The organism is Pseudophaeobacter sp. 1A09344 (genome assembly GCF_041008745.1).
Lineage (GTDB): Bacteria > Pseudomonadota > Alphaproteobacteria > Rhodobacterales > Rhodobacteraceae > Phycobacter > Phycobacter gallaeciensis_A.
Genome location: NZ_JAXGFS010000018.1, coordinates 1 through 55603, shown reverse-complemented (window position 1 = coordinate 55603; position 55603 = coordinate 1). Strand labels below are relative to the sequence as shown.

The 55603-nt window shown below is 60.4% G+C and carries 62 protein-coding genes and 1 pseudogene (1 of these 63 cut by a window edge); 36 read left to right on the top strand and 27 right to left on the bottom strand.

All coding sequences use genetic code 11. From position 1 onward, the window contains the following. The 3 genes in view from SM765_RS21590 to SM765_RS21580 are tightly spaced (at most 60 nt apart) and all read right to left on the bottom strand, a layout consistent with a single transcriptional unit that may run on beyond the window. Positions 1-9 carry the beginning of a transmembrane anchor protein gene (locus SM765_RS21590; RefSeq protein ID WP_368981884.1) on the bottom strand. 615 nt of this gene lie to the left of the window's left edge, so 9 of the gene's 624 nt are visible here — the first part of the coding sequence; the start codon lies at positions 7-9; its stop codon lies off the left edge, out of view. A 17-nt stretch (positions 10-26) separates the two neighbouring features. After that, positions 27-755 (bottom strand): HupE/UreJ family protein, encoded by a 729-nt coding sequence (locus SM765_RS21585; RefSeq protein ID WP_368981883.1) that lies wholly within the window; start codon positions 753-755, stop codon positions 27-29. A 60-nt stretch (positions 756-815) separates the two neighbouring features. Next, a complete protein-coding gene (locus SM765_RS21580) occupies positions 816-1172 on the bottom strand; it encodes a hypothetical protein (RefSeq protein ID WP_096807349.1) in 357 nt (118 codons plus the stop codon). Between the two features lie 84 nt (positions 1173-1256). Here SM765_RS21580 and SM765_RS21575 point away from each other — a divergent pair, with 84 nt between their 5' ends. Together SM765_RS21575 and SM765_RS21570 are read left to right on the top strand one after the other, a co-directional pair. Then, complete coding sequence (locus tag SM765_RS21575) at positions 1257-1517, top strand: metal-sensing transcriptional repressor (protein ID WP_368981882.1); 261 nt, start codon at positions 1257-1259, stop codon at positions 1515-1517. 8 nt (positions 1518-1525) lie between these two features. After that, the gene (locus SM765_RS21570; RefSeq protein ID WP_368981881.1) at positions 1526-2845 is read left to right on the top strand and encodes an MFS transporter; all 1320 of its coding nucleotides are present in this window, start codon (positions 1526-1528) and stop codon (positions 2843-2845) included. A gap of 173 nt (positions 2846-3018) precedes the next feature. On the opposite strand, the gene SM765_RS21565 is transcribed toward SM765_RS21570, so the two are convergent. Then, complete coding sequence (locus SM765_RS21565) at positions 3019-4086, bottom strand: helix-turn-helix domain-containing protein (RefSeq protein ID WP_107818180.1); 1068 nt, start codon at positions 4084-4086, stop codon at positions 3019-3021. 226 nt (positions 4087-4312) lie between these two features. On the opposite strand from SM765_RS21565, the gene SM765_RS21560 reads away from it, so the two are divergent. The 4 genes from SM765_RS21560 to repC all read left to right on the top strand — a co-directional run bounded on the left by SM765_RS21560 (position 4313) and on the right by repC (position 9027). Then, a complete protein-coding gene (locus SM765_RS21560; protein WP_368981880.1) occupies positions 4313-5221 on the top strand; it encodes a recombinase family protein in 909 nt (302 codons plus the stop codon). A gap of 342 nt (positions 5222-5563) precedes the next feature. After that, complete coding sequence (repA, locus tag SM765_RS21555) at positions 5564-6763, top strand: plasmid partitioning protein RepA (protein ID WP_043754158.1); 1200 nt, start codon at positions 5564-5566, stop codon at positions 6761-6763. Next, entirely contained in the window at positions 6763-7731 is a 969-nt protein-coding gene (gene repB / locus SM765_RS21550) for a plasmid partitioning protein RepB (RefSeq protein ID WP_368981879.1), read from the top strand. Before repA ends, repB begins: the two co-directional genes overlap by 1 nt. Positions 7732-7971: 240 nt before the next feature. After that, the gene (repC, locus tag SM765_RS21545) at positions 7972-9027 is read left to right on the top strand and encodes a plasmid replication protein RepC (protein WP_368981878.1); all 1056 of its coding nucleotides are present in this window, start codon (positions 7972-7974) and stop codon (positions 9025-9027) included. A 174-nt stretch (positions 9028-9201) separates the two neighbouring features. On the opposite strand, the gene SM765_RS21540 is transcribed toward repC, so the two are convergent. Both SM765_RS21540 and SM765_RS21535 read right to left on the bottom strand, forming a co-directional pair. Continuing rightward, positions 9202-9714 (bottom strand): RES family NAD+ phosphorylase, encoded by a 513-nt coding sequence (locus SM765_RS21540; protein WP_368981877.1) that lies wholly within the window; start codon positions 9712-9714, stop codon positions 9202-9204. After that, positions 9714-10064, bottom strand: coding sequence for an MbcA/ParS/Xre antitoxin family protein (locus tag SM765_RS21535; protein ID WP_065331695.1), 351 nt, complete (start codon positions 10062-10064; stop codon positions 9714-9716). The genes SM765_RS21540 and SM765_RS21535 overlap by 1 nt, the downstream gene beginning before the upstream one ends. A 445-nt stretch (positions 10065-10509) precedes the next feature. On the opposite strand from SM765_RS21535, the pseudogene SM765_RS21530 reads away from it, so the two are divergent. The 8 genes and pseudogenes from SM765_RS21530 to SM765_RS21495 all read left to right on the top strand — a co-directional run. After that, positions 10510-10875: pseudogene (locus SM765_RS21530) on the top strand (hypothetical protein); the annotation flags it as partial. Positions 10876-10919: 44 nt separating this feature from the next. Beyond that, the gene (locus SM765_RS21525; protein WP_368981876.1) at positions 10920-11858 is read left to right on the top strand and encodes an ArdC family protein; all 939 of its coding nucleotides are present in this window, start codon (positions 10920-10922) and stop codon (positions 11856-11858) included. A gap of 68 nt (positions 11859-11926) precedes the next feature. After that, complete coding sequence (locus SM765_RS21520) at positions 11927-12316, top strand: DUF3768 domain-containing protein (RefSeq protein ID WP_368981875.1); 390 nt, start codon at positions 11927-11929, stop codon at positions 12314-12316. A 155-nt stretch (positions 12317-12471) separates the two neighbouring features. After that, on the top strand, positions 12472-14454 hold the full coding sequence (locus tag SM765_RS21515; RefSeq protein ID WP_368981874.1) for a ParB/RepB/Spo0J family partition protein: 1983 nt from the start codon (positions 12472-12474) through the stop codon (positions 14452-14454). 74 nt (positions 14455-14528) lie between these two features. Further along, the gene (locus tag SM765_RS21510) at positions 14529-15122 is read left to right on the top strand and encodes a regulator (protein ID WP_368981873.1); all 594 of its coding nucleotides are present in this window, start codon (positions 14529-14531) and stop codon (positions 15120-15122) included. Beyond that, positions 15122-15787 (top strand): DUF6927 domain-containing protein, encoded by a 666-nt coding sequence (locus SM765_RS21505; RefSeq protein WP_368981872.1) that lies wholly within the window; start codon positions 15122-15124, stop codon positions 15785-15787. The genes SM765_RS21510 and SM765_RS21505 overlap by 1 nt, the downstream gene beginning before the upstream one ends. Continuing rightward, positions 15784-16086, top strand: coding sequence for a hypothetical protein (locus tag SM765_RS21500; protein ID WP_368981871.1), 303 nt, complete (start codon positions 15784-15786; stop codon positions 16084-16086). Before SM765_RS21505 ends, SM765_RS21500 begins: the two co-directional genes overlap by 4 nt. 125 nt (positions 16087-16211) lie before the next feature. After that, on the top strand, positions 16212-16940 hold the full coding sequence (locus SM765_RS21495) for a DUF736 family protein (protein WP_368981870.1): 729 nt from the start codon (positions 16212-16214) through the stop codon (positions 16938-16940). Between the two features lie 316 nt (positions 16941-17256). Here the strand turns inward: SM765_RS21495 and SM765_RS21490 are convergent, their stop codons facing one another. Further along, on the bottom strand, positions 17257-17901 hold the full coding sequence (locus SM765_RS21490; RefSeq protein WP_368981869.1) for an ArsR/SmtB family transcription factor: 645 nt from the start codon (positions 17899-17901) through the stop codon (positions 17257-17259). Between the two features lie 103 nt (positions 17902-18004). On the opposite strand from SM765_RS21490, the gene SM765_RS21485 reads away from it, so the two are divergent. The 11 genes from SM765_RS21485 (at position 18005) to SM765_RS21435 (ending at position 34546) form a co-directional block, all read left to right on the top strand. Beyond that, positions 18005-18856 carry a sterol desaturase family protein gene (locus tag SM765_RS21485; RefSeq protein ID WP_368981868.1) on the top strand — a complete coding sequence of 284 codons (852 nt, stop codon included), beginning with the start codon at positions 18005-18007 and terminating at the stop codon, positions 18854-18856. Next, positions 18853-20154: an MFS transporter gene (locus tag SM765_RS21480; protein WP_368981867.1), complete on the top strand. Its 1302-nt coding sequence runs from the start codon at positions 18853-18855 to the stop codon at positions 20152-20154. The genes SM765_RS21485 and SM765_RS21480 overlap by 4 nt, the downstream gene beginning before the upstream one ends. Continuing rightward, positions 20147-20863 (top strand): DUF1499 domain-containing protein, encoded by a 717-nt coding sequence (locus SM765_RS21475; RefSeq protein WP_368981866.1) that lies wholly within the window; start codon positions 20147-20149, stop codon positions 20861-20863. Before SM765_RS21480 ends, SM765_RS21475 begins: the two co-directional genes overlap by 8 nt. A gap of 24 nt (positions 20864-20887) precedes the next feature. After that, positions 20888-21313 (top strand): rhodanese-like domain-containing protein, encoded by a 426-nt coding sequence (locus SM765_RS21470; RefSeq protein ID WP_368981865.1) that lies wholly within the window; start codon positions 20888-20890, stop codon positions 21311-21313. A 796-nt stretch (positions 21314-22109) separates the two neighbouring features. Beyond that, positions 22110-23039 carry a DUF2493 domain-containing protein gene (locus tag SM765_RS21465; RefSeq protein WP_368981864.1) on the top strand — a complete coding sequence of 310 codons (930 nt, stop codon included), beginning with the start codon at positions 22110-22112 and terminating at the stop codon, positions 23037-23039. A gap of 133 nt (positions 23040-23172) precedes the next feature. Continuing rightward, the gene (locus tag SM765_RS21460; RefSeq protein WP_368981863.1) at positions 23173-24189 is read left to right on the top strand and encodes a nucleotidyltransferase family protein; all 1017 of its coding nucleotides are present in this window, start codon (positions 23173-23175) and stop codon (positions 24187-24189) included. Between the two features lie 493 nt (positions 24190-24682). Continuing rightward, complete coding sequence (locus SM765_RS21455) at positions 24683-24889, top strand: hypothetical protein (protein ID WP_007120662.1); 207 nt, start codon at positions 24683-24685, stop codon at positions 24887-24889. A gap of 549 nt (positions 24890-25438) precedes the next feature. Continuing rightward, the gene (locus SM765_RS21450; RefSeq protein ID WP_368981862.1) at positions 25439-26032 is read left to right on the top strand and encodes a helix-turn-helix domain-containing protein; all 594 of its coding nucleotides are present in this window, start codon (positions 25439-25441) and stop codon (positions 26030-26032) included. After that, positions 26019-28352 (top strand): relaxase/mobilization nuclease domain-containing protein, encoded by a 2334-nt coding sequence (locus tag SM765_RS21445; RefSeq protein WP_368981861.1) that lies wholly within the window; start codon positions 26019-26021, stop codon positions 28350-28352. The genes SM765_RS21450 and SM765_RS21445 overlap by 14 nt, the downstream gene beginning before the upstream one ends. A gap of 8 nt (positions 28353-28360) precedes the next feature. Further along, positions 28361-30361: a type IV secretory system conjugative DNA transfer family protein gene (locus tag SM765_RS21440; protein WP_368981896.1), complete on the top strand. Its 2001-nt coding sequence runs from the start codon at positions 28361-28363 to the stop codon at positions 30359-30361. A 108-nt stretch (positions 30362-30469) separates the two neighbouring features. Beyond that, positions 30470-34546 (top strand): NACHT domain-containing protein, encoded by a 4077-nt coding sequence (locus SM765_RS21435; protein WP_368981860.1) that lies wholly within the window; start codon positions 30470-30472, stop codon positions 34544-34546. A gap of 290 nt (positions 34547-34836) precedes the next feature. Here SM765_RS21435 and SM765_RS21430 read toward each other — a convergent pair whose 3' ends face one another. The 16 genes from SM765_RS21430 to SM765_RS21355 are packed head-to-tail and all read right to left on the bottom strand — an operon-like array spanning position 34837 to position 46628. After that, on the bottom strand, positions 34837-35142 hold the full coding sequence (locus SM765_RS21430; protein WP_368981859.1) for a hypothetical protein: 306 nt from the start codon (positions 35140-35142) through the stop codon (positions 34837-34839). Between the two features lie 2 nt (positions 35143-35144). Beyond that, positions 35145-36221: a TrbL/VirB6 family protein gene (locus tag SM765_RS21425; protein ID WP_368981858.1), complete on the bottom strand. Its 1077-nt coding sequence runs from the start codon at positions 36219-36221 to the stop codon at positions 35145-35147. 12 nt (positions 36222-36233) lie between these two features. Further along, on the bottom strand, positions 36234-36647 hold the full coding sequence (locus SM765_RS21420) for a hypothetical protein (RefSeq protein WP_368981857.1): 414 nt from the start codon (positions 36645-36647) through the stop codon (positions 36234-36236). Then, positions 36644-36838 carry a DUF4177 domain-containing protein gene (locus SM765_RS21415; protein ID WP_368981856.1) on the bottom strand — a complete coding sequence of 65 codons (195 nt, stop codon included), beginning with the start codon at positions 36836-36838 and terminating at the stop codon, positions 36644-36646. Before SM765_RS21415 ends, SM765_RS21420 begins: the two co-directional genes overlap by 4 nt. Next, positions 36835-37821 (bottom strand): ATPase, T2SS/T4P/T4SS family, encoded by a 987-nt coding sequence (locus SM765_RS21410; RefSeq protein WP_368981855.1) that lies wholly within the window; start codon positions 37819-37821, stop codon positions 36835-36837. The genes SM765_RS21415 and SM765_RS21410 overlap by 4 nt, the downstream gene beginning before the upstream one ends. A 4-nt stretch (positions 37822-37825) precedes the next feature. Then, positions 37826-39205, bottom strand: a complete 1380-nt coding sequence (locus tag SM765_RS21405) for a TraB/TrbI/VirB10 family type IV secretion system protein (protein ID WP_368981854.1) — start codon at positions 39203-39205, stop codon at positions 37826-37828. Further along, entirely contained in the window at positions 39202-39858 is a 657-nt protein-coding gene (locus tag SM765_RS21400) for a TrbG/VirB9 family P-type conjugative transfer protein (RefSeq protein WP_368981895.1), read from the bottom strand. The genes SM765_RS21405 and SM765_RS21400 overlap by 4 nt, the downstream gene beginning before the upstream one ends. A 40-nt stretch (positions 39859-39898) precedes the next feature. Continuing rightward, on the bottom strand, positions 39899-40552 hold the full coding sequence (locus SM765_RS21395; protein WP_274830646.1) for a VirB8 family type IV secretion system protein: 654 nt from the start codon (positions 40550-40552) through the stop codon (positions 39899-39901). 15 nt (positions 40553-40567) lie between these two features. Further along, positions 40568-41377 carry a type IV secretion system protein gene (locus SM765_RS21390; protein ID WP_274830645.1) on the bottom strand — a complete coding sequence of 270 codons (810 nt, stop codon included), beginning with the start codon at positions 41375-41377 and terminating at the stop codon, positions 40568-40570. Beyond that, entirely contained in the window at positions 41377-42465 is a 1089-nt protein-coding gene (locus tag SM765_RS21385; RefSeq protein ID WP_368981893.1) for a lytic transglycosylase domain-containing protein, read from the bottom strand. The genes SM765_RS21390 and SM765_RS21385 overlap by 1 nt, the downstream gene beginning before the upstream one ends. 55 nt (positions 42466-42520) lie before the next feature. After that, the gene (locus tag SM765_RS21380; protein WP_274830643.1) at positions 42521-42688 is read right to left on the bottom strand and encodes a hypothetical protein; all 168 of its coding nucleotides are present in this window, start codon (positions 42686-42688) and stop codon (positions 42521-42523) included. Continuing rightward, on the bottom strand, positions 42685-45060 hold the full coding sequence (locus SM765_RS21375; RefSeq protein WP_368981853.1) for a VirB4 family type IV secretion/conjugal transfer ATPase: 2376 nt from the start codon (positions 45058-45060) through the stop codon (positions 42685-42687). The genes SM765_RS21380 and SM765_RS21375 overlap by 4 nt, the downstream gene beginning before the upstream one ends. Continuing rightward, a complete protein-coding gene (locus tag SM765_RS21370) occupies positions 45050-45328 on the bottom strand; it encodes a VirB3 family type IV secretion system protein (protein WP_067294445.1) in 279 nt (92 codons plus the stop codon). The genes SM765_RS21375 and SM765_RS21370 overlap by 11 nt, the downstream gene beginning before the upstream one ends. Continuing rightward, positions 45321-45614, bottom strand: coding sequence for a TrbC/VirB2 family protein (locus SM765_RS21365; RefSeq protein WP_050532492.1), 294 nt, complete (start codon positions 45612-45614; stop codon positions 45321-45323). Before SM765_RS21365 ends, SM765_RS21370 begins: the two co-directional genes overlap by 8 nt. Beyond that, the gene (locus tag SM765_RS21360) at positions 45611-46231 is read right to left on the bottom strand and encodes a lytic transglycosylase domain-containing protein (RefSeq protein WP_368981852.1); all 621 of its coding nucleotides are present in this window, start codon (positions 46229-46231) and stop codon (positions 45611-45613) included. Before SM765_RS21360 ends, SM765_RS21365 begins: the two co-directional genes overlap by 4 nt. A 43-nt stretch (positions 46232-46274) precedes the next feature. Continuing rightward, entirely contained in the window at positions 46275-46628 is a 354-nt protein-coding gene (locus SM765_RS21355; protein ID WP_012187165.1) for a hypothetical protein, read from the bottom strand. 203 nt (positions 46629-46831) lie between these two features. Between SM765_RS21355 and SM765_RS21350 the strand changes: the two genes are divergently transcribed. The 3 genes from SM765_RS21350 (at position 46832) to SM765_RS21340 (ending at position 47869) form a co-directional block, all read left to right on the top strand. Beyond that, positions 46832-47092 (top strand): hypothetical protein, encoded by a 261-nt coding sequence (locus SM765_RS21350; RefSeq protein WP_368981892.1) that lies wholly within the window; start codon positions 46832-46834, stop codon positions 47090-47092. A 124-nt stretch (positions 47093-47216) separates the two neighbouring features. After that, entirely contained in the window at positions 47217-47474 is a 258-nt protein-coding gene (locus tag SM765_RS21345; RefSeq protein WP_368981851.1) for a helix-turn-helix domain-containing protein, read from the top strand. 167 nt (positions 47475-47641) lie between these two features. After that, positions 47642-47869, top strand: coding sequence for a hypothetical protein (locus tag SM765_RS21340; RefSeq protein ID WP_368981850.1), 228 nt, complete (start codon positions 47642-47644; stop codon positions 47867-47869). A gap of 171 nt (positions 47870-48040) precedes the next feature. Here the strand turns inward: SM765_RS21340 and SM765_RS21335 are convergent, their stop codons facing one another. Then, on the bottom strand, positions 48041-48454 hold the full coding sequence (locus SM765_RS21335) for a MerR family transcriptional regulator (protein WP_274830637.1): 414 nt from the start codon (positions 48452-48454) through the stop codon (positions 48041-48043). 17 nt (positions 48455-48471) lie between these two features. Between SM765_RS21335 and SM765_RS21330 the strand changes: the two genes are divergently transcribed. The 8 genes from SM765_RS21330 to SM765_RS21295 are packed head-to-tail and all read left to right on the top strand — an operon-like array spanning position 48472 to position 53236. Then, the gene (locus SM765_RS21330) at positions 48472-48939 is read left to right on the top strand and encodes a mercuric transporter MerT family protein (RefSeq protein WP_274834178.1); all 468 of its coding nucleotides are present in this window, start codon (positions 48472-48474) and stop codon (positions 48937-48939) included. Positions 48940-48954: 15 nt separating this feature from the next. Continuing rightward, a complete protein-coding gene (locus SM765_RS21325; protein ID WP_274830635.1) occupies positions 48955-49260 on the top strand; it encodes a heavy-metal-associated domain-containing protein in 306 nt (101 codons plus the stop codon). Positions 49261-49276: 16 nt separating this feature from the next. Continuing rightward, positions 49277-49528, top strand: coding sequence for a hypothetical protein (locus SM765_RS21320; protein WP_274830634.1), 252 nt, complete (start codon positions 49277-49279; stop codon positions 49526-49528). Beyond that, complete coding sequence (gene merF, locus SM765_RS21315; protein WP_274830633.1) at positions 49525-49911, top strand: mercury resistance system transport protein MerF; 387 nt, start codon at positions 49525-49527, stop codon at positions 49909-49911. The genes SM765_RS21320 and merF overlap by 4 nt, the downstream gene beginning before the upstream one ends. Further along, entirely contained in the window at positions 49908-50045 is a 138-nt protein-coding gene (locus tag SM765_RS21310) for a hypothetical protein (protein ID WP_274830632.1), read from the top strand. Before merF ends, SM765_RS21310 begins: the two co-directional genes overlap by 4 nt. A 1-nt stretch (position 50046) precedes the next feature. Continuing rightward, positions 50047-51477 carry a mercury(II) reductase gene (gene merA, locus SM765_RS21305; protein ID WP_274830631.1) on the top strand — a complete coding sequence of 477 codons (1431 nt, stop codon included), beginning with the start codon at positions 50047-50049 and terminating at the stop codon, positions 51475-51477. Between the two features lie 23 nt (positions 51478-51500). Beyond that, positions 51501-52853, top strand: coding sequence for a dihydrolipoyl dehydrogenase family protein (locus tag SM765_RS21300; RefSeq protein WP_274830630.1), 1353 nt, complete (start codon positions 51501-51503; stop codon positions 52851-52853). A 56-nt stretch (positions 52854-52909) separates the two neighbouring features. Continuing rightward, positions 52910-53236: a YnfA family protein gene (locus SM765_RS21295; protein WP_274830629.1), complete on the top strand. Its 327-nt coding sequence runs from the start codon at positions 52910-52912 to the stop codon at positions 53234-53236. 166 nt (positions 53237-53402) lie between these two features. On the opposite strand, the gene SM765_RS21290 is transcribed toward SM765_RS21295, so the two are convergent. The 3 genes from SM765_RS21290 to SM765_RS21280 form a co-directional block, all read right to left on the bottom strand. Next, positions 53403-54149 (bottom strand): hypothetical protein, encoded by a 747-nt coding sequence (locus tag SM765_RS21290; protein WP_274830628.1) that lies wholly within the window; start codon positions 54147-54149, stop codon positions 53403-53405. A 185-nt stretch (positions 54150-54334) separates the two neighbouring features. Next, positions 54335-54604, bottom strand: a complete 270-nt coding sequence (locus tag SM765_RS21285) for a hypothetical protein (protein ID WP_274830627.1) — start codon at positions 54602-54604, stop codon at positions 54335-54337. Positions 54605-54619: 15 nt separating this feature from the next. Then, positions 54620-55603 (bottom strand): ISNCY family transposase (locus SM765_RS21280; protein ID WP_368981849.1); only part of this gene is annotated, 984 nt, incomplete at its 5' end.

Below are 55603 nucleotides of genomic sequence, written 5' to 3'. Positions count from 1 at the left end.
GTTGAACATTTGGGTCTCCAATTTTCTCAGGTGGCTACGAAATAGCCGGTGATTTGCAGGCCCATGAGGATGAACCCCATCGACATCATGACGACGTTGGCGGTGTAGGCCTGGCGGAAGAAGTTCGGGGACTTTCGCCAGTAGCCCATGACGATGAGGATCATGGCGAGCGCCAGAAGCTGACCGATCTCGACGCCCACGTTGAACGCCAGCAGGTTGGCCAGAAGTCCGTCCGAGGCGATCTCGTAGTCGAGGATCTTGGTGGCCAGGCCAGTGCCGTGGAAGAAGCCGAAGATCAGCGTCGCGGCCTTGGTGTTGGGTTGGAACCCGAACCAGCGCTGGTAGGCGCCGAGATTGTCGAGCGCCTTGTAGACGACCGACAGGCCGATTATGGCGTCGATGATGTAGGCGTTGATGCCCCAGCCGAACCAGACGCCGAGCAGCATCGTGGTCGAATGCCCGAGGGCGAAGAGGCTCACATAGATGCCCACGTCCTTCATCCTGTAGAGGAAGAAGACGACGCCAAGCAGGAACAGGATGTGGTCGTAACCCGTCACCATGTGTTTGGCACCGAGATACATGAAGGGAATGATGTTTACCCCCCAGATTTCCTGGATGTAGCCCGCGTCATCTTCGGTGACGTTATGGGCAAGCGCGTGGCCCGCACTTGAGATAAGCGCTGACAGCGTAATGAAGGACAGGATCACGATCCGGCGTATGCCGGGATCGGTCCAGCCCCGATGGACTGTAGTCATGGATTGAACTCCGCATATGTGTTGATGATCGAATGAAACGCGCCGATAGCGCGCGGTCGATCAGACGCGCGGAGGTCGTTCGATCTGGTCTATCCGTAGCGTATTCGCTGTGGCTGAACTCAGCCACCATGCGGTCCTGTAGATATCGAGCGGCTGCGGCGACAGATCGGGGCGAGGCACAACCGCCTGGCTGTGGTCGTGATCGATACTGTCGTGGCTGTGCCCGTGCATGGCCCAAGCCAGGTCTTCTTCCAAACCGTGCGAATGCCCGTGCTCGGCGATCATCTCCGCGTGCTCCTGCAGCACATCGATGATCGCGGGAGCGTGCGAGGTTGTAGGCATCACCGACCAGACAAGAATGGCCGCGCAGAGAAGGGTCGCGAAAGCCGCCTTTCCGATTGTCCGTAAACTTGTCATCAACTCTGCCTGCCCGCTCGTCGCTCGCGTGGTGCGTCGCGGCACCATCTTGTTCTATCCCCCAGGGGAGGATAAGCTTTTCATATGACAGATTCCCCGGTTCATACAAGTCATCCCGCCCTCGTCGCCCGGCTGAAACGTGCTGACGGCCACCTGCGCGCCGTGATCGAGATGATCGAGGCAGGCAAGCCCTGCCTCGAAATCGCCCAACAGATGCAGGCGGTCGAAAAGGCTATTACGAACGCGAAGCGGGCGCTGATCCATGACCATATGGATCATTGCCTGAACGTCGAAGGTTCCGAAACAGATCGCGCCGAACTACGGGCGATCGCCCGCTATCTCTGAGGCTCGCCATGCTCGATATCCTTTCCGACCGCACCTACCGTCATCTGCTTCTGGCGCAGGTCGTCGCCCTTCTGGGCACCGGGCTCGCGACAGTCGCCCTCGGGCTCCTCGCCTTCGATCTCGCGGGGGATGGCGCGGCGCTGGTGCTGGGCACGGTCTTCACGATCAAGATGGTGGCCTATGTGTGCATCGCCCCCATCGCCGGGGCCTTCGCGGACCGGGTGCCGCGCCGCGCGCTGCTGGTGACGCTTGATCTGGTGCGTGCCGGTGTCGCGCTGGCATTGCCCTTCGTGACCGAGGTCTGGCAGGTCTATGTGCTGATCTTCCTGCTGCAATCGGCCTCCGCCGCTTTCACGCCAACATTTCAGGCGACGATCCCGGACATTCTGCCCGAAGAGGCGCGCTATACCCGCGCGTTGTCGCTGTCCCGGCTGGCCTACGATCTCGAAAACATCGTCAGCCCGACCCTAGCCGCGCTTCTGTTGGCAGTGATGTCTTACAACGCGCTGTTCATCGGCACAGTGGTAGGTTTTACCGCCTCGGCACTCCTGGTCGTCTCGGTACTGCTGCCGAGCCCCCGTCCATCCGTGCCGCGCGGCGTCTATGACCGCACCACGCGCGGCATCCGCATCTATCTTGCCACGCCCCGTCTTCGTGGGCTTCTGGCTCTGAACCTCGCGGCCGCGGCGGCAGGCGCGATGGTGCTGGTCAATACCGTCGTTCTGGTGCGCGGAGAGCTTGGCTTGTCCGAGAGTGCACTGGCCTGGACGATGTTCGCCTTCGGTGCGGGCTCCATGACGGCCGCTTTGGCTTTGCCGCGTGTTCTGGATGCATTGCCGGACCGGCCTGTGATGTTCGGTGGCGCGCTGCTGATGGTGGCGACACTTCTGGGGCTGGGAATGACGGTCCTCGTAGCCGGGCTCGGCTGGTCGATCCTTCTGGCAGCCTGGTTGCTGGTGGGACTTGGGTATTCCGCCGTCCTCACCCCTTCGGGCCGCTTGCTGCGCCGTTCCGCCCATGCCGGAGACCGCCCGGCACTCTTCGCAGCGCAATTCGCGCTGTCGCACGCCTGCTGGCTGGTGACCTATCCATTGTCGGGTTGGATGCTGACGGTCTATGGCGTCATTCCCGCGCTGGCCGGACTGGCCCTCCTCGCTGGCATTGGAATGCTTATTGCATTGAAGCTCTGGCCCGCAAACGATCCTGTCGAGGTAGAGCATACCCACGACAATCTGCCGCTTGATCACCCCCATCTGCAAGGGCATCGCAGGCACAGCCACGCCTTGATCATCGACGAGAGCCATCCCCGCTGGGCCACGCATTTCTAAGTTGTGGATCAAGGCCAAGACAGGACGCAGGCAAGTTTACTTTCTCCCTTACGGACAGCCATCAACCACGTAAGATTGGGCTTCATGGGCTCGATGCGTGAAGCTCTACAAGCGTAGCGTACGGCTGTTTCGACCTAAACGTAAATTTTTGTCCTCCGGACGACGAGCTAAACCTAAGTTGCAATCCGCCACATCCGGAATCGCCCTTGCCCTGTCACCTCGCGGATCAGGCCTCGCATTTCCATCCAGGCAAGGTTGCGCTGGACGGCGGCACGGCTGGCACCCGTCAGGGCCTCGGCCATCGGGGCCGAAACGAGCGGCCATTCGATCAGCACAGCGCGCAAGGAAGGGAGTGTCTTGCCTGAAAGCGGCGTCATCTCGGCCTCCGCCCGCGCAGCCCAAGCTTCGATATCGTCAAGGTGCCGCATCGCTGTCAGGCATGCCGTCTCGATGCCGTCGAGCCAACGCGCGAGACGGTCGACCGGCGGACCACCGGCTCGTAGCCCCCCTGCCCCGCCCATTGCCAGAGGCGCAAAGACTGCCCCTTTCCCTTCACTCGATGCGATCCGCGCAGCGGTGACCGCCGCTTCCATCCTGTCGCCATGCTGTCCGAGGCCGGCGAGACTCCAGAGGTGGAAGCCCAGGCAAGCGCGCGTGATCGGGTGCAGATTGGCGGCTTGCGCCATCAGGTCAAGCCAACCGCAGGCGCGATCCGCGAAGGGATCGGCTCCATCCGCCATGTTTTCAGGGTCACGGCGATCGAGGAAAGCGGATAGGTCCACCTCGGGTCCGGGACCGCCGGCAAGACGCCGCACCGCCCATCCGACACGCGCGAGCGCTGCGGTGTCTTCCTGCGCCCCGGACAAGCGCATGGATGTCCAGAGCGCCAGCCGATCCGGGCCAATTCGATCGCCCACAAACCAGCTGAGGTCTGCCGCCTCCATCAGCGCGAGCCTATGCCGCCAGCCGTCCGGGCCACGGTGCAGACGATCATCCAGCGCGCCAATCCGGCCAGCCACACGGGCGAGATGGGCGGCGTTGCCTGCCTCTGCCTTCCGCCAATCGTCGAGGACTGCAGTTTCAGGCAGCTCTGCCCTCGGTCCAGGCGGCAGATAATCTGGCTCCCCATCCATTGGACCGGGCAGGAACCACAGGTCGTCCGCAGACGTCTCTTCAAGCCCCTCCGCATCCACTAGAGGATCGTCAAAACTATCAAACTGCGTAGATACTTGAGGCTTCATATGCGCAAAATACGGAACTTTTGCATTTTACCCAAGTGTTTTGTCAGGGTGCACCTGCACACCTTATATAGCACGCGCGCGCGGTGGTCTGCGAGATCTCTCTGATCGCGCTCCGCATATGAAAACCAAGGGGTTTTTGATGAGCAGCACCACAGAGAGCGCCCTTGCATCTGTTTACAAACGGTCGTTTAGTAGCGATATCTTAAATTGCAAACGGTCCGATTTCATGTCCCTGATAGGCTATGCGCGCGTATCCACAGAGGATCAGACCCCCCTGCCCCAGTTGGAGGCCCTCCAATCTGCGGGATGTTCCGCGATTTTCGAAGAACACGCCTCAGGTGGAAATCGTGCGCGGCCTGTGCTTGCCCGCGTGTTGGAACGCGTCCAGAGCGGCGATACGCTGGTCGTTGTGCGGATCGACCGGCTTGCGCGATCTCTGTCGCACTTGCTGGAGGTGATCGAACGTCTGGAGGCCAAGCGAGCTTTCTTCCGCTCCCTGCAGGACCCCATCGACACCGCTTCCCCGCAAGGCAAGTTCACATTGCAGGTTCTGGGCGCTGCGGCCGAGTTTGAACGTGCTCTGATCCGCGAGCGTACCAAGGCTGGGCTTGCCTCGGCACGCGCCAAAGGGCGCGTAGGTGGCAACCCAGGGCTTCGCGCCAAGGACCCCGCCGCGCTGCGCAAGGTGCGGCTGGCGCGGCAGGACGGCTACATGGAGCGCCTGAACGAGTCTGCGCAGGATTGGGTGCCCCATGTGCGCCGTTTGCGCCCCGATATGGCTTGGGAAGACGTCCTGCGAATTATCAATGCCCCCCTGCCCCATGATCGTCATTGGACCCAAAGCCGCCTGCTCCGCGCTGTGAAGGCATATGTGCGCGACGGGTTTCTGCCCGATGAAGTGCTTGGCCGCGCCGGACGGCGCGAAACCGATGACCGCCTGCCCGCAATCGTCGCCGGCATCAAGGGCGCGGACCCAGACATCACTCTTCAGGCAATCTGTGACCGACTGGAATCCATGCGTGAGCGGACTCCTCGGGGACGTACAAGCTGGCAACCGTCCTCAGTCAGGATGTTGCTCGAACGAGCGGAGCGACTTGGTCTAATTTCATCAGAATCGGCTCACTCCCGACTGTGACTAGCAGGGGCTCATCCAACTGAATCTATCGCTCCAGACACCGTCAGAAGGTCAATTGTGCCATTGGTTGCATGGGTTTAGCTGAAACCATCCAAACAATTCGGATTGGTAGCTTGAAGCGCGATCACGTCGACTTAATGCAATAAAATCAAACGTTTACGGCTATCCTGATGCGCCTGAACGTATTGGTGCTGTGGATAACTTTCACACTACATCTAGATTCTTCTTGCCGGACTCACTGGATCGTGGCATTCCCATTCTGACGGCAAAACGCGTCAGATACGCTGTACACCGTCAGAATGACCAAGAGCCTCAACAGAGGCCGAGAGTGGGCGGCAGGATATGGATGATCGTAACGTTGGATACGCGCAAGGCATAGGGTCTTCCGACATCGGAGCATTTGCCGACAATCTGGCTGAGTCTTTGGATCGCCAGATGAAGATCGCTTTCGAGCCCGAAGAACGAAAGTCCCTGCGCCGTTTCAGTTCTACCGAGGTCGCCAGCCTCTTGCGCGTGAGCACATCTAACCTGCGCAACCGGCACAAGGACGGCAGCTTCCCGGAAGTGCATACAGACAACCGCGGACACCGGTTCTACACAGCCCAAGAGATTGATAAGTTGCGCGATATTCTGGGGCGCACTGGAAAGAACGCAGAAAGTTACCGTCCTGGTCGACGTGAGGGCGATCGTCTCCAGGTGATATCCGTCGTCAATTTCAAAGGCGGATCGTCAAAAACGACAGCAACGATACATCTTGCACAACGGTATGCCTTGCGAGGCTACCGAGTGTTGGTCTTGGATCTCGATCCGCAGGCAAGTCTGACCACCTTTTTCGGCTTTCGGCCCGAGCTCGAGTTCGCCGAAGGCGGCACAATCTATGATGCCCTGAGATATGAGGAACAAGTTCCACTCTCAGCCGTCATCCAAAAAACCTACTTCCATAAGCTCGATATGGTCCCAGCGGGCCTAATGCTCTCGGAATACGAAACCGAGACGGCAAACGCCCTCGCCCGCCGGGTGCAGCCCATATTTGCGGAGCGCCTCGCCTTAGCGCTTGAGGAAGTAGAGGCGAATTACGACATCGTTCTGATCGACTGCCCGCCTCAACTTGGTTTTCTTACCCTAACGGCGTTGGCAGCCTCGACTGGGCTCCTGGTAACGGTCGTACCAGGCATGCTCGACATTGCTTCGATGAGCCAGTTCCTCAAGCTTGCTTCGGAAACGGTGAAGGCTGTCGAAGAAGCCATTGGCCGGCGCGTTACCTGGGACTTCGTTAAGTTCTTGATCACGAGATACGAGCCCTCGGACGGGCCTCAGACGCAAATGGCGGGCTACCTGAGATCGATCCTGGCCGGACAGGTCATGACTGAACCAATGTTGAAATCTACGGCAATCTCGGACGCCGGTATGACCCAGCAAACCGTCTACGAAGTTGATCCGAGCCAATTCATCAGAAAAACGATTGATCGCGCTCTGACCAGCGTGAACGGCGTCGGCGATGAGTTGGAGCAGACAATCCAAATGGCATGGGGGCGTCGCTGATGGCCCGAAACATCTTCAATCAGCCACCAAAGGACGAGAAGGAGAGCGCGGTCCCCTCCCCTACCCCATCAAAGGCAGCAAAACTGCCAGGTTCTGTCGGCGGATTGCGCGACTCTTTGCGCGAGATTACCGCGAATTCGATCCGTGACATCGAGCCCAACCAGATTGATATGGATGGCCTGCGCGATCGGTTGGTGCTGGAGGATTCCAGCATTGATGAGTTGGCCGAAAGCATTCGCAAGCATGGGCAACAAGTACCAATTATGGTCCGCCCATCAGCGCAACCGGACAGATACCGCATCATCTACGGACGACGCAGGCTTGCAGCGATCCGCATGGTCGGCGGAACGGTCAAGGCGATCGTTCGGACCTTGGATGACGATGCTTCTCTGATCGCACAGGGCCAAGAGAACAACCTCCGACTAGACCCGTCTTTTATTGAGAAATCTATTTTTATCAAAGAGATGCAGGAATCAGGTTACAAGCCAAACGTCATTCAGGATGCTCTCGGCTTGACACGGCAGGGCGTGTCCAACCATCGCGTCGTCATAGAGCAACTGCCAGAAGGGCTTGTACAGCTAATAGGGCCAGCACATGGCATCGGACGACGGCAATGGGGTGACCTGGCCGCTTTCTCGAAAAAGATAGATCTGGTGAACACGGCCAAAGAGGTGATTGCTGCCCTGCCCGACGACACTCCAAGCGCGGAAAAGTTCCAGGCAGTCTACTCGGCTTGCTCGAACAAGGCGCGTAGCGACAAAAAGCAAGCCAACGGCAGCCTAACGTCCGTCGTCAAAGATGCGGACGGTAGCTCTGTGGGAACGCTGACAGTCGATCAGAAAACGATCGCCATCAAGATCGCCAAGAAGGACAACCCAGAATTCGGCCAATGGATCGAAGAGCGCGCGGAGGCAACGCTTTTGCAGCTCTTCGAACAGTGGCGGAATGAGAGCGGCTCTGGGTCCTAAGCCCCAAGCCACACAGAGTAACGCGAGCAGAGGAGAAAAGCGAAGACCAGAAAGAAAAGAGCCCCCCAAAGTTCCCCCTGGAGAGCCCTCATCATTCGATTAGCACTCATGATGTAGCAACCTCCAGCAAACCGGTCAAGAGTCACCGATTCGGTGGACCGATTTTTATTGCCTTTTTCTGAGCGAAATCTCGGGAAGAGACCGGGAAGTTGTGGGCCGAACGGTCGTCGTGAAGAAACCATGGCATTTACAAAACTATCGATCAGAACCGCTGGTGCTGATGCATCACGCGGCTCAATTTCTGCGGCTGAAACCGACATCTGGACCATCTTCAGGGCACTGAGAGATTCACGTAGCGTATTCGGTCTGCGTCCTGGCCATATCCAAACACTTCAAGCCATGCTCAGTTTCTTGAAGCCCGGCCATGGCGAAACGGTTTTCGCGTCCAACGACTCCATTTGCCAGCGCGTCGGCGGAATCGACGAACGGACACTCCGCAGACACATCAACCGCTTCGTCGAACTCGGTTTCATCAAACGCAACGACAGTTCAAACCGAAAGCGCTACCGCGTTCGCTCGTCCAGCGGGGAATGCATCAGCTATGGACTGTCTCTAACCCCCCTCCTCCAACGTGCGAGCGAGCTTATCGCCATCGCGCATGAGATGGAAAATAACCGGCGGGATCGGATATTTGTCCGCAAACAGATCCTAACAAAGCTCGCCCATTTGGAAGAGCATGATCCCAGAAACACATTCATCAACCACGCACGAAGAGCTCTACGCAGGAAGCTGAGCCTTCCCGAATACCACGCGCTGCTCGCCGACACGGACAAAGAATGCCAGAGTTTGTATACCCCAGATGACCCACCAGAAACTGTGGAATTGCCCGCCAATGACGGACAAACTGTCCGGCACCAATCTAAGTCTGAAGAAGAAAAAAAAGATTTAGATAGCAACATAGGCACTGAAGCTCTGAAACCAGACTTGCTAACCTCAGTCTGCGATCAAGCGACATCGTTCTCAACAGAGAGACTTAGAGACTGGTTGGACATTGAAAACCATGCTCGAATTCTTGCACCCATGATGGGGATTCACCCAGATACATTCGAGAAAGCCAAGAATGCAGTAGGAGCTCAGAAAGCGTCATGCGCGATCTTCATCATGCTACAACTTGGACAACGCATCAGGGACTTTGGAGCGTATTTTCACAGTATCACCTTGGGCCAACGTCGAGACCAGTTTGATCCAGTGGTTTTGATCAAGCGTCTGTCCAAAGCTGCTATGCAATCCGCCTAGTGTCCACCGCGGTGGACGTCTGGCCGGCAACTAGTCCAATGACGCGCGCGCTCTCCACGTGCATCAAAGCGACCGAGCCAAATTACACTAGAGCGATAACGCACGGTCAATCCGTGTTCCTCCGACCCGCTGATGTCCACCGCGGTGGACAGATCAGGCACCAAGTCTCACAACTCACATGCGTGACAGCCGCTCTTCGTCATCCACCACTTCCAAAGAACCGGTATTGTCAGTCCAGGCCCACAAAACGATGTTCAAGTCCGATGATGACGCGCCCTTCGCAAAACTCTGGATCAGAAGCCCCGCAAACCGATCCGCTATGAGGGCGCGTGCCAAATCCTGTGTCGGCACAGGTTGGCCATCGAGCATCTTCATGCGCCATGCTGGGTCGGCAAGCATTGACGCTGTCATACCATACCGTTTGAGCATGTCCTGATCGCGGGTATCGAAAATAGGCCCAAGGTCGGCCTTGTAGGACACCAGGATCGTGGGTTGCAGGCAGCCGACCTGGTTGGCTTCTCTGAGTGCGGTCGCGGGATCCAGCGAGGTGTAGAGGCCAGGGGTGCCGTTGGCGTTGAAGCGCCCTCCATAGAGATCAGCGCCACGTCCGGACAGAGGTTCACGCGCATAGACCGGGTTCAGGGCCCGGTAGAGTGGCCCTGAGTAGCGTCCATCTTTCAGCGGCATCAGGCAAAGACGCCCGCATCGACCGCATCGATGTACTCCAGAACTTGCTGAGCTTTGCCTTCCTGCACCAGCTGCATGGCTGTCCGGCCATCAAAGCCGGGCAGGGGCTCTGACCGGTACCATGCATAGGCCATCAGTTCCGAGCCGAAGCGGGGTTCGACTTTGTTCAGCACCTCTACTAATTCGCGCAGGCGGCGCTGCGTCTTGTCCGAACCGATGCGGGCTCGCCTCTGCAACGCGTCTTTGCCCAAGCCGACGGTCAATGCGATCTCTTCTGCTGATGTGCGTAGCACCGCGGCGATCTTCCGCGGTTCGAATTGCCCAGCTTCAGCAAAGCTCGTGATGTGCATGATCTGTGCTCCTACAGTGATATTGACGGTATATAGCGGCAATATTGCTGAAATTCAAGTTTTCAGGAGGTGCTGTGCCTTCGTTTCCCATACTTATTCGTAACGCTCCATTACTCTGAATGTCGAAAAACCTGATTTTTGGGCTTGAGAAGTCGCCGTTGGCGCGTTCTTTGCCGATCTAGAACGTCAGATAAGTTATTGATAATATGACAAAGACTGCGGCAGTCTGACCGGAGTTGCCGATATGGCTTGCCGATCTTGGATCGGAACCGGCACTTACTGTATGCAGTCACTGGAGTTCGCGGTGGTGTCGATCCATTGACAGTTACTTGAGACCAGTTGGCTGGTGGAAAGTGAAAGTGGACTTCGGGTTTTGTGACTGACGGATGAGGGCCTTTGGGGTGCCTCGGACGGGTCCGGGCCGGGTTCCGGTCTGCCGTTCCTGATGAAGGGCATTCCCATGCAAATAGGTGTCTTGCGCGCGACCGCTGCCTCCTGGTGGCGGCATAGAGAACTGCGCCGAACTGGCCAGACGGCGCTGGCACAGCAGCTCGAACGCCAGACCGTCCAGCGTGACCTCGGCTATCTCAGGCAGGCGGCGACAATGCCGGACGCGGATGTGATCTGCGGGGAGGGTGGCACTTTCCTGCATCTCGGCTGGACCACCGTTTCGACTCTCACGCCGATCGAGTGCTTTCCCTTGGCCGCCCTGGCAGTCGCACGAGGAACGCCCCTCATCGATATCCGGCCCATCACCGATGTCATCGCCTTCGCGAACCTGCCGAAGGTGAGGCGAGACGGATCGGTCAACTTAGTCGTCACTCCCCCTCACCAACACTCGAAAGGAGGCCAGCCATGGCCCGATCCCGCACGCCCAAATTCGATGCCTCCGAGGTCATCACCAACGAAATCATCCGCATCATCGAGCGCGGCGTCCTGCCGTGGCGCAAGCCCTGGACGGCAGGCGGCAGCTCGCGTCCTCTGCGCGTTGGAGGAGAGCCTTACCAAGGGGTCAACAACTTTCTGCTCACCATGCGAACGGTGATGGCGGGTCATAGCTCACCTTTCTGGATGACGCTGCCGCAGGCCAATGCACTGGAAGCAAAGGTCCGCAAGGGAGAGAAATCCTCTGTAGTCGTCTACTACGGCCAAACCCGGAAAGACGCCGACGGCGAGGATGATCTGGGAGAGAGCGATGATCGGTCCGAGGAGGCCCGCATCTTCCGCTTCCAGAAATCCTATCGCGTGTTCAATGCCTGCCAGATCGAGGGCTTGCCCGACAGCTTCTTCCCAGATCCGGAGCCCGAGCCCGAGCATCCGTCGTCTGAGCCCATCCCGCACATGCAGGCGTTTTTCGACACCATCGACATCACGACCGTCTTCACGGGGACGGAAGCCTATTACCTGCCGCCCGTGGACAAGGTGTTCATGCCGTCGATTGCGCGGTTCGAGAACCCGCGGAATTTCTACGGGGTCTGGGCCCATGAGCTGGCCCATGCCACGAAGGCCCCCCATCGACTGAACCGTGATTTCGGGTTCTCGAAGTTTGGCAACACGTCCTATGCGCGCGAGGAGATCGTCGCCGAGCTGACCTCCGTGTTCCTGGGCCAGACGCTCGGTTTTACAGCCCATACACTCGAGATGAACGCGGCGTATCTCTACAACTGGCTGCGCGTGCTGCGCTCTGACAAAAACGCGATCTTCAAGCACGCGGCCGACGCGCAGCGCGCCTGCGACTACCTGATCGCACGGTCGGAGGCGGGTAGGGCAGGGGAGGGCGCCCAGGCCGCTTGAGCGGTGTGTGCCGGTAGAGGGAAAGCAGGCTTTGGAGAGGGTGTTTCAACTTTTCAAAGGAATGCCCCATGACCATCGCCGTACAACCCCAGACAGACAGCCCAGATCCGAGTGTGATCGCAGCGCAGAACGACGCGTTTCGCAAGCTCGTGTGCCTCGGGGTGCAGCCTGAGCAGCCCATCCAGGGCCGGATGCATGTCACCCGCTCGATTATGGAGGCCGGTGACGGCTTCATGGCCGAGGCTGTGAAGGCCACGGGGGCGTTCGACACGTTCGAACCCGAGAATGATCCCGAAGGCTGGCACGATTTCGGGGCGGTCGAGATCCGGGGCGAGACGGTGTTCTGGAAACTGGATTTATACGAAGCAGGTTCCGACTTCCGCTACGGGGCCGAGGCCCCGGAAAATCCCGCGTCCACAATGCGCGTGCTGACCATCATGCTGGCGCGCGACTGGTAGGGGAGGGGATACCCCCTTCTGACACCCCAAGAAATGAAGGCCCGCTGACCCTTCAAAGGGAGAGTGGGCCTTTTGTCGTGGTGATCCCCACAGCCGGGGATTGGTCACGCGCGTGATGGCGCGGGCCGCATCTAACTCACCAAGAAGGATATCCCATGACCGCAAGTTTCAATCCCGCTTCCGTCGCCATCGGCGATCTGACAGCTCACCCCGCCAATGTGCGCAGCAACTCCCCCGAAACCTATGACCCCGAGAACATCGCGCATCTGAAAGCCAGCATCGCCGTGCTGGGCCTCCTGCAGCCGCTCCTGGTTCAGAAGATCGACGGCAAATATGCCGTACTCGCAGGCGGTCGCCGCCATGCCGCCCTGAAGGAACTGGTCGCGGACAAGAGCGAGAAGGGGTTCACCTCGAAAACCAAGGTCGACTGCCGCCTCGTGCCCGAGGATTGTGACGTGACCACAGCGCTGTCGCTCGCTGAGAACATCACGCAAGCGCCGATGAACGCCATTGACGAATTCGAGGCCTTTGCGCGGATGATGGAGGTCGACGGTCAGACGCCCGAGACCATCGCCAAGACCTTCGGCACCACGATCGCCGCCGTGAAGGGGCGTCTGCGCTATGGCCTGATCCACCCCGACATACGCGCCGCGGCCCGGGCCAAGACGATCACGCTCGACACGATGAAAGCCTTCGCCGAGCACCCGAGCCAGAAGGTGCAGAAGGAGGTCTACGAGGCGCTCACTAAGGAAGACAGCTTCCTGCAGGCCTACACTGTCCGTCAAGCGCTCAAATCCCGCGGGGTGCAGGTCAGCGACGATATTGGGGCCTTCGTGCGCGAGGACTATGAGGCCCGCGGCGGGGCCATCGCGGCCGATCTCCTGGAAGAGCATTCGGTGCTCGAGGATGCGGCGCTGGTCGAGACCATCCTGCTCGAGAAGCTCGGGGCTGCCGCCGAAGAGGCGCGCGCGAAGATGGGTTTTGCCTGGGCAGATGCCTTGGTCCGCTACGATTACGCGGCGATGGCGGACTACGGCCGGGTCTATCCCGGTCCCATTGAGCCGGACGAGGCCGCCCAGAAGCGCATCGACGAGATCACCGCCGCGCTCAAGCAACTCCAGCTCGAGATGGAGGATGAGGGGCTCGAAGACGATGCCTACAATGCGCTCTACGACCGCGTGGACGCCTTGGAAGAGGAAGCCCGCGACCTACAGGAGGCCTACAGCACCGAGGACCTTGCCCGCGCAGGCGTGGTCGCGTCCTGGTCGAGTGGGCAGGTGACGCTTCATTTGGGGCTTGTGCGCCCGGAGGACACCGCGAAAGAGGAGGGCGCGCGTGGCTCTTCAAGCAACCCAACGGGGGAGGAGGCCCCGGACGCCGGCGAAATCACTTATCCAGCCTCGCTGGCCGAGGACCTCAAGACCGAGCGGGCCATGGCCCTTGGCGCCGCGATGGCGCTGCATCCGGAGGCGACGCTCGATCTGACGCTCTTTAAGCTGGTCAGTGACGTTCTGGCCAGCGGCATGAGTGTCACGCAGGCGATCAAGGTCGAGGCCCGCAAGGAATACCGCAGCCACGCCAAGATGGACGAGATCGACGCAACCTCGCTCGAGCAGGTGGCAGAGGCCCATGATGCGCTTGACCACTCCTGGCTCGATGACAGCCGCTCGCCCGCCGATCAGTTCGCGGCATTTCGCGCGCTCGAGGCAAGTGAGAAGGCCAAGCTCGTGGCCTATGCGACGGCCAGCACGACGCAGTCCTATTTTGCCCGGGACCGCCAGCGTGACAGCCTGATGCATGCGTTTGAGATCGAGATCATGCCAGATATCCGCGCCCATTGGACGCCGAACGCGGCGCTCTTCAATCGCTTCAAGAAGGCATGGCTCCTGAAGATCCTCGGCGAGGATCTGGGACTGGCCCAGGAGGCGGTAACGCTGGCTTCGTCGAGCAAGAAGGAGATCGTCGCCTTCTGCGACAAGCTCTTCGCCGAGCCCTTCGCCACGCTCACCGACGCACAGCGTGCCGCCGTGGCCGCCTGGTGCCCGCCGATGATGCAGACCGCCGGTGTCGTCTGTGACGAGACGGCGCCCTTTGCGGAAAGTCCGGAATGTGACAGCGAGGTCGCGCAAGCGGCCTGAGTCCAAACGCGACCCGCGCGAGCCATGCCGCCCGCGCGGGTCGATCCTCCCACACCCAACCGAAAGACATCCCCATGGCTATTCTCAAGTTCTCTGCCTCCGCTGTCGCGGCGCAGATCGCCCATGCCCGCGCCTGCAAGACCTTCCTGCCCAACTGGAACGGACCTGTGGACAGGCCCGCCCTGATCCTCATCGTCGGCAATGGCGTGCATTTGCGCTCGAACGGCATCGATGGCACGACCACCCGCATCGTTACCACCGAGCAGGCCGATCCGTCCTTTGCCTTCGCCGATGGCATGAACCCGTTTCGCGACACCGACTGGATGGCGCAGCGCCGCATGGCGTTCCGTGATCTGACCGGCCAGTTCTACACCGACATCCTGGATAACGTGCAGGTGCTCATCGATCGGGGGCAGGGCGCGATCCGGCTCGCCACCGATGGCCACAGCATCCGCGTCTTCGTGCGCAGGGCGTCGGACTTCCTCATCGGTGGAACCTACGAGGTGCCCTCGGGGCTTGGCGGCACGTTCCGGGTCATCCTCAAGGATGCCTGCGATACCTTCGCGATCGTGCAGAACTGCGGCAATTGCGAGGATTTTGACGCGATGCAGCCCTACCGCGTGCCGCTTGATGCGCTGATGGAACTCGATGACCGGAGGGCGGCATAATGGGATGGCTTTTCTACACCGATCGCCGCGTCCAGACCTACGCGGATGAGAAAGCGGAAATCGCCCGGCTCTGCACCTTTGAGAGCGATACGCGCAAGACCGAACTGGTCAAGGCCTGCAAGGTTGGCTCCACCTGGTATGCGGCGGCAAGGGTCACCAGTCTCGACGGCACCCCGGTCGAAGACGCGACCTATGTCACCGATCCTAACGGCGCGATCACCTTTGGGGCCGTCTTCCTCACCCGATATGATGACGGCTGCTGGGGCTACAAGGACATGGAGGAAAGCGCTGGCCCGAACGAGTCGCGCGCTCCCCTTGGGTTGATCGAGCTCCTCTCCGAGCTGAAAGACCCGGACAGCTACGCGCATGCTTGGCGTCAGCGCTGTCGGGATTGGGCCGCAATCCCGGACTACCAGGAAGGCGACAAGATCAGGCTAGCCGCCCCTGTGACCCTGACCGATGGCAGCACCTGCCAGATCGTCACCGCGACGCACTACAGGCGCGGGCGGCAAAAGCGCCGCTGCTACCGCATCGAGGAAACCGGTGGCCTCGTGCGCCTGTCCAAAGCCTCACTTGCCTGCTCGGAGCTGCTCAACTCCGCGAAGGGCGCGGCCAGCCCGGTGCTCGCCGAGTTTATGGTGGGGCAGGGACGGGTGAGATCATGACGCTCGAAGAAATCAAAGCTGCGGTCGATGCCGGGCAGACAGTGCATTGGGCCAATATCGGCTACGTTGTCCACAAGGACTGGCTCGGTCAGTACCTCATTATCTACGTGCCGAACGGCAGCTGCATCGGTCTGACCGACCGGGGCGGGGACCGGTTGAACGGTAAAGAGGCGGAGTTTTTCGTCGCACGATCGGAGGACGGCGCGGATAATCCGGGTAGCCAATCAAGGCCAGACGGGCAGGGGAGGGGCGTAGCACCCGGAAGCGCGGTGGCATTCCCCCTCGGACGGCAGCTTTGACCCTTGGGCGGGGCTGAAAGGAAAGCAGGCTTTCTGATTTGTGATCCCATGAGGGGTCGAGAAAGCAATCCCGGATGCGTTGGCAAGGATGTCAGGCACCGGCCAATCCAAGAAGGAACCATCCCATGTTCGCAGGAACCCTCACCCGCAATGTCGAGACCGCAACCGCCGAGTACACCGGCATGATCAACTCGACGCACTTTGACATCGCCATCACGCTTGAGACACGGGCCAAGATGTCCGCTCGCAGCCCGGATTACGACGTGACGGCGATCAACAAGTCGGGCCGCAAGGTGCGTATCGGCACGGCCTGGAACGAGACCGGCAACACCAGCGGCAACCTCTACATCTCGATGCAGATCGATGTCGGCCTTGGCCCGTTCCGCGTCAACGCGGTGCAGACGAAGGAAACGCGCGCGGCTCAGAGTGGTGAATTCGAGATCATCCCGCTGGTCTCGAACGGTCTGATGAAATCCGGCTCAATCTCGGGCGAGCTGACCGCCATGGACGCGGACAACGCCTTCACCGGCTACATCGCCAATATGATGTTCGATCTGGAGTTCATGCTGATCGAGAACAACTACAAATCCGAGGAGACCCACCCCGATTACCGGATCGAGGTCAGCTCGCCCCGTGGCACACCGATCCGCGTCGGCTCGGCCTGGATGGCGAAAAGCAGCCGCACGGGCAATGACTACCTGTCGCTGCTGATCAACACGCCCGATGGCGACCTGCGCGTCAACGCCGTGCAGAACGAAGAACAGCGCGGCGGACAGACCTTCTCGATCATCCCGTTCATCGACAGCGGTGAGCAGCCGCAGGACGCAGGTGCGGGGCTGTCGCTGGTCGCGTGACCTTGGCATGAGGACAAAAGACCTGAACAGCGAGGGGAGCCGTGGGAACACGGTTCCCTTTTTTCCATGTCCGTTTGAGTGAAAATATGATCTGGTAGCAATGTGTCAGGCGCGACCGGCCCTCAGCTGACATCCGTGCATCGCGTTGAGAATGTCTGCAGGCTGCGCGAAGCGGACTGGGGGCGGAACATATCTCCCTCATGAGATATCCAGCGGCGTCTGGGCGAGTAGCTACGACATCTCGAGAACCTGGCAACGCGCAGTGCTTTGACGTAGTCAAGTAAACCCATGGCTCCGCGAACAAGGCCTTTGTGGATCAGTATGCCGACCGAACAGCCTGACCTTCTTCACGCCATTCAGGCAGACCACCTTCCATGCGACGGGCGTTAAATCCATTCTTGCGCAAGAACGCCACGGCTTGATGTGCGAATACACAGTATGGGCCACGGCAATATGCCACGATCTCGGAGTTTCGATCGAGGGCCGTCAGGAACTGATCCATTTCTGCTACGGACATGTTGACCGCGCCCGGAATGTGGCCATCTGCGAACTCGTCGGCCGGCCGCACGTCAAGGAGGGTTACAGATCCTTCGGCCAGTCGGGCAGAAAGCTCATCGCGTTTGATCGGTTCCAAGGCGTCTTCGCCGTACGAAATCCCGCGAAGGATGTCCCTGACCTGAGCGAGGTTCCTTTCAGCCACTTCGCCCAGCACGCCCAACAGAGCCAGCGTCCTCGCATCGGTCAGACTGTAGATCACCGCCTTGCCGTCGCGTCGGCTGGTGACAAGGCCCGAACGCCTCAATTGCTGTAAATGCTGCGAGCAGTTCGCGACGGTGAGCCCGGTCTTTTCTGCCAGCGCCTCCACACCCCGTTCTCCTTGCGCCAGTTGCTCCAGAAGCATGAGGCGCGCGGGCGCCGACAGGGCGCGCGCAACAAGGGCGTATTCTTCGAGAAGGGCCATCTTCGGGCTGATTGACACGGGCTGCCTTTGGATACTACATCATTCAAGTGATCGCTTGAATGATAGCGAATCCAGTCCGCGCCACAAGAGCAAAGCCGAACGCATGACCGAAACAATCCTTTCCTCCGAGCCGACAATTCGCCTTGCCGCATTCTTGGGCGTCTTGGCGGCCATGGCACTGTGGGAGGTCGCGGCCCCCCGAAGGCGCAGAGAGATTCCGCGCCTGATCCGCTGGACGAACAACATTGCCTTGGTCGTTCTTGATACGGTGATCCTGCGCCTGACATTTCCGATCCTCGCGGTCGGATTGGCGGTCATGGCCGAGGGCCGTGGGTGGGGGTTGTTCAACAACATCGAGTGGCCCGCCTGGGTTGCCATCGTTGCGTCGATGCTGGTGCTCGACCTGGCGATTTACCTTCAGCACGTCATGTTCCATGCGGTTCCCGGACTTTGGCGGCTGCATCGGATGCACCATGCCGATCTCGACTTCGACGCAACGACGGGCCTGCGGTTCCATCCGTTGGAAATCCTGATCTCGATGGGGATTAAGCTGGCGGTCGTCGCGGCGCTTGGGCCGCCTGCTGTCGCTGTCCTGCTGTTCGAAGTGATCCTGAACGCGACCGCACTTTTCAACCACGCCAATATCGATCTGCCGCGTCCGGTTGATCGGGTGCTGCGCCTGTTCGTGGTCACGCCCGACATGCACCGGGTCCACCATTCCGTCGACCCGCGCGAGACCAATTCGAATTATGGTTTCAACCTGCCCTGGTGGGATCGGCTGCTCGGCACCTATGTGGCGCAACCGGCCAAGGGCCATGAGGACATGGCGATCGGGATCGAACAGTTCCGAACACGACGCGACCTTTGGCTCGACAGGATGCTGGTCCAGCCCTTGCGGGGCCCGGCTTCGGGCCACGCTCTCGATCCGCGTATCACTGTTGAGGATAGGGAATGACCTACGCTCTCGGCATCCGCGAAAACCTGCGCCCCTTTCTTGAACAGCTCTTGCAGGTGTTCTTTGTCGGCATGACCATCGGTCTGCAACGCACGGTGATCCCTGCGCTGGCCGAGACGGAATTCGGCGTCGTTCATGGATCGATGACCGCGATCTTCGCTTTTGTTGTTTCTTTCGGGATCGTGAAGGGGGCGATGAACTTCGTTTCGGGCCGCCTCTCCGAGCGCGTCGGGCGCAGGCGCGTGTTGATCTGGGGCTGGCTGGTGGCGCTTCCGATTCCTTTCATGATCCTCTGGGCGCCAAGCTGGGGGTGGATCGTGGCGGCCAACGTGCTGTTGGGCGTCAACCAGGGGTTCTGCTGGTCGATGACCGTCACCGCCAAGATGGACATCGTGAAAGGATCGCAGCGAGGGCTGGCGACCGGGTTCAATGAATTCGCCGGTTACGGCGGCGTGGCGCTGGCCGGCCTTCTGACCGGCTACCTGGCCAGCTATTTCGATCCGCGGACCAGCCTTTTCGCCTTTGGCCTTGCGGTGATCCTCCTGGCACTTGCGGCGGCGGCGCTGGCATTCACCGAGACACTTCCTTTTGCCCAGGCCGAAGCCGCACGTCACAAGGCGGGCACCACCAGCGGGCCGCAACCGCGTTATGCCAAAGGACCCGACAGTCCGACCGCGGGCCAGATATTTGCCCTCGTGTCATGGCGCAACCGGACCTTCATGGCGCTGGCGCAGGCGGGCAGCGTCGAGAAATTCGTCGACGCGCTGATGTGGGCTCTGGTGCCGGTCTTCCTGGTGTCGCAGGGGGCCAGCCTGATCGAGATCGGCTGGGTCACCGGCATCTACGGGTTTGTCTGGGGCGGCAGCCAGCTGTGGACCGGACCACTGTCGGACGTGGTCGGGCGGAAATGGTCGACGGTCGCGGGCTTTTTCCTTTGCTCCGGCGGGGTCATCGCCTTTCCGTTCCTTGCCACGCTCACGGGCTGGGCTGTTGCCGCAGCCGTGACCGGGGTCGGCATGGCACTGCTCTACCCAACCCTCATTGCGGCGATGGGCGATATCGCGCACCCTTCCTGGCGTGGCTCGGCGCTTGGCGTTTACCGGTTCTGGCGCGATCTCGGCTATGCCATCGGGGCGCTGGCCATGGGGGTAATCGCCGATGCTTCGGGCATGCTTCAGGCGGGGTTCTGGCTGACAGGCGTCGCCATGGCGATCTCAGGGTTCTGGTTGATTCTTGGAATGGAAGAAACGCACCCCCGCCTCAATCCCGCTCCCGATCAGGAAGATACAGATGCTTAAATCGATGACTCGCCACTTTGGCTTCGTGCCGATCCTTCTGGGTCTTGTATCCATTGCGCTTCTTGCCGTTTCTGTCTGGGGCTATCGTGCGGGTGGTTGGCCCTGGCCCAAAGCCTATGACCTCGCCGGCTGGGGTGTCTGGATCGCGCTTGCGGGGGTTATCGTGGCACTTACGGCCTTGGCGGGGGCTTTTCGCAAGAGCAACGGTGCCATCATTGCGCTGATTGGCCTGATCCTGTCGTTGCCCGTTGCGGGCCTCGGAGTCGCATTCGAAATCGCCGCCCGCACGACGCCGCCGATCAACGACATCTCGACCGACACCGAAGACCCGCCAGTCTTCTGGTTCACCGCGACCCCAACGGACTACCCCGCGGAGAATGCCGCGCCACAACGCTCTGCCTATCCCGACGTGCGCCCGGTGAACCTCTCGATTCCAATTGATGACGCCTTCGCAAAGGCGCTGACCCTTGTCGAAACGCGTGGCTGGGCGGTCCTCTCGGCCGATCCCGCTGAAAACCAGATCGAAGCCATCGCCCGAAGTCGCGTCTTCGGCTTCGAGGACGAGGTGGCAGTTCGTGTCACCGAAACAGAGACAGGCACCCGCATCGACATGCGGTCACGCTCGCGCCTTGGGCAGATCGACCGCGGCGCCAACGCCCGGCGCATCGAGGCGTTCCTGGCGGAGCTGCAATCACACGTCACCGAATGAGAACGAAATCCAAGGAGCACCCAGATGAAATTAAGCCACGTTCTTGCCACGACCACTATCGCGCTTGGCCTCCATTCCACGCCCATTCTGGCGCAGGACGCCGCCATCGAGGCGATGCAGGAATACATGATGTTTTCGGAGTATGAGTCCGGTATCATCCTGCCGCAACAGATCGATCAGACCGTCTTTGAAACGGCGCTTTTCGTCGACACCCGCGATGCAGAGCAGTTCGAAGCCGCGACGATTCCCGGTTCCGTAAACATCGAATGGCGCGAAGTGCTTGACCGGATCGAAGAGATCCCTGGGGATCGTATGACAATCCTCTTCTGCAACACCGGAAGCTTGTCCGCCCAAGCGGCATTTGCCCTGCGCGTGGCTGGTCGCACGAACGTCCTCGTCCTGCAATCCGGATTCAGCGGCTGGGAAAAGGACGGAGCCTTCAAGCCCTGACGGGATGCGTTTGCGACGGGTCCGGGCGACAGTGTTCGTCCGGGCTGTCTGCCGATAGAACTGCTCCATTCGACACAATGCAGCAACGGATCGCCAGTATGGTCGCTTCCAGACGGCCATGCCGGATGTGTTCGTAAATTGGTTCGCTCATTTGCCGATCTCGCAGCGAGCAACCGCTTCCCAGCCCCAATGTCGTAATCTGTGATAGGAGTTTTGTATGGCTCGTGGCGGATTCGCCCGCACGTCAACCTTGGCTTAGGCCTTCCAACCTCCCCGGCTCGGCAGCCATGTCGCAGGGAGAACGGCCCTTCGGTCCGTCGCGCATTCGGCCATGCGGCCTCACCGCGGCGTCGCACCCAGGCCGCCGGTTTGCCCGCCTCGCGAGCACGTCCCTCCTCGGGCGCTCCGCCGGATTGCGCTCTGGTCTGTTTTGCGAGGCAAAACGATCCCGCCGCTTCATCCGTCTCCCGCGTCCGGTCGGGCCGTTTGCCTGCTCGGGTCGGGCAAACCTACCGTCAAAACACACACACATGAGTGCGGAAGCATATCCTCCGGATGGCCCCCAAATCAGCCCGCCTCAAGGATCGCAAAACTTTTCGGCGAGGGCAGGGCCTGTGGCGTGGGACGGTCTCGTGCGTGAGCGCGCGCATGTGTCCGGTGCTGCGCGCAGAAAACTTTTGCGCCCGGCAAGCCGGCGGTTGCGCCGTCCCTGACCCGGGCAGATTCGGAAACCAGGCATTCGGCCATACCCCCACACTCACGTGGTGGTTCAACAACCGAATACTGGAGACCAGACATGGCTTACGACACTGCGAACACCTACGAGACCATCGAGCTTTTTGGGCTGACCGAGAAGGACGCACAGCTGCCGATCCCCGAGGATCACATCCTGACCGACCGCATCATCCGCGAAAGCTTCGAGGCTCTGCTCGGTCCGCTGCGCGGGACCGGCCTTGAGGCGGAAATCGAACCGCTGGCCCATGGGCTCGCCACGATCCTGCAACGCCGCAAGGTGGCGCTTGGCAAGGAGGTCGACCGCACCGCCGACAAGATCGGCGCTTTGGCAAAATCCCACGACGGATCGGAGATCGCCGAGACCGCGCTCGAAGAGGCGCAGGCGCGCTTTTTGCAGCTACGCGAGATCGTCGGCGCCATCGAGGTGATGAGCGAGGCGGCGGCGGAATGCTACGAGATCGAGACGGGCCACGCCTTCATTCCGGCAGCCGGGTCGCGTGCGAGCGTCCGGGCGCAAGAGACCGGGGCGGTCTTCGAGGCACGGCAGCTCCTGGAGCAGCACGACCGTGAGACCGCCGAGAAGTCGAAAGTCGAGGGGGTGCCCCTGATCGTCTCAGGCGCCACCGACTGGACCGATGTCGATGTGATCTTCAACACGCTCGACAAGGTTCGCGAGCGGATCAGGCAGAACCGCAACCAGGAGATCTTCCTCTGCCACAAGGGTGGCAAGCACGGGGCGGAGATGATTGCGGCCCGGTGGGCCCGGGCACGCGGGATAGCACAAGCGCGCTTCGATCCGCGCTGGTCCGCACATGGGCGGGCGGCACCATTCAAGTGCAACGACGAAATGCTGGACGACAAATTCGCGGCGACGGGGGTCGTGCTCTTCGGTGGCAACGGGGTCGCACTGAACCTCGGGCAAAAGGCGGAAGCGAAAGGCCTGACGGTCATGCGGGTTGCGGACCCGGCGATGAAGACTGCGGAGACGTGAGTTGCGAGGGTCGCCTTCGGGCGGCCCTTTCGTCGTTTCTCAGGGATGTGGAGGTACCCTCAGTTCCTTTTGCCTAGCAATTTTTTGTTTTGATAGGTATATGCGTGCCAAGCAAAACTTGGAAATGATTGGCATGACACCTCTCAGCAGCATCGCGATGAGCGCTTATACCGATCTGGTGCGTCTCCTGAAGGACGACGCCTTGTCCGGTGTCGAAGGTAAGCCCACGCTCAAGGAGCGCGGCGACAAGGCCTATTGGTACGCCGCGCGACGCGTCGGAACCGAGATGCAGTTCACCTATATCGGCGAAGACAGCGACGAGACACGCGCGCGCATCGACCGGATCGAAGAGCTGCGCGCGACCGCCAAGGAGCGGCAGGCAGAGCGGTCGCGGCTCGTTCGACTTCTGCGGGCCGAAGGCATGACACCGACCGACCGGGCGACCGGCTCGATCCTGTCGGCCATGGCCGCAGCCGGAACCTTCCGGTTGGGCGGCACCATTGTCGGGACGAACGCGTTCCGGCTCTATGAGGGCGAGCTTGGTGTTCGCCTTCCGCTAGGCGGGATGGCCAATACCGGCGACATCGACATCGCCCAGTTCGAAAAGCTCAGCGTGGCGCTGCAGGATCAGGTTGATCCGGGTCTGGCCGAGACCTTTTCGGCTCTAAAGTTTGATCCCCTTCCCGCCATTGACCAAGGCCGGACCTGGCGATGGGCTCAGGGCGGCAGTGGCCAGCTCGTCGAGTTCCTCACACCGGCGTTCGGCGATGAGACCATTCGAGAGCTGCCCGCCTTGGGCGTGAACGCCCAGGCGTTGAACTATCTCAACTTCCTGATTGCCGAGCCGATCCATGCGGCGGCGATCTATAGATCTGGTATTCTCGTGCAGGTGCCGCGCCCGGAACGCTATGCGATCCACAAGCTGATCATTGCCGATCGAAGGCGTGACGGAGCGGGGAGCCTCAAATCGGCGAAGGACCGAGAGCAGGCGGCTTTCCTGATCGAAGCGATGGCCGAGGACCGTCCCGATGATCTGTCGCAAGCTTATTCCACGGCCATGGACGTCGGACCGCGCTGGCGGGAGCATATTGGCAGCTCACTGAAACGGATGCCCGGGACACAGACAATACTCGAGAACCTTGGCGCGTGATCGTTGCGAAGATCTCTTATGGAACCCTTGACCGGATATCCAGCTAGCACGCGACTTGGTCCTGAGCCGATGCTTACGGTTTCCCGCTTGCGACCCATCTTCGGGGGGTGGCCAAGGATCATTGCAATGAGAAATCACAAACAGGCATTTGGGCCGCTCGGTCGAAGCCAAGCTTCAGGCTGAAGCCCAGCACGACCCATCAGGCGGCGTTTCGGAACATCGCACCCTCGCGGGCGGACTTCCTCAGCACCTCGGCCAGGTTCGGCTGGGCGCGGACGGTGGCGGCTGCGTGATGGCAGGGGTCATCCGGATCACTCCTTTTTGCTCATAGATGTGGATCACACGGGGTCGGCCCAATCGTGCCCTGCGCTTCGCTCCGGCAAGCACAAATACGGCTTCCACGGCGGGGCCGCGGACCCTCCGCATTTGCGCTTGCGACCGGGCCTCTTGCCCCCGTGCTGGCAGATCCCCATCGCAAAAAGGAGTAACCCAAATGACCAACCACTACGTCGCCACCGTCCCCGTCAAGTTCACCGACACCGATGGCCAGGAGCGCACCCGCTTCCAGCGCGTGGGTGCGATGTTCCGCAACACCCGCAACGGGGATGGCTCGGAGTTCTTCAGCCTCAAGCTCGACTTTCCCGTCGCGGTCTCGGAGCTGGTGATGTTCCCACCGAGCGCAAAGGACCCGCAGGACTGAATCCTCTGACGAGGATGGGCCGCCATCAGGCGGCCCGTTCCCTGTTCCTGGGATGCCGGGTCCGGCGGTCAGATCGCCCGAGGCGACCTCACGAAGCCGCCGGTCGCTGCGCATTCAACGGACGCACTTCCCCCGGAATGATCAGGCCGCGACAGACCGGCCAGTCAGCCTCAAGGGGGCCATCCGCAAAAACCTATCGGCCAGGGCCTCCCGGTTTTTGCGGCAGAGATTTGGGGACCCAAATCTGGCCCTCCTTGACCCTGCCTGTCCGCCCTGTCGGTGGTGTTTGCGCCCGCCCGCGGTTCCGTCCGAACACATGCGTGTTCGGCCAGACCCTCGGGCGGTGCTGGGGAAGGGACCCCATGTGACAAGTGGGGTTCTTGATGGTGAGGGGGTAGGCCCGCGTCCCTGCGGGCCGCAGGGGAAGCGGACACCAAGGCTGCCTGAGCCTGAATGCAACATAAGTATATAATTGACAGATCGGTATATTATCGTAAGGTGGGGGCAGCCTTGGTGGAAGGTGGCAGGAAATAGGGGGTCTTTCTTCGCATGTCGCGCTCAAAACGCCTGACAGAGATGGAGAAGATGCAGATCGTTCGCGAAGCTGCGGAAGGCGTTTCCACTTCAGTGCTGGCGGACCGCTTTGGCGTGTCGGTGCGAGCGATCCAATACACCCTGAAAGCCGATGCCGAGCGTCAGGCAGATGCAGCGATCCCGGTCTCTGCGGTCAGTGTGAAGGTCACGGCTGCGGAGCTTGCGGCGCTCGACGAGGTGCTCGCGAAGGCCGGGATCGAGAGCCGGGCCGAGGGGCTGCGGCGGCTCATTCAGGCGGCGGGCGGGGTGTTCGTTCCGGACGCGCAGATGGCAGCAGAGATGGCGCGATACAGGTCCTCTTTGCATGAGGTTGGCAATGGGGTCGCACAGATCGCCAAGCAGATGACGCAGGCCAACCGGATGGGGCAGGGGGCCGTGGGAGGTGCGCGTGCCGAGTTCACCGAATTGCGCCTTGCGCAGATGCGCGGGCTGGCGCGGTTCATCTTGGATTCCGCTGACGAGATCGACCTGCTCCTGCGCCGCCGTCGGGATGCGATGCAGCTCGAGGCCACGGCCGCGCTGAAGGAGTTTGCTCATGCGGCTGAATGATGCGGTCGATGCCGTCACGGGTGAGGTCTTCCGGGACGGCTGGAGCCGCATCCGGGGTTCGATGCAGGGGCTGCACGTGGCCAAACAGAGCCGCCTTGTGCGTGCGGCAGCTGGGCATCGGCCAGCGGTCTTCAAGGCGATCCGGGGCGGGGGAACGCATACCAAATCGCAGCTGATGAACCAGCTCGATTACCTCACCACCAAGTCCACGCATATCGTGGACAGTAGCGGGTTCCTCGATGGCAAGACGAAGCTCGAGGCGAAGGACATCAAGGACCTCACCGAGCGCTTTGCCAAGCGGTGGGACGCGGGCTTCAAACCGAAGCTAGGCCAGACCACCCATATGCTCATGTCCTTCCCCATTGGCACCCGCGGCGAGGACGTGCGCGACATCGCGACGGATGTGGCTGAGCGGTTCTTCCAGACCGACGCGGGGCATTTCGATTACATCATCGCAGTGCATGAGGACCGCGATCACCCCCATGCGCATCTGGTGCTGAACCGCCGCTCGCAAGAGGGCGAATTCTTCTTTCTGGGGCGCAACCATCGCTTCAACTATGACGACTTCCGCCTCGCCATGGTCGAGGAGGCTGAGAAGTACGGCGTACGCCTCGAGGCCACGCGCCGGGTGGATCGGGGGCTCATGCATTACCCCGCCCGCACCAGCGAGGTCTATGCGGCGAAGGAAGCGGGACGCGCGCCCCGCGAGCGGGAACGTGTGGGGGCCGACTTGACGCGGACGCTCGCGGAGATCGCCAACACCAGAACTGTCTACCATTCGCTTGCTGCGGAGGCTTCGCGTGAAGCCCGCGAGGATATTGCCGCGGCCCTCTTCCGCGCGGGCGAGGTGCTGGCGCGCGGCGGGCAGGTGGACCGAACAGGAGATGTCTATATGGCCGAGGATCAAAGCTTCGAGGACCTGAGAAGCCTCTATGCGGAGAAGCTGGCACGGGTGCAGGGCATGATCGCCGAGAAGCCTGACGCGGAACGTCCCGTGCTGGAAAAACGCTTTATCGAAATCCAGACGCAGGTCCAGAACATGCAGCCGCTCGGATTGCGATCATCCACGCTGTCAGAGACTCCTTCGGAGGGCGGGGTCTATTCCGAGGCCAATATCCAGGTGAGCCAGTTGGAGCGCCTCACTGAGCCGCGCCTGCGCTCACGGATCGATGCTGCACTGCGCGGCACCGGGATCAGCGCATCGGAAGTTGTGGCCCGAATCGACACGGGCGCCTCAAATGCAGCGCTCGAGCATCAATGGATCGCCGATGATCTCTCCAAGGTGGCCGAGGCGCGCGATTTGAACCTCGAACGCCGCGCTGATCTGGAACAGGCGCGCGACATTCTCAACGATGTGCATGTAGCGCTTGGCACGCTTCTGGAACGTGAAAACGTGCTGCGCCGGGATGGCGTCGTGGAAGCCGAACCGGTCAGCGAGCGGTTCCATTATCATGAGGACGCAGTGCGGGCGATGGAAGGGACAATCCGGCAGGAGATGCGCGCCGACGGCCTGACAGCGCAGCAGATCGAGGACCGGGATTGGGAGGTGGTCTCGCGGGGGGAACGCCGGATCGAGGCGGAGCAGCGCGCGTATCTTGAGGCACATCCGGAGCTGCTCGCACGCCCTGGCGATGTGATCGACCGGTCTGAGCCCTACAGGGAGACCATCACCGATGCGGCCCGCGCCAGCGAGATCACCCGCGAGGTCGACCGGATCATGGACGGGCGCGATGTCCGTACGCCCGTTGCAGATGCTGTCACGGATGACTTGCGCGCGCGCTATCCGGACATGCCGTCCCACCTCGCCCGTGGGCTCGGCGCGACCTATGCCGCCGTCGTCGAGATACGCGACACGGAGGCCATCAATCAGGTCCGCCGCGAAACCGATTTTCGCGACGGAATTGGGGTTGGCACACGCGACGAACGTCTAGCCACCGGCGATGAAACTGCGCCGCAGTCTGACCGTGCCGACCGCCTTGCAGACGAGATTGCGCGTGTTCTGGACCATGAGCGGGCGGGGGAGTTGTCCGCGCCCTTCGAGACCGAGGCGGAGCGGGACGCCTTCCGCGAGGAGATCGCGCGGGTGCTGGATGAACGCCAACTCGACCGGCTCACATCCGGCGATGCCGATGCGCTGGACAAGGTTCTCGAGGACCGCCTCGAACGGCTCTATGTCGCCAAGGTCTATCTGCAATCCGATGCCGCGACGGCCAACACGGAGGCCTTGCGCCAGGTGGTCGATGAACTCGCCGACACCGAATACGAAAAACACCGTGCTGCGGACGTGGATGGCGAAACCGAGCGGGGTCAGGTTCATTGAGCGCCGCCATGGGAAAGGCGCGGATCGCGACCGGCGTTTTGCTGGTGACGCTTGTGACCGGCGCCATGGGCTACGTCATCGCCTCGGCCGTGCTGACGTATCAGGATCTCGGCTTCGGGGCCGAGATCGACTTCGCCTATATCGCGCAGAACTATCTGGCGATCCTCGATCGCCGCCCGGAGGACGCCCAACTCATCCACCTGATCATCGGCAGCTTTGCAGCCGCCGGCATGATGCTGAGCCTTGCCCTCTCGGGATCTGCCCTGACGCGCTTTGGCCAGACCCATTGGCAGAGCGCGCGCGAGATGAAGGCCAACGGCTTCTTCGGCGCACCCGGGACGGGATTCATCCTCGGCAAACTTGGGGCGCCGGGCTCCCGCGCGAAATACATCTGCTCGAAGGTCTTCCCACACGCGCTGATCGTGGCCCCCACGGGTCGCGGCAAGACCACGGGCTTTGTCATTCCGAACCTGCTGACCTGGCAGGGCTCTGCCGTCACCCTCGATGTAAAGGGCGAGTGTTTCGAGGCCACGGCCCGGCACCGCGCAGCCCAGGGCGACAAGGTCTATCGCTTTGCCCCCACCGATTGGGAGGGCAAGCGCACCCATCGCTACAACCCGCTCCTGCGTATCTTCGAACTGAAAGATCCCGCGCGCCAGCAGATGGAATTGCAGCTTCTGGCGACGCTTTTCCTGCAGAGCGACAATGACCGGGTGCAGGGCCTCCTCAAAGGCGGGATCGATCTCTTCGTCGCGGCAGGGCTCTTGGCCTTCCAGCGCAAGCGCCCGACCTTGGGCGAGATCTACCGCATCGCCGCCTCGGGCGGGAACAAGCAGAAGGAGTATTTCGCGCGGGGCCACGAGGTGGAGAACAGGGCCGCCAAGCTGATCTTCACTCGGCTCGCTTCGACCAACAATGACACTCTGACCTCCTACGTTTCGCTCCTGATGACCTCGGGGCTCGATCAATGGCAAAACCCGGCCATCGATGAGGCGACGGCAGTGTCGGATTTTGATTTCCGGACGATCCGCAAGAAACGCTTCTCCGTCTATCTCGTGGTCCAGCCGCTGATGGTCAAACCCCTCGCGCCGCTGATCCGCCTCTTCTTCTCCGATCTCCTTTCCGCCATGCAGGAAAAGGACCCCGGGTCAGACGAGCCGTGGCCCGTGATGATCATGCTCGATGAGTTCAATCGATTGGGCAAAATGCCCATCGTGGTCGAGAGCATCGAGACCCTGCGGACCTATCGTGGCCATCTGGCCGTCGTCACCCAGACCATTCCCGCCCTCGATGAAATCTATGGCGAGAACACCCGCCGCGCGCTGCAGGGCAATGCCGGCGTGAAGCTCTACTTGACGCCCTCCGATGAAAAAACCGTCGAGGAGCTGAGCAAGGCCGTCGGCAAAACCACCAAAACCGTCGTCACGCGATCTCAATCCATCGGCAAGAATCCTTTCGAGGGCCGCAGCCAATCGACACGGACCGAGGAAAGCTCTTTGCTCCCCGAAGACGAGGCGCGCCGCCTGCCGCTCGACGAGATCGTCATGGTGATCGATGCCCAAATGCCGGTCCGTGCAAAACGGATCCAGTATTTTGACGATCGGCTGTTTAAGGCGATCCACGACGCACAGTCAGGGGAGCTGCCGTTCCCGAACCCGGGGGGAGGGGGGCCGCAAGGCAATCTGCCGCTGAGTATGCGCGCCATGCCGATGACGCCGCCATCAGACGGGCCCCGTGGATCTGAAGCCGATGTAGTGGCTGGACGCCAGGCTGCTGATGGCCAATCGTCAGAGCAAACCGATGTTGCCCCAAAGAAGACTGCGCCTGTCGTTCAAGCTGTCGTCGCAGAGGAACAGCTGCAGATGGAGATGGATTTTGGGGGCCAAGTCACGGATACCGAGGCAGTTAGTGCCGAGGGTGAGGCGCAAATGCGCTCCGCGGTCGATGGCTTGGACGACATGGAAGCGATGTTGCGAGAGGATGGTGGTCAAAAGCTGGTTGCCCGATAGGCCGGAGAGGGTCGCTTTTCGGTCGGACGGGCGGATTCCGGACTTTCGCTGCTGCCTCAAGATACACGCTGTTCTGAGAAAAAGCCGACGTCGGACTCGCTCTATGAATTGGAGCTGCTTCATGTTTTCAAAGCAACCCCGGGTCAGTATCTTCCCGAAATGGAAAATGCATCCTTAGACAGGCGAGTCGCCGTACAAGTTCATGACGAGAGTGTGGTTCAACCGCTGAGCCATCTGCGCGGCCAGCCATATGTTGTTTTGCTCGGCGAGCCCGGCGCGGGAAAATCGACGGCTCTGGAACAAGAGGCTCGTGCCGAGGGTGGCGAGATTGCGACCTGTCGGGAAGTGATGAACGGCTCACCGATCGGCGAGTCTGGAAGCGCCTATCTTGATGCCCTCGATGAATATCGCTCGGGTGATGGTGGCAAAGACAAACTCCTGCGTCTCGCCAACGCGATTTCGAAGAGCAATATACGCAGATGGCGCCTCACCTGCCGCGCTGAGGACTGGCGCGCGACCGCAGACATCAACGCGATGCGGCGTGCGGCGAACAACGAGCCCATCGTTGTGGCCCATCTCCTGCCGCTGAGCGACGAAGAGGCGCAATTGGTCTTGGCCTCTCTGGGAGAACCCGATCCAGAGCGGTTCGTCGGTGAAGCGCGGAACCGGGGTGCCGGTGCATTTCTGGAAAATCCACTCAGTCTGAGATTACTTCACTCGGTTGTCGTCTCGAACGGCGTATGGCCGACATCTCGTTTTGATTTGTTCGAGAAGGCGACGAGGGCGCTTGCCCACGAATACGACCCGGAGCGCGAAACAGATCCGCGACCTGGGGCTGACGAAATCCTCTCCGCTGCCGCCACCATGAGCTTCTACCTTCTCGCTTCCGGGGCGAAAGTGCTCTGGCGTTCAAACGCGTTACCTCCTGGGTCAACCGAAAACGAGTATGTCGCTACGCATTCCCTGGGGCTCGAAACGCGCGTTCTTGAAGCCGCGTTGGACACCGCGCTTTTCAGGGGCGATGGACATGCGTTCGCGCCGTTTCACCGAACCGTCGCTGAGTTTCTAGCAGGACGTTTTCTGGCAAGAAGGGTTATCGGCGCTGGGGAAACGCCCGCTTTTCCGTTGCGGCGGGCGATTGCCCTCATCACGGGAACCGACCAAAAGGCCCCGAGCGAGCTCAGGGGCCTATATGCGTGGTTTGCCGCTCACCTGCAATCGGCAGGAGATCCGGGTGGGACACGACGGCTCATTCGTAATGATGCAGCTACGGTGCTGGCATATGGCGACGCCGCGGCATTCGATACGGCTGGACGACGAGAAGTCCTCTATCACCTGGATCGTGATGACCCGTTCTTCCTGTCCTCGCAGGATGACGCGACTGTCGTTGGGGGGCTTGCCGACGATGATCTCGCTTACGATTTCAAAGCTATTCTCGACGCCGAGGTCCGCGGTCATCTGCAGGTCACCGTCCTTCAGGCACTCGCGGACGGTCCGCCTGTTGAGCGCATGTCGGAGAAGCTGCGGGATATCGTACTCGACGCTGCCCGACCTCTTTGGATGCGGGAGAGAGCGGCGGAAATCCTCGTTTCAAAAACCAGCGACAGGGATGGAATGCAACGTGGCCTTTTGGACGATCTGGCCGCCATGACGGTGGGCCGAGGCCAATTGGCAATCCGCGCCCGCGTTCTGTCGCGCATGCCAACGAAGGATGTTCAGTTCTCGGATCTCCACGCGCTGCTGGTGGATTTCGACAGCTTGCCTGCGAAAACGCGGGATGGGGAGGACAACGACGACACTGGTTCGCTGGTCTCTTTGAGCATTGCGATCGCGCGGTCTCCGCGACCGGATTTTTTCGACAACGGTATTGGAAGAAGTGACGCTAAGCGCCGGCACAAATCGCAGGTCCAGTCGCTCCTAGACCGTGCGTTTGTTGTCACAATCGATGCCAACCCGGACATCACCGCAGTCCGGCTTCTATCGTGGCTCAGCAATCTTCGAGAACATCGATGGGATATGCTCGACAGCGACGTTGTTGAGGCCATTCGGAGATGGATTGACCACGATTCAGATCGTCGCGAGTTGGAGCTGTTCCTCGCCCTCGTGGAAGAAAGCTCCTCCGAAGACGGCCCTTGGGTGGTCAGCAACGAATATATCTCGACCGCAAGAAGGCTGCCATCCGACGCATTGATCCGAGGATTGTTGAACCTCGCTACGGCGACGAAGCCGGGCGCGGCCCGAAAGAGGATGTTTCAGATCGCTGCCTATGCGGCCCGCAGCGAAGAGCACTGGCCGAAATGGCAAGAGTCGATCGTGTTGCTGCTGGAGCAGGAAGGCGGTTTCAAGGGCTTTATCAAGTCTCTCCTCTCCGACCCGAACGCAGGATGGAAAAAGAAGGAGGCGAAGCGAAAGGCCAAGCAGGACCAAGAAACGGAGAAATCGCGAAATGGCAATATCGCAGAGCTCACGCCGAATCTCGCAGTTATCGCAAGCGGTGCTCCCACCCAGTTCGGTGTGTTGAGATGGGCTGCCGAACACTACCGGAATGGCCAGATCAGCAAGGACAAATCGCCTTTCGAAAACATCGTCAAATACACAAATGAGGAGATCGCGGCGGCGATCGCCGAAGGCTTCGTTCAATTTGCGATCCACACTGATATCAGGGTTAGCGTAGAGGACCTCGGCAAAGCCGAAGCCACCAATGGCGCCTACCCCCAAGAACATGTCGTTGGGGCGGGATTGCATCTGGCGCTGTTACACGACCGTGTAACCGATATCGACGCGTCTCCGTTGATCATCGCTTTGGTCGGGCTTCGGCAAGCCTATTTCAGCCGCGACGGCGATCCATCGATTGCTGCCTGGGCAGTTGGCCGGTTAGCCCAAGACCCCGGGCAAGGCGTTGACATGATGCTGCGGTACTGGAACGCCGCTCTCGATGCGGGTGATGATGACCTTGACGCCATCCATCATCTTACGAATGCAGACCAACCGGCACTGGTCTCACTTTGTATGGTTGGCCTGCTTGGCGAGAGGCCGGGGCTGCCAGATCTCGCTCTTAGGCAGGCGATCGGGGCATGCGCCGGCAGTTCGAATATCGGCGAATTGTTAGAGCTCGCACGCCGCACCTTGGAACGTGACGACCTCGAGCAGAAACAACGAAATATTTGGTCGTTCGTCGGCCTGGCGCTGATGCCTGAGGAATTTGCCGATCGGCTCTCGGAAGAAGACCTTGAAGCTGCTCTGTTGGCTCCAAACGGAGACCTCGCCAAGACATTCAACGAGCTATGTCCGGACATCGACCTGCTGGACAGAATCAGGATTAGCGTTCTTGGGAAAAAACACCCGGCACGCGACGATGATTGGCGGCACTCAGGTGGAGTGAGCGGGATTGTCAGGGCCGCGATCCGGCGTCTTGGAGTCTCAGATTCGGCTGAAGCAGGCGAACACCTGAAAGAACTCGCTACCAAGGTCGATTCGAGCTGGGCGCCCCATATGGCTCATGCAGCAGCGGAGCACGCCCGCAAGCTGGGCGATGAGCAATTCGCGGCTCCTTCTGTGAGCCATCTGATGAGCGCGCTCGCAAATGGCTCTCCGGCGACTCCGTCGGACCTTGCAGCCATCGTTCTCGAAGAGGTCGAGAGGTACAAGAGCACGCTCAGGACCGGAAGTGAGACTCCCTGGAAGCGGTTCTGGAACACCGATAAGTATGGAGCGGCAACCGAACCACAGATCGAGAACGAGGACAGGGATCGCCTCCTGGAACTGCTTCGTCCGCGGTTCGAAGGATACGGCATTGCGGCGAGCTTTCCCGAGGCCCGTCGCGGCGAAAACACGAGGGTCGACGTCCTGATGCTGAGTCATGCCGGCAAGAATCTGCCAATTGAGGCCAAGCGGCACTACAACGCCGAGCTCTGGACGGCCTCCTCGACCCAGCTCGCTGGTTATGCCGCGGATCCAGACGCCTGCGGCTTAGGGATATATCTCGTCTTTTGGTTCGGCACCGAGTTCAAAGCCCCTAAGAGAAGCGATGGCACCGACTGTCCCGAGAGTGCCGCGGCGCTTGAGGCGATGTTAGCAGATGATCTTCCGCTTCATTTGAGGGAGAAGCTTTCGGTTGTGGTTCTGGACGTATCTCGACCTCAGTCGATGATCGAGGCCGTCGATAAACGAAGAAAGGGTGCTTGAAACAGGTGAGTAGGATCAACTCACAGTCAGCAAGCTTCGCCCCAAGTTCCATTAACGTCAAAGCACCCGAGCTCTGGCAAAGTCAGATTAGCATGTGAAACCAGGCCAGCTTTCAAGCTGGGCTAAATCGAGCACCGATGGCCGGTCTGTCGAGACGGAGGCTTATCGAGGTTGACCATCATCGACGGCAGCTATGCGCACGCTGCGTTGCAGCGACGCACTCAGAGATGAGTGACTGCAATGGGCCGTTGGTGGCCGTTGGTTTGGAACCCAATTGGTGAACGATCCCGCTAGTTCTCGGGAAGACCATCAATTTCGGGATGATTTGGTAGGGGAGGAACCATGCACCAATGACTTGGCTCAATACTCTCGTGCATGAATTGACCTGGAGCCGTTAGGCGCAGGGCATTGCTGTAAACTTCAATAGCCCAAGTTCCGGCATCATCATCCCAAGAAAGCTTCCCAAAGTGATCTGTTGTGACCTTTCCAGCAAGATCTCGAATTCGAAAGTATCCAACGAGCCTATCGGTCTGGATTTCTTCATTGGTTGGCGATCGTTGTTCGAATTTGATCCACGATGTTGCAGGATCTGTCATATTTACCTCCGCCCCAACCTTCCAAGCCTCGCCAGTTGCGCCAACATCTGAGACCCTGCCCCCGGTGACCCAGTGCCGCTTGCCTGACCCGTCTGTCCCATGCCTTGCCGCACTGGCATCTGCTGGACCCCGAAGAACTGCCGTGCCCTTAGGGCGGCATATTCCGCCCCACTTGCCCCACCGATAAGGTAGCGATTGTAAGCCTGCTGGCTGCCCATTGCGGCGCGGGCGAAGCTGTAGCTTCCGCCGAGACCTCCGGAGAGGGCAGGCATCATGATGTTGCCGGAGATCGCGCGGACGATGAAGGGCGTGGCAATGATGAATCCCTTGGCCATGAGCACCATCATGAAGAAGGGAATGAGCGCGCCAATGTTGGAGGCACCTTCCGGGTCCCCAAGCTCACCAATCAGGGCGGAGGAAACGCCGGTGATTGTCGCGAACACGCCGGCCACGACGATGGGGTAGAGCGCGAAGGAGACCAGGGCGGACAGCCAGCGTGCAAAATAGTCTTTGGTCATCTCGAAGAGGGTCAGGAAGATCATCACCGGGGCAATCCCAATCAGGAGCGCGATCATCAGTCGAGAGGCCACGAGGATGAAAGCGGCTAGTCCGCCTAGTATTGAGAGCAGAAGGACTCCGACGATGTCGAGCATGGCACCGGCCATCCAGTTCAACTCGGAACCAGCGGCGTTCAAGTAGTCCCCCAACTCCGCGATCAGTCGGTCGAATTCTTCTGCGAAGGTGCCAGATGGTCCGGGGGTACCGCCACCGACCGAGGCGACAAGCGCACCCGCAATGCTGTCGATGCCGGCAAGGATGGCGGAGGAGAGCGCGTTGAACTGCACCCAGTTGGTCGCGAATATCCCGATGAGTCCGATCTTGACCGCGAGCCAGAAGGCCGTGCGTCCGTCCATCGCCTTGTACTGGTAGATCATGTTTAGGAAGACGAGGATCACCACCAGAGTTGTTCCCAGCACCAGAAGCGTGCCGACTGTCGCCGCGACCGACCCGAACTGGGTTTCCGCCGCGGTGTCGAGGTAGCCCTGAGAAGTTTCAACGAAATAGGTGACGACGCTCATCGCAGGGCTGCCTCACCAATTGCCCGCGGCTTCGCAGATGGCTTTGGCCTCAAGGCGAACTTCGTTGGCGCGACGATTGTAGTCGTCGGATGCTTCCAGCATTTCCCATCGTTCGTCACTCGCGTGGACCTCGCGAAACACCCCCTCGGCTGCGTCCCAAGATGGGAAGCGGGTCTCGCATTCGCAGCTACCGCTCTCGACGACGCGCTCGAGGTTTTGGGCGCGGTAGATGTCCTGGACCAACACGCGCTGATAGGCTTGGCGCAGGGGGATTTCCTGCATCCACACGGGTTCAGCGGGCCGTTCTGGACAGACGTCGAAACCGCGCTCGAGGGTTGGCACGAGATTGCGCTCAGCGAAGCCGGGTGCCGACGTCACGCCCAGGACCAGCGCAGTCAGTACGAGGGTACAGCCCGCCTGCCTCATGCCGCGGTTCCGGCGGGTGTGGTCTCACGCTTCAGGAAGACAGTGTGTCCCACGTTGGCGAACTCCGAAGAGCTGATCGACACGACCTCCCAGCCTTCGGCCCCCTTCGCATTCAGGCAAGCCTGCATGTCGGTGAGACTGGTTTTTCGGGTCATGGGAAAGGACAGGATGTTGTATTCAAATGTCTTCATGGAGAAGCTCCGATCTCATTGATGCCGGGGAGGTAGAATTCTGTGATGCCGCGCCTGCCGTCGTGGCGACCGGTCTGGATGATCACATCGATGGAATTTTCGATGTACTGGATCATGTCGGTATAGGTCATCGGGATCTCGGTCTTGAGGGCTGCAATGGCCAGACGCTGCACGGCGAGTTGCGGGGTTTCTGCGTGCAGCGTGGTCATGGACCCCCCATGGCCGGTGTTGATGGCTTCTAGAAAGGTCATTGCCTCCTTGCCCCGCACCTCGCCGAGGATGATCCGGTCGGGGCGCATGCGCAGTGTCGCGGTTAGAAGCACATCGGCGGTCTGGAATTCCGCGTCGCGATTGGCGATTAGGGTCACGGCATTCGGCTGGGTCGGCAGAAGCTCGGCGGCTTCTTCGATGGTGACGATGCGTTCCTCGGCAGGCACGTGGGCGAGGATCTTCCGCGCGGCGACGGTCTTGCCAGTGGAGGTGCCGCCCGAGACAATCATGTTGAGCTTGTTTTCGACGCAGAAGGCTAGGGCATCGTCGATCACGCCAGACGCCACGACCTCGCGCAGTTCCCGGGTTTTCTCGAGATGGAGCTCTTCGAGCTTGCGTTCCTTGCCAAAGAGGAAATCGAGCGCGATACCCTCGAGCGGCAGGCTTGAGAAGAACCGAAGGCTGATCGACATGGCCGAGAGCACGGCAGGCGGGGTGATGACCTGTGCCCGGATCGGGCGGCCCTTGTAGGTGATCGAGACCGAGACGATCGGGCGGTCCTTGCTCATGGTGGTATTGGCGGAAGAGGCGATCTGGTTGCCGAGGTCTTTGACTTCCGTTGCGGTCAGCTTCTGGTCGAGCTTTCGCATGAAGTGATCGCCCTGGAATTCTCCCCAACAGCTGCCATCGGGGTTGATGCAGATCTCGATGACATCATCGCGGGAGGCGGCGTCGATCCGATCAAGCGAGGTCTGGAGATAGCTTAGCGACATGGGCTCAGAAAATCTCCAGATCGCGGTCGACCATAACGGTGACGCGGGCGCCTTGGTCGACATAGATAACGGGGCCGATGGAGAGATAGTCGCCAATCACACTGTCCGTGGCATCGGCAAGATCATCGCCCACGTCTTCGAGCACGTCTGCGGTAGTCTCGTCCTGTACATTTGCCGCGGCGGCGCTTGGCGCGGTGGAGATCAGCGAAATCAACGCCGCCGAACCGAAACGCTCATCAAAGCGCGTGTCGACAAAGCCGGTCACGCCGGAGCGGCCCAGTTCATCGCCCCCGAAGGAGCTGATCTGGATGGTTTGGTTGTCGGGCAGGATGATCCGGTCCCAGGCGATGGTGACCCGGCGCTGCGCGATATCAACGCCAGAGCGATAGCGCCCGATCAGGCGGGACCCGCGCGGGATCAGGAGACGAGAGCCGTCGAAACCGAACACATCTTCGGACACGACGGCCCGGGTCTGGCCGGGCAGGGAACTGTCGAGGGCGGTTTCCATGATGGCCTGGATCATCGTGCCCTGAATGATGGTGTTGGACGGATTGGCGATGACCTCGGCTCGCGTCACAGAAGTGGGCAGCGCGCCGTTCATCACGAAATCCGTCACTTCGCCAAAGGTGCGTTCGGTTAGGGCCGTTTCATTCGCGCCGGAGGTGCCGCCAAAGGCGATGGTGGGCGAGGTGATGCGGCGCTCCTGAAACGCACGTTCTTCAGCTGCGCGGCGTTCAAGTTCCGCCAGCCGCCGTGCCTCTTCCTCGCGGCGTAGGCGTTCTTCTTCCCGCGCACGCAATTCGTCCTCAGTGGGGCCGATGGGTGCCGGAAGGGGCCGGTTGGCCTCAAGCTGCGCAAGTTCGAGGTCCATGCGGAGTTGCTCCAGCTCGCGATCGCGCGCCGTGAGCTCATCGCGAAACTGCTGTTGTGCGGCTTCTGACGCCGCTTGCAGGGCCGCGATCCGGGCTGTCAGCGCATCAATGGCTTCGGCGGCAGCCGTGTCTTTCTCCACGACAGGTTCGGGCGCGTTGCGCAATTCCTCGATCTGCGCCTGAAGGGCGGCGAGTTGCGCCAGAAGTTCTGCATTGGGCTCCACCGGTGCGGGTGCGACCAGAACGACTTCTGGTTCGGGCGGGGCGAGGGTTTCGATGGCACCGAACCCGTCGCCTTCGTTTTGGAACACATCCGGCGTGGCCGTGGGCAGGGCTTCTTCCTCCTCGGGCTGGGATAGGAGATAGAGCAATGCTCCACCTGCGCCGATCACGAGGACGACGACCAGTGCGAGCAGGGGCGAGCGTCGCGGGGCAGGGGGCGAACCTGCGCCTTTGCCTTGCTCGAGGGCGGCGAGACGTTTCTCGAGGTCCGCGTTTCCGGTGTCGCTCATGATCCCACCCCCGCAGGCGGTGTGGCCTCGATACAGACAACCTCTTCCCCGATCCTCAACACCCATTGCCTGTTCACCCCCGAAACCCGGATCACGCCGTCCTCGGTGGCTTGCGTGTTGACCGTCCGTTCGCGACCATTTGCGTAGCGAAAGATCGCGGGTACCGGCGCGTTCCGCGGGAATTCGAAATACGTGAAGGTCCCGTCATCCCAGACGCGGGTCGGGGTGAATTCGGTGCGCGCGCTGGCCCCGTAATTGTAATTCGGGGCCTGGGCCGCGATGGCACGCGTGGGCCGTACATTGTCCTCGGGGTAGCGGAACTGGACCACGTAGAAGGTCGGGCTGCGGGTCTCCTGGACGTTGAAGTAGTAGCTGCGGCGGTTGGTATAGACGGTCACATTGGTATGGACGCCGCGCGCGACAGGCTTGATCGCGAAGGCCTGGCCACCCGGCACGCCATCGATCTCGAAGCCTTCCGTGTCCCCCGCGATGATCGAGCGGATGCTTTCGCCCGCGCCAAACTCGACGGTGGTGACATGGGTGAGCGACACGCTGAGGCGATAAACCTGACCTTCTTGATAGGTGGCCAAGCGCACGCGGTTGTCATTGGGGCCGCCACGCGGGATGGCTTCGGCGAAGGCGAGGCCTGGCATCAGCACAAGCACAATTGTTACAAGGGCCTTCTTAAACAAACTAGTTCTCCAATCTGTCGGAGCGGATGGAATATTCGAGGACCGTGAAACCGAAGGGGTTGGTCCAGACCTCGTCGATGGAGCGGCGGGTTTCGGGGCGGAACTCGAAGAGAAGCGTGGCGGTGAAAAGCCCTGTCTGAACGCCATTGATGGAGGTCAGGCGCTTGCGCAGGCGCACGGTGGCGCGGTTGTTGCCGATGCGATTGATGCTGAGGATTTCCACGTCGAGCCGGGCATTGGGGCCATAAACTGTCGGCGGGTAGTTCTCGTTGGCGCTGTTCCAGATCTGGCGCAATCCGCTCTCGGCCGCCCCGTCCGAGCGACGCAGAACACTACGGATGCGCAGATCGTTGTCGAGCTGGTTATAGACCTCTCGGTCGGTCACATAGCGGAAGACCTCCGCTTCGATGATGGCCTGGTTGGCTGTGACCGACGTCGCGCCCACCGAAGCCTCGGGCAGGGCAAAACCGGTGGCGGGATCATAGGGCACGACCACAGGCGGCGGATCGACATCGAGAATTGCGACAGCCGCCGCACTCAGGCATCCGAGAATGCCGAAGACGAGCCCGATGAGCCCAAGGCGCTGCCAGAGCCGTTCACGGCGCAGGGCACCATAGACCAGCTCTTCTTCGATGATTTCCTGTTCACTCGCCACGCGTCACACCTCACGTCAATCCGCACGCAACTCGGGCAGGGTGAAATCCATGAAGCGCTGTTCCTCGGCGATGGTGGCGGCATCGATCACGCCGCCGGTGCCATCGCCCACGGTTTGAATCGCTTCCAACTGCCACATCGCCACGAGGGCGATGGCCAATTCAGCTGTCACGCGCGTGTTGAGATCGATGCTTTCCTTGAGTTCGTCCATGTCATCGATCAGCCCGACGAGCCGGTCGACGCGTTCGAGCGACTGGCCCGCATCATCATAGCTGTTCTGGGCCGCGGCCGAGACGAGCGCACCGGTTGTGGCTTGCGTCGCCACGCGATTGGCACCGGGATTGCCGCTGGTGGCCATTTCTGAGAGCGTATCGTCGTCAAATCCGAGATCGGCCAGGACCCGGTCCATCTGGGTTTCGATCTCGCCCGCGCCGGAGCCAGAGAGGCCGGAGAAGTCACCCGTCTTGATGGCTTCGATGGTGGCGAGGATGTCGCCGAACTCCTGGTCGAGCAGGCCATTCAACTCGTCTTCCATCTCGGTGCGGATGATTTCCGGCAGTTCGGCAAGGCGGGTGAGGGCTTCATAGGTTCTTTGCAGCTCCGCGAGTTGGTCCGTGAGTGTGGCAAGCTGTTCGCGGAGCTGCGTCAGCTGCTCGTTCTGCAGGATCTCGTCTTCGATCATCTGCCGGAGCTGCTGGATGTTTTGCGCGATGTTCTGGGTGTCGACCACGGGCACACCTTGCGCCAGGGCAGGGGAGAGGGTTCCCAAGTGTAGGCCAATCCCAAGTGTCGTGGCCAAGGCCGTTCTCATGAGTAAATGCCCCATCAGTCTATCTCCCTGATCGTGAATTCCATGAACGCGCCCTCCGCCATACGGGCGCTGGCCTGGGCCAATTCTTCGGCCGAGAGCACGCGGGTGCGCGCCGCCTGAAGCCGCATGCGGACTGCGACGAGGCGCACCAGTTCGGCGCGAGCATAGGTGTTGAGCGCGATGCTCTCTTGAACGTCTTCGGTCTCGGAAATTCGCTCGACGATGTCTGCGATGCGCAGGGCGGCCTGTCGGATCGCGGCAGGCGAGTTGCTGCCATAGAAGGCCGCGCCATGCCCGGTGATCGAGAGGTTGGTATTGGCGAGAAGCGCGGGATCGATCGTTCCGAGCGCTTCGATGCCGCCGATGCGGCTTAGGTAGAGATTGTAACGTTCGGGGATGACCTGAACGTAATGCTGTGTCTCGGCGAAAGGCGGCACGCCCCCATATTCGAACACGCGGCCGGGTCCGGCGTTATATGCGGCGAGTGCGTTGATGATATTGCCATCGAAGGTGTTGAGTTGGGCCGCTAGGTACCGCGCTCCACCATGCACCTGCAGGTAGGGGCTGTCATAATACTCCGGGTTGATTCCGAGATCGCTGGCAGTGCCGGGCATGATCTGGGTGAGGCCAAAGGCGCCGACCGGCGAGCGGGCGCCGATGGTGAAGCGGCTTTCCTGCCAGATGAGCGCCTGCAGCAGGGCCCGCCATTGAACCGGCGAGAGACCCGCGCGCCCCACGCCCGCAAAGCCGCTTGTCTCTTGGGCGACGCGGATGATGAGCTGCTCTATGTTTTCTGCCGCATCCCCGAACATCTGTGCGCCGCCGGGATTGGGATCAATGTCGGCACTGCCGTAGACAGCTTCAACGGACCGTGCCGGATCGCCGCTGCCGCTTTCCAGCCCGGAGACCATGGCTGGCAAGACCTGACCGCCAAAACTTGTCTGGGCATCGAGGATGCGCTGCAGTGTGGCAAGTTGCTCGCGTTCAATCTCGGCAATGAGTTCGCGCACCGAGAGCTTGTCTGCTTGCACAGCCAGATCCGCCTCGCGATCGCCGGTCTCAATGATATCGCGCGCGGTCAACCCGCTGTCATTGGTCGGCACACCTTGGGACAGGGCGAGACCGGGCAACAGGCAAAGGGCCAGGATATGAGCCAACCTAGACTTCAATGTCGCCCTCCGGCGTATCTAGAGGCGTAAAGGTGCAATCAGGCGCGACAGGTGCCGTGGACGCGAGGAATGTGAAGCAGTTCGCCTGCGGTTCCTGATACTGGGCGCAGGAGGCCAAAGCGCCGAGGCTGGCGAGAAGCAACAAAATGCGGGTCATGATAGCCTCCAGAAGTCTGGTCGGTCGCGGTAATCGGCGCCGACGAGCGCCTCGCCTTTCTCCATGCCGCCGAGGATGGTGAGATTGGGCCCGAGGGCGCTCAGATCGGCATCGACCATGATGGAGCCCTGGTCATCGCGGATGAGCGCGAGGCGGCTGTCGCTGCCGGTGTTGAGAAGCACGTCGAGTTCCTTCTCATAGAGGTTCAGCATCGCGTAATCGGCGGCATGGGCGCGGATGTTCGGGAGTAGGATTTGCGTCGGCACGGCCTCGACGATGGTCTTGCCAGTCCGGGTGCGCTCGAGCTGGCTGGCGTATTGCGTCATCATCACCGCGACGGTGTTTTGCTTACGCGCGGTGACCAGCCAGTTCGACAGCCGCTCGGCGAAATACGCGTTGTCGAGCGCCTTCCAGGCCTCGTCGATCACGATGATGGTAGGGCGGCGGTCCTCGATCTCGCGTTCCACCCGACGGAAGAGATAGGAGAGAACGGCCATGCGTTCCTTCTCGGCCTCGCTGTCGAGAATGCCGGTGAGATCGAAGCCCACCACATTGCCTTCGAGCGAGAACGTGTCTTCCAGCGTCTGTCCGAAGATCCAGCCGTAGCGGCCCTCTTCGGTCCATTCGAGAAGACGCTGGTGCAAATCGCCGCCATCATCGGTCGACACAAAAAGCGATGCAAAATCCCGCCAGTTCCTCAGGGCGGGGCTCAAAGCCTGCGCGTTCTGGCGCACCACTTCCTGGATGCGGTTGGTTTGAGCCGGCGAGAGAGGCTTATCGGCGCGGTAGAGAAGCGTGGCGAGCCAATCCGAGAGCCAGGCCGTGCCACGCGCGTCAGTTTCCGTCCAGAGCGGGTTGAGGCCGGTGGGTTGCCCGGCATTCAAGGACGCGTAGCGCCCGCCATTGGCGCGGACCGCCATCTCCATGCCGAGACGGTAATCGAAGACGAAGATCCGCGCCCCTGCTCGACGGGCCTGTGTCATGAGAAAGGCGGAAAGCACCGACTTGCCGGACCCGGGCCGTCCCATGATCAGGGTATGCCCGCTGGTCGGTTCTTTCTCGGGACTGCCTTGCTCGTGATAGGAAAATTGATAGGCGCTCTGTTCCGGGGTGGGTAGGTAGGTGATGACCTTCCCCCAGGGCGTTTTGGTGGCGGGTTTGCCGAGCTGCGTCCGATGAAACGCCGCGAAATCCGCGAAATTGCGATTGGTGATGGCACTGGCGCGCACGCGCTTGGGCTGATTGCCGGGATGTTGGCTGAGGTAATGCGCCTTGGCGGCCACCCGCTCGCCGATCATCTTCACGCCTTCGGCGGCGGCGGCGTTGACGATCTCGGCGCTCAGCGTCTGCAGCTCGTCGAGCGTATCGCAGAAGATTGTCACCACCATGTGGTGCTCGCCGAAGCTTTGGCGTTTGGCTTCGAGATCATCAGCGGCGATGTCGAGGGCTTCCATCAGCGACAGTGCCGCATCCTGGCTGGCCTGCATCTGGCGCTTTTGCCGCTTGATGCGGCCCGCCATGAGGTTCGAATTGATCGGCGTGAAGGAATGCGTGACGATCATGTCGACCGGCAGGTTCAGCATATCGAACATGGTGCACGAGGTTGCCTCGGAATATTCCCCGATGGTGAAGCTCTTGCCGTAGCGATGCCCCACCACGCCTTCGGAAAGCTCGAAGTAATCTCCCTGAAACGTCACGCGGGTATTGGCCACGTTGAACGACAGGAAGCCGTAGGTATTGGCGGGGTAGAGCGGCAGTTCCCGCCCAGTGTTGAGCGCCCCCAGAAACCCGATCAACTCGCCACTTTCGGCCGTAATTACGCGCGGGTTCAGCTCGGTCAGGCCTGACACGAACACACTCACAGCCTCGCCCAGACGACGCAGACGCCTCTCGGTTGCTTCTTTCAGCTGGTCCGGCGCGCTTCGGTTCAGGAAGGGCAGGACGCTTTTCGGGGGCGGGCGGTGAATGACTGTGAGTGTCAGGGTCTTGTCGCGCAGACCGCTTGTTTCGAGTTTCGCGCGCCAGAGCCGGTCAACGTCTCCAGCAAAACTGTCCTCACGCACGGGCTCGAGGTCCGGCGTGATCACTTTCGAGACCTTGTGGACGTAATAGCTGAACTCCGGCCCCAGCTGCGCGATGATCCGGGCGAAGAGCGCCGTCACCTTGTCGAGATAGCCATCATCGGTTGTATAGCTGTTGACCCCGTCGAGCCGGATGCACTGGAAAAGTTCATTGACCCGTGTCCGTATGGTCCGGTCATCGACCAGGCTGACGTAAGGAAGCATATGCGCGAGGCGGGTTTCGCGCGCATACCAGTCCGGCGTCATTGTGCGGAGATCGAGGGCTTCATCCCCAGCTTTATTAGGGTGCATAGCTGTCCCCGCCGTGAATGCTGCGATTCCGCGTCGGCGGTGTCTCTTGCAGCGCCGTCATCATCACGTCGATGAAGCGCGGATCCCAGTCCGCGGCCTTCCAAAGCACGGGATAGAGCAGGGCGGCCACGCCCAGCACCGCGATGTGCTGGACCCAGACGAACAAGAGCACCGAGCCAAAGAGCCAGACCATCGCATACATGATGGGCAGGCCCAGAAGCTTCGGCGGCCGCACGAGACCCAGAAAGAGGGGCGCGCGCTCAACCACCGGCAAAGACCGCGGCAACTATGGTCGGAGCGGCGGCAACCCCAGCGATGCCGACAAGCACCCAAAGCGCCTGGCGGAGATCGATGATGTTGAAGAACCAGCTCAAGAAAACGCCCAGAACGGCCAGCGTCGCGATGACGACGCCAAGTGGGCCGGTTAGCGCATCAACGATGCCTTGCAACAAGCTCTGGATCGGGGAGAGATCGATGCTTTGCGCAAGCGCAGGCTCTGCGACGAGCAGGAAGAGCGCCAACGAGGCGACAAAGAGGTTTGAAATCTGTCTCATGAATTTGTTCCTTCCAATCGGGCCACGACGGCCATGACACGGGCCACGTGGTTCTGGGTTTCTCTGTAGGGGGGAATGCCGCCGTACTGGCGAACTGCATCCGGGCCGGCGTTGTAGGCTGCGAGCGCGAGCCGCGGATCGCCAAATGTGTCCAGCATCATCGCGAGATAGCGGGCGGACCCGTCGAGGTTCTGCATCGGATCGCGCGGGTCAACACCGAGGTCCCGCGCCGTCGCGGGCATCAATTGACCAAGGCCAATGGCGCCAGCGCTCGAGACCGCATCCTGCCGATAGGCGCTCTCGACTTCGATATTGGCACGGTAGAGCGTCAGCCAATCACGAACCGAGAGATCCGTGCGCCGCAGCCCGGGATGACCGGCGTAGAGAAGGGCGGTGGATTCGATGGCCGCCAGAACATCGGCGCGGGGCAGGGGTGCCGGACGGGCGAGTGCTGCAAAACGCAACGCGTCAGGTTCAATAGCTGGTTCATCTTTACCGAGGATTGCCAGCTCATCAGCCGCCGAACCCTGGCCAATGCCGTCATTGTAATTGCGGGCAAAGCTGTCCTGGGAGCGGGACGGGGTCAGAGAGCCATCGCTCTCCATGACCAGCACCATCTGCGCATTGGCGGAACCCGTCAGGAACCAGAAAAGGAGAAGGCTACTTGCTGCCGCCCTTGTCGGTTGCAGCCAGCTTGTGTGTCGTCCGCTGGCCTTCCTCGAGCGGGACATCCGCATGGGAGAAGCCGATCCCGATGAGGAAGGAGACCACGCCCGTGATAGTTTTGAACTCGCGGATCTTGATGTCGTTATAGGTCGTCCGGGTGCGGGCAGTGACCAGCAGCTTCTCCACGCCCTCGTCAGAGACCACACGCATGATCCAGACCCCGTAATAACTCGGGCCCTTCTTGTGTGCCGACTCCTGGCACAGGATTTCAGCGCTATAGCCACTTTCCACGAGTTCGCGGAAACGTGCTTCCGTAACCACATTTGGTGCTTCGATGTCCCAGTTCATGGCCCGGCTCACGCTTTCTTCAAACGCGCAACGCCCGGGCATTCCCACTTGAAGCCCAGAGTTACGATAGTATATTATTAACCGCAAGATATAATGCGGCAGATACGGCTGTATCTCGGTTACTCAAACTCTAGGCACGGCCATTGGCGTCTATCAAGGAAAATAGGGGTTTCAGAAACCTGTGGTTGAGCCGATGGGTGACGATGCAGGCTGTGGCCTTGCTGATGCTCGTTCCAGTCGCAAGCCAAGCGGAATCCTGCCTCGCCCCGGTCCGGCCCTTCGTCCCAAGCGATTCGCAAGCAGCCCGGGACTATGCCGATATCATCCGACGCGACTTTGAGGTCTATATCACGGACATTCAGGACCACTTTCGCTGCCTCGAGCAGGAGCGTGCGCGCGCCTTCGAAGAAGCCCGCGAAGTCAGTCAGGATTACGGTCGGTTTCTGGAACTGGTGGGGGATTGATGGGCCTATGGGCATGCACCAGACTTGCATTCCTGGGAAACCAGACGCCGATAATACCCTCAAATATCTACTTTTTAGATAACGGATTTCATCCGCTAGCGACGTCACAAAAGGTATGTGACGCGTGGCGAAAACAATCAGAAGCAAAGGTCAGGAGGCTCTGTGCCAGGCGTTGGTCGACGCCCGGAAAAAAGCAGGACTCAGCCAGAAGGAATTGGCGGTCAAACTCAGACATCATCAGTCGTTCGTGGCCCGTGTCGAAAGCGGAGAGCGCCGAATTGACGTCGTTGAGCTCATCCAATTGTCGCGTGCCGTTGGATTTGACCCTTTCGAGGTTCTGGCGATCGTCGAGGCCGCCACGGAGCCCGACCACAAAATTTGAAAGCAATGTAATTTTGGAACGCTCCGCATCGTGCGTCCCAATGTGAAGTGAGCTCCTAAAGGAAGAGCAATCAGCCAAAATCCACCAAGTGCGGAATGCGGTGCAAGCGAGCACCGTCGCTCGTCGCACTACAAAATCAGAGCCACAGTGCAGGAAGTCAGTAAACAGTGAACGATGATAAAGGTGAAGGCGTCGCGATCGCCAATCTGATTGGGACCGATGGGTACAGCATTGTTGGTTGGGTTTATCGCTGGAGTACAGGCGGGCATGCGGTGATGTGGGACGTCCGCGGGCCTCAGCCGGTGTCGGAAATCCGGCCGGATCTCACTGCGGAACAGAAACAGGAAATTGACTTCGACGCGCTCACGCAGATCGGAAGAGACGAGGGCGGATAGGCTCCTTAGCTTGCCGCCAGTTCATATTGATGGAGATTGCCTGCTTGATTCCAGACGTTAGAGCCGCACGCGGCGAATGCGGACTCCGAGCCCAAACTACCAAACTTTTGCGATGCAACGAATGGTTGCGTTTGCGCGGGTTTGCCGATTTGGGATGATCCTGCATTGCAACTACGCCCCAAGAAGTGCGTCGATCACCGCGCATTCGGGTGCGGCATCGCCTGTGCATCGGGCGACAGTTTCCGACAGGACTCGCTCAATGCGCTCAAGATCAGCGATTTTTGCCTTCACATCTTCAAGGTGCGCTTCAGCAACAGTCTGGACCTGAGCGCACGTCTGGGTGCGGTCGTCCACCAATCCGAGCAGCCCCCGAATTTCTTCCAACGAGAACCCGAGATCGCGTGACCGCATCACGAACTTCAACCGTCTGACATGGGTGTCGTCATAGCTGCGATAGCCCTTCGGGGTGCGCGGCGGGTCCGGCATTATCCCCACTGTCTCGTAATACCGGATGGTTTCGAGATTGCAGCCCGTGGCCCGGGTGAGATCGACACGCCGAAGTGCTTTCACGCCTATGTTATCCATTTTCCATGAATACTCCCTTGAGCCTGTATCAACTACAGACATTAGGAATGTGCAAACAGCTGATCAAGGACGATTCGATGAACCAAAGTGTGAGCGCAGAGATTTCAGACCAAGATGGCCAAGAAAATAACGTTATAGCCAAGGGCTGGGGTGCGACCGGGTTTGGCGTACTGGGCGCTTTGGCGATGACGTCCTGCTGCATCCTGCCGCTTGTGCTGGTGAGTTTCGGCGTGACGGGTGTCTTCATCGCGCAGCTCGGCGCGCTTTACGCCTACAAATGGTACACCTTCGCGCTGAGCGCGGCGTTCCTCGGCTACGGGTTCTACAAGGCCTACAAGCCGGTGCCTGCTGAGTCCTGCGCGGACGGCACCTGTTCCCGCCCAATCAATCGCACTGATATGCGTGCGACCCTTTGGGGCGCAACAGCTGTCGTCGCTGTGGCGATGGCCTTTCCCTACATCACGCCCTTCATCCTGAAATTCTGAGCAAGGATCAAACCTATGAAACATATTCTGCTATCATCAGCGCTGGCGGTCGCCGCGCTTTCCTCACAGGCTCTCGCGGAAGAACAGACGGTCGAGATTGAGGTCAGCGAACTCACTTGTCCGTCCTGCTCGTTCATCGTTGCAAGTTCGATGCGCGGCGTCCCGTCTGTCGAGATCAACGACTTCGCGGAGGGTCCGGAATACGGTCATGGAGTTTACAACGTCACCTTTGACGATGCCGAGGCCAGTGTAGAACGGATCATCGAGGCAGTGATGGCGAATGGCTATCCGGCTCAAGTCCTGTCGGACCCTGCGTCCTGACGATCGGGGCATTTCTATGCGTGACAACCTCATGGGCGGCCTTCTGGCCTTCGGTGTCGCTGCACCGATCATGATCGTCTGTTGCGGAGGCGGAACGGCTCTACTTGCCGCAGTGTTCGGCGGCGTTGGAGCCTGGCTGTCGGGGTTGGGCGGCATTGCTATCGCTTTGGTGGCCGCGCTCGCGTTTCTTGTCGTCCGCGAAGTCCGCCGCGCCAGCAAACGACCAGAAGAAATAGGCCACTCTTCCGACAGAAAGAATACGACTTGACCCAAACCACTGAAAACCCCGACCGCTTGCTAAAATGGGGGCTGGGCGGCGCGCTGTTTGCAGCGCTGTGCTGCTTCACACCCCTGCTTGTTGTGGTCGTGGCCGGGGTCGGCCTGTCGGCGTTCACCGGCTGGCTCGACTACGGGCTGTTTCCGCTTATGTTTTTTAGCCTTGCTGTCGTCGTTCAGGCGCTCTGGCTGCGGGCAGGCCGTCCGGGGCCAAGCCCGAAACTCTGGGCGACGGCCCTCGCCGCTCTGCTGTCGGTCCTCATCATCTGGCTTGAGTTCCGCTTTGCCCTCCGCATCACCATCGGTGCTTTCGCGGCTGTCGGCCTCTACGCCATTTTTCTCAATCGAATGAAATCCAAAGGAGCCACACAATGATGATGGGAACCTGCACGGGCCTCGGCATGTTCTTCGGAATGCTTGGTATGCTGACACCGCTGATCGCCATCGCCGCTATTCTGTATCTGGTCTTTGCCAAACGGCAGACCGCTGAAACTCAAGAGGCGCAATAACATGAAAGACCGAAGACAGAATGACGGCGGAAACGGTGGCTACGACCTGATCGTCATCGGTGCGGGATCGGCGGGTTTCTCCGCGTCGATCACGGCCGCTGACGCAGGCAAGCGCGTTGCCCTTGTCGGGCATGGCACCATTGGCGGCACCTGCGTGAACGTCGGCTGTGTGCCGTCCAAGGCGATGATCCGGGCGGCCGAGGCGATCCACGGCGCGCATGCAGCCAAGCGGTTTCCCGGCCTGTCCGGTCACGCCCAAGTCGATGACTGGCAAGCGCTGATCCAGTCCAAGGACGATCTGGTGGCGACCCTACGCCAGAAGAAATACGCCGACCTGTTGCCGGAATATGCCGGAGTTGACTACATCGACGCCGGTCCCGCGCGGCTGGTCGAAGGTGGCGTCATCGTTGGCGGTCGCACTCTGACCGCACCGAAACTGATCATCGCCACAGGCGGTCGCCCGGTTCTGCCTTCGATTGACGGGATCGAGGAGATCGGCGCACTCGACAGCACCAGCCTGCTGGACCTCGAAACCCTGCCGGACAGCCTGATCTTCATCGGCGCAGGCTATATCGGTGCCGAGCTGGCGCAGATGATGAGCCGAATGGGCGTGAAGGTCACGCTGGTGGCACGGTCACACTTGCTGCCCGGTGCCGAACCGGAGGTCTCCGAAGTGCTAGCTGACGCCTTCACCGCCGAGGGCATCACGCTTCTGACGGGTTTGAGTTATGACAGCGTGCGCCGCGATGAGACCGGCGTGACCCTGCGAGCCATCCGGGACGGTGAACCCGTTGAGGTTACGGCAGATCATCTGGTTTCCACCGCAGGACGGCGGGCCAATACGGATGGTATGGGCTTGTCAGAAATCGGCGTGGAGACCAACGCGGGCGGGTCCATCGTTATCGGCGACGACATGCAGACTACGGTGCCGGGCATCTATGCGGCAGGCGATGTGACCGACCGGGACCAGTTCGTCTATATGGCGGCATACGGCGCGAAGCTGGCCGTAAAAAACGCCGTTCTGGGCGAGGCGCACCGCTATGACAATGCCGTCATGCCCTGGGTCGTGTTCTCCGATCCGCAGGTGGCCGGGGTCGGACTGAGCGAGCAACAGGCGCGGGATGCCGGGTTTGATGTGAAAACCTCCATCGTGCCGCTCGACCAGGTGCCGCGCGCGCTGGCCGCCCGTGACACGCGCGGATTGATCAAGCTGGTGGCAGACAGGAAGACCGACAGGCTGCTGGGTGGCCAGATCATCGCGCCCGAGGGGTCCGATACGATCCAGACACTGGTTATGGCGCTGAAGTTCGGCATGACGACCAAGGCACTTGGGGAGACGATCTTTCCGTATCTGACCACCGTGGAAGGTCTGAAACTGGCGGCGCAGACCTTCGATATGGACGTGGCCAAGCTCAGCTGCTGCGCCGGATAAAAGATCGAACCAAGGACCGGAATATGAATGAGAAGTATGACCTGATCGTCATCGGGGCGGGCATGGCCGGGGTGGCGGCGGCGAATAAATGCGGCGCGGCGGGCTGGCGCGTGGCCATTGTCGATGCGCTGCCCTATGGTGGAACCTGCGCCCTGCGCGGCTGCGATCCCAAGAAAATCCTCCGGCGCGGCGCGGAAATCGTCGATGCGGCGCGGCTGCTGGACGGCAAGGGGATCGACCCGGCCGGGCTGGCGGTCAACTGGTCCGATCTGATGGCCCACAAGCGCGGCTTTACCGATCCAGTGCCGGGCAAGATTGAGAAAGGCCTGAAGGGCAACGGCGTTGAAACACTACATGGTGCCGCCAGGTTCATCGGCGACAATACACTCGAAGTTAACGGAAGGGCCTACGACGCTCGCCGTTTCCTCGTCGCAGCTGGAGCGATCCCGAGACCCCTCAGCTTCGCCGGTGCCGGTCTGATGATCGACAGCACGGAGTTTCTGAACCTTGAGGTTCTGCCCAAGCGCATCCTTTTTGTTGGCGGCGGGTTCGTGTCTTTCGAATTTGCCCACATCGCGGCACGGGCCGGTGCCGCGCCGATCATCGTGGATCGCGGCGCGAGACCGCTAAAAGGCTTTGATCCCGATCTGGTCGAAATGCTGGTCGAGCGCAGCGCCGATGTCGGAGCGGAGTTGCAGCGCGAAACCGAGATCGTCTCGATTTCCAAGTCCGGTGCTGCCTTCGCGGTCGAAGTGACGTCGGGCGGCGAGACCAGGACCGTCGAGACCGATCTGGTTGTTCATGGCGCGGGACGCATTGCAGCGCTCACCGATCTGAATCTTGAAGCCGCCGGTGTCGACTATGGCGACAAGGGCATTGTCGTGGCCCCGCATCTGCAAAGTACGTCCAACAGAGTGGTCTTTGCTGCGGGAGATTCCGCCGATACCGAGGGGATGCCTCTGACACCTGTCGCCGTCATCGAGGGCAAGGTCGCAGCCTCCAACATGCTCAAGGACGCCGAGATCGCGCCGGATTACTCCGGTATCCCGACGGCGGTATTCACCGTGCCTGAACTGACCCGCGTTGGGATGCTTGAAGCTGAGGCCCGTGAAGCCGGGCATGATGTCGATGTGCGCTTCACCGACACGGGTGGGTGGTATTCAAACTACCGGATCGGTGAGAAGTCCGCCGCCGCGAAGATTTTGATCAACAAGTCGGACGACAGGATTCTCGGGGCGCATCTATTCGGCCCGGAATACGGCGAACTGATCAACTTCTTTGGGTTGGCGATCAAGCTGGGGCTGACCGCGAAACAACTCAAGTCGATGACCGCCGCCTATCCGAGTGTTGGATCGGATCTGGGATCGTTGCTCTGAACGGGGACAATATATGGCTGTAGACCAGATCAAAGCCGGGAAGTAAGTCTGACCCGATGAAAACGGTTCTGATCTACTTCGCCGCCGCGCTTGCCGAAATTGCCGGATGCTTCGCATTCTGGGCCTGGTTCCGGCTGGACAAGAACGTGTTCTGGCTGGCACCGGGGATGCTATCCTTGGCCGCTTTCGCCTGGCTACTGGCGCTCAGCCCCGCCGATCAGGCGGGACGCGCCTATGCGGTCTACGGTGGCGTCTACATCGTATCGTCCTTGCTGTGGCTATGGGTTGTGGAAGGTCATCGTCCGGATCATTGGGATGCTATTGGAGCGGGCATTTGCCTTGTCGGTGCAGGTATTATCCTTTGGGCACCGCGTGGAGTCTGAGAAGCATTCACTGACGGCGTAAAGCGGTCACTGGTGTAGAGGCAGCGAATTCACTCTTTTGTCCGCTCAACTGACCTTGGCATCGACAGCAGCGAACGACCGGTGATTGAGTAACTCCGAGTACTTGGGCCGACACGGATGAATGCCAACGCAGTCTTTGTCGGCGCTAGTAGTTCACCTGCTCAAAGCCGTAGTTCCCTTCATAGTCACGCCAGTCGACGAAGACAGAACGGTGATAGATGCTAGGGCAATTCTGGCCCCAGCGTTCGAGGCCGATATGGGCGGACGGTAGGGCGGTGATGGAAGACCTCCGCCAAGCGAAGTCGCCTTGGGTTCCGTATGTGCCGAGGACCACGGTGGCGCTACGGTTGCAGTCGCCGTCACGCCCGGATTCGTGCTGTCGCGCATACCGGACATCAAAGACTCGGATTGATCGTACGAAGTTGAACTCAGGTCCGCTGATATCGATGTCCGCGCGATCCTGAACGAGCCGAAGGGCCCGGTCTGCGGGAACAAGGTGATCTGGAGCTTCTGGAGTGCGCCAAGCAACCTCAATTGGGTCAGCCGCATCGCGGGCTGGAAAAGATTGTCGCGGTGCAGTGCTGTTGTTCTGGAAGAACACTTCAAAGATGCGGTCTGCACTGTCTGCTGCTGGAGCGGTCTCAAGTGACGCGCCCATGGGACAGCGCCAGATTTGAAGCGGAGGTTCCACCGGCCAAGGCGTAATGCGTCGGATGAATTCGGCTCGCGCTCGGGCGCAAGGGACAGAAGCGGGCCAACCGCCAGACAAGCACAGGAGGATCGCGCAATCGATCGGGTATGTCTGCGCGCGGGCGGGCATCGGCAGCGACGTACTTGTCAAAGTCAAAGCGACTGCGACCGAGGGGAGGAGCTTCTTGAGTGGAAAATGCATGCTGAGGACCCAATGTGACAGGACTCAGCATACATACGAAAATATACTATCGCAACACGTTGTAAATCCCATTCAGAAATGTCACTGGCTGTGCAAAGCAGAAACGTCACCACAGGGCGCTACGGGAGCAAGGCTTTGCAGCCCGGAGACCCCAAATATCGGAGGGCTGAAAAGCCTTGCGGGTGTCAGTGGAAAAGCTGGCGTTTCTCTTTCTTGGTGAAGAAGGCAGCGAGCCCTTCTTCTTCCACAGTCTTCTCGAACTGCTTCCAAGCAAGGCCGTCCGCGATGAACGGGTTATCGAAAACGGTTGAGGTGCCAAACTCGTTTACGACTTCCAAGATCCAGCTCGGATCAATGTCCGTTTTATAGATCTCGACCGTCAGAAAATGCCCGTCGATCTCTACATCGGCGCACAGGTCTGAGAAAATCACTTCAACATCGTCATCGGTATTCATGGACCAAACTTGAGGCTATTCCGCTGCTTGTGCAATCTTCTTCTTGGCCCGCGATCCTGGCGGTCTGCCTGGCCGACGCCCGTTCGGCTTGTAGCCCATCTTCTCTGAGTTTGTCCGCACCTTCGGCTTAGGCGGTGCGGCGTCCTGCATCTCTTTGACATAGGCCAGAACCGCACCGAGCCGCTTGTTCTCGGTGATGGCTGCATGGGTGACGCGCTGGTCCATATCAAAGATCCTGTAGGGCAGGGCTTGGCCTTTCCAGCGTACCTCGAACCGCCCATCCACAAAGACATAGGTGTCCACATATTTGCCGACCAGAGCGCGTGACAGCTCGTTCTCTTCGAGCATGATCCGCTTGCGGTCATAGGAAAACGTGAGCTGCTTGCCGACATAGCGGTTCTCACGCCAGCACAACACTTCCGCCAGCCGATCCGGCTCCACATTCAACGCCCGGTGCAGGTTGTCCGGTTTGGCCGGGGCCTTGGCAAATTTGGCGTTAAAGCGGCTCTTAAAGCCTTCAAGAAAAGCGTTTCCGGCTTTCATGTCCGAAACGCCTGCCAGCCTCAGTTCTTTGACAAGCCGGTCCTGAAGCGTGCGGTTGGCCCGTTCTACGCGACCTTTGGCCTGAGAGCTGTTGGCGCACAGGATCTCGATGTTCAGCTCATTCAACGCACGCCCGAACTGGGTCATGCCTGCACCATTCCTGGCGTCTTCTTTGGCAACTCGAAATACCGAATGCTTGTCGCTGTAAAAGGCCACTGGGCGGCCATGCTGAACCAAATAACTGTCCAACGCCTCGAAATAGCTGAACGTGCTCTCGGACTTCACAAACCGCAGCTCCATCAAGGTGCTGGTGGCATCATCGATGAAAACGAGCAGGGTGCAGGGATCACCCCGATCCTCAAACCAACGGTGATCGGAGCCATCAATCTGGATCAGCTCACCATAGCATTCGCGCCGTAAGCGAGGTTGATGGAAGGTCCGGCGCTGTTTCCGCGA

Bases quoted from the DNA above. Each gene is read 5' to 3' on its own strand.
- SM765_RS21320 (WP_274830634.1), top strand. From the start codon at position 49,277: ATGCGTGACAACCTCATGGGCGGCCTTCTGGCCTTCGGTGTCGCTGCA.
- repC (WP_368981878.1), top strand. From the start codon at position 7,972: ATGGCATTTACAAAACTATCGATCAGAACCGCTGGTGCTGATGCATCA.
- SM765_RS21405 (WP_368981854.1), bottom strand. From the start codon at position 39,205: ATGAGCGACACCGGAAACGCGGACCTCGAGAAACGTCTCGCCGCCCTC.
- SM765_RS21325 (WP_274830635.1), top strand. From the start codon at position 48,955: ATGAAACATATTCTGCTATCATCAGCGCTGGCGGTCGCCGCGCTTTCC.
- SM765_RS21500 (WP_368981871.1), top strand. From the start codon at position 15,784: ATGACGCTCGAAGAAATCAAAGCTGCGGTCGATGCCGGGCAGACAGTG.
- SM765_RS21465 (WP_368981864.1), top strand. From the start codon at position 22,110: ATGGCTTACGACACTGCGAACACCTACGAGACCATCGAGCTTTTTGGG.
- SM765_RS21380 (WP_274830643.1), bottom strand. From the start codon at position 42,688: ATGACCCGCATTTTGTTGCTTCTCGCCAGCCTCGGCGCTTTGGCCTCC.
- SM765_RS21505 (WP_368981872.1), top strand. From the start codon at position 15,122: ATGGGATGGCTTTTCTACACCGATCGCCGCGTCCAGACCTACGCGGAT.
- SM765_RS21415 (WP_368981856.1), bottom strand. From the start codon at position 36,838: ATGAAGACATTTGAATACAACATCCTGTCCTTTCCCATGACCCGAAAA.
- SM765_RS21520 (WP_368981875.1), top strand. From the start codon at position 11,927: ATGACCATCGCCGTACAACCCCAGACAGACAGCCCAGATCCGAGTGTG.
- SM765_RS21445 (WP_368981861.1), top strand. From the start codon at position 26,019: ATGCGGCTGAATGATGCGGTCGATGCCGTCACGGGTGAGGTCTTCCGG.
- SM765_RS21475 (WP_368981866.1), top strand. From the start codon at position 20,147: ATGCTTAAATCGATGACTCGCCACTTTGGCTTCGTGCCGATCCTTCTG.
- SM765_RS21410 (WP_368981855.1), bottom strand. From the start codon at position 37,821: ATGTCGCTAAGCTATCTCCAGACCTCGCTTGATCGGATCGACGCCGCC.
- SM765_RS21485 (WP_368981868.1), top strand. From the start codon at position 18,005: ATGACCGAAACAATCCTTTCCTCCGAGCCGACAATTCGCCTTGCCGCA.
- SM765_RS21375 (WP_368981853.1), bottom strand. From the start codon at position 45,060: ATGCACCCTAATAAAGCTGGGGATGAAGCCCTCGATCTCCGCACAATG.
- SM765_RS21490 (WP_368981869.1), bottom strand. From the start codon at position 17,901: ATGGCCCTTCTCGAAGAATACGCCCTTGTTGCGCGCGCCCTGTCGGCG.
- SM765_RS21565 (WP_107818180.1), bottom strand. From the start codon at position 4,086: ATGAAGCCTCAAGTATCTACGCAGTTTGATAGTTTTGACGATCCTCTA.
- SM765_RS21310 (WP_274830632.1), top strand. From the start codon at position 49,908: ATGATGATGGGAACCTGCACGGGCCTCGGCATGTTCTTCGGAATGCTT.
- SM765_RS21460 (WP_368981863.1), top strand. From the start codon at position 23,173: ATGACACCTCTCAGCAGCATCGCGATGAGCGCTTATACCGATCTGGTG.
- SM765_RS21295 (WP_274830629.1), top strand. From the start codon at position 52,910: ATGAAAACGGTTCTGATCTACTTCGCCGCCGCGCTTGCCGAAATTGCC.
- SM765_RS21585 (WP_368981883.1), bottom strand. From the start codon at position 755: ATGACTACAGTCCATCGGGGCTGGACCGATCCCGGCATACGCCGGATC.
- SM765_RS21580 (WP_096807349.1), bottom strand. From the start codon at position 1,172: ATGACAAGTTTACGGACAATCGGAAAGGCGGCTTTCGCGACCCTTCTC.
- SM765_RS21420 (WP_368981857.1), bottom strand. From the start codon at position 36,647: ATGAGGCAGGCGGGCTGTACCCTCGTACTGACTGCGCTGGTCCTGGGC.
- SM765_RS21575 (WP_368981882.1), top strand. From the start codon at position 1,257: ATGACAGATTCCCCGGTTCATACAAGTCATCCCGCCCTCGTCGCCCGG.
- SM765_RS21400 (WP_368981895.1), bottom strand. From the start codon at position 39,858: ATGCCAGGCCTCGCCTTCGCCGAAGCCATCCCGCGTGGCGGCCCCAAT.
- SM765_RS21455 (WP_007120662.1), top strand. From the start codon at position 24,683: ATGACCAACCACTACGTCGCCACCGTCCCCGTCAAGTTCACCGACACC.
- SM765_RS21335 (WP_274830637.1), bottom strand. From the start codon at position 48,454: ATGGATAACATAGGCGTGAAAGCACTTCGGCGTGTCGATCTCACCCGG.
- SM765_RS21360 (WP_368981852.1), bottom strand. From the start codon at position 46,231: ATGGTGCTGGTCATGGAGAGCGATGGCTCTCTGACCCCGTCCCGCTCC.
- SM765_RS21425 (WP_368981858.1), bottom strand. From the start codon at position 36,221: ATGAGCGTCGTCACCTATTTCGTTGAAACTTCTCAGGGCTACCTCGAC.
- SM765_RS21535 (WP_065331695.1), bottom strand. From the start codon at position 10,064: ATGCACATCACGAGCTTTGCTGAAGCTGGGCAATTCGAACCGCGGAAG.
- SM765_RS21350 (WP_368981892.1), top strand. From the start codon at position 46,832: ATGCAGGCTGTGGCCTTGCTGATGCTCGTTCCAGTCGCAAGCCAAGCG.
- SM765_RS21300 (WP_274830630.1), top strand. From the start codon at position 51,501: ATGAATGAGAAGTATGACCTGATCGTCATCGGGGCGGGCATGGCCGGG.
- SM765_RS21390 (WP_274830645.1), bottom strand. From the start codon at position 41,377: ATGGGGCATTTACTCATGAGAACGGCCTTGGCCACGACACTTGGGATT.
- SM765_RS21480 (WP_368981867.1), top strand. From the start codon at position 18,853: ATGACCTACGCTCTCGGCATCCGCGAAAACCTGCGCCCCTTTCTTGAA.
- SM765_RS21510 (WP_368981873.1), top strand. From the start codon at position 14,529: ATGGCTATTCTCAAGTTCTCTGCCTCCGCTGTCGCGGCGCAGATCGCC.
- SM765_RS21525 (WP_368981876.1), top strand. From the start codon at position 10,920: ATGGCCCGATCCCGCACGCCCAAATTCGATGCCTCCGAGGTCATCACC.
- SM765_RS21470 (WP_368981865.1), top strand. From the start codon at position 20,888: ATGAAATTAAGCCACGTTCTTGCCACGACCACTATCGCGCTTGGCCTC.
- SM765_RS21285 (WP_274830627.1), bottom strand. From the start codon at position 54,604: ATGAATACCGATGACGATGTTGAAGTGATTTTCTCAGACCTGTGCGCC.
- SM765_RS21570 (WP_368981881.1), top strand. From the start codon at position 1,526: ATGCTCGATATCCTTTCCGACCGCACCTACCGTCATCTGCTTCTGGCG.
- SM765_RS21515 (WP_368981874.1), top strand. From the start codon at position 12,472: ATGACCGCAAGTTTCAATCCCGCTTCCGTCGCCATCGGCGATCTGACA.
- repA (WP_043754158.1), top strand. From the start codon at position 5,564: ATGGATGATCGTAACGTTGGATACGCGCAAGGCATAGGGTCTTCCGAC.
- SM765_RS21355 (WP_012187165.1), bottom strand. From the start codon at position 46,628: ATGAACTGGGACATCGAAGCACCAAATGTGGTTACGGAAGCACGTTTC.
- SM765_RS21450 (WP_368981862.1), top strand. From the start codon at position 25,439: ATGTCGCGCTCAAAACGCCTGACAGAGATGGAGAAGATGCAGATCGTT.
- SM765_RS21540 (WP_368981877.1), bottom strand. From the start codon at position 9,714: ATGCCGCTGAAAGATGGACGCTACTCAGGGCCACTCTACCGGGCCCTG.
- repB (WP_368981879.1), top strand. From the start codon at position 6,763: ATGGCCCGAAACATCTTCAATCAGCCACCAAAGGACGAGAAGGAGAGC.
- SM765_RS21440 (WP_368981896.1), top strand. From the start codon at position 28,361: ATGGGAAAGGCGCGGATCGCGACCGGCGTTTTGCTGGTGACGCTTGTG.
- SM765_RS21560 (WP_368981880.1), top strand. From the start codon at position 4,313: ATGTCCCTGATAGGCTATGCGCGCGTATCCACAGAGGATCAGACCCCC.
- SM765_RS21430 (WP_368981859.1), bottom strand. From the start codon at position 35,142: ATGACAGATCCTGCAACATCGTGGATCAAATTCGAACAACGATCGCCA.
- merA (WP_274830631.1), top strand. From the start codon at position 50,047: ATGAAAGACCGAAGACAGAATGACGGCGGAAACGGTGGCTACGACCTG.
- SM765_RS21365 (WP_050532492.1), bottom strand. From the start codon at position 45,614: ATGAGACAGATTTCAAACCTCTTTGTCGCCTCGTTGGCGCTCTTCCTG.
- SM765_RS21290 (WP_274830628.1), bottom strand. From the start codon at position 54,149: ATGCATTTTCCACTCAAGAAGCTCCTCCCCTCGGTCGCAGTCGCTTTG.
- SM765_RS21495 (WP_368981870.1), top strand. From the start codon at position 16,212: ATGTTCGCAGGAACCCTCACCCGCAATGTCGAGACCGCAACCGCCGAG.